Source organism: Paenibacillus naphthalenovorans (genome assembly GCF_900099895.1).
Lineage (GTDB): Bacteria > Bacillota > Bacilli > Paenibacillales > NBRC-103111 > Paenibacillus_G > Paenibacillus_G naphthalenovorans.
Map to the genome: position 1 here is coordinate 1 of NZ_FNDY01000023.1, position 57,367 is coordinate 57,367.

The 57,367-nt window shown below is 50.2% G+C and carries 59 protein-coding genes and 1 rRNA gene (1 of these 60 cut by a window edge); 27 read left to right on the forward strand and 33 right to left on the reverse strand.

The features are described from left to right. Positions 1–190 (reverse strand): 16S ribosomal RNA (locus tag BLT35_RS18440); the annotation flags it as partial. Positions 191–716: 526 nt separating this feature from the next. Here BLT35_RS18440 and BLT35_RS18445 point away from each other — a divergent pair. The 3 genes from BLT35_RS18445 (at position 717) to BLT35_RS18455 (ending at position 3,742) form a co-directional block, all read left to right on the forward strand. Next, positions 717–1,466: an ABC transporter ATP-binding protein gene (locus tag BLT35_RS18445; RefSeq protein ID WP_074729335.1), complete on the forward strand. Its 750-nt coding sequence runs from the start codon at positions 717–719 to the stop codon at positions 1,464–1,466. After that, on the forward strand, positions 1,463–2,692 hold the full coding sequence (locus BLT35_RS18450; RefSeq protein ID WP_062409483.1) for an ABC transporter permease: 1,230 nt from the start codon (positions 1,463–1,465) through the stop codon (positions 2,690–2,692). Before BLT35_RS18445 ends, BLT35_RS18450 begins: the two co-directional genes overlap by 4 nt. A gap of 99 nt (positions 2,693–2,791) precedes the next feature. Further along, on the forward strand, positions 2,792–3,742 hold the full coding sequence (locus BLT35_RS18455; protein ID WP_074729336.1) for an alpha/beta hydrolase: 951 nt from the start codon (positions 2,792–2,794) through the stop codon (positions 3,740–3,742). Between the two features lie 125 nt (positions 3,743–3,867). On the opposite strand, the gene BLT35_RS18460 is transcribed toward BLT35_RS18455, so the two are convergent. The 3 genes from BLT35_RS18460 to BLT35_RS18470 form a co-directional block, all read right to left on the reverse strand. Further along, on the reverse strand, positions 3,868–4,344 hold the full coding sequence (locus BLT35_RS18460) for a thiol-disulfide oxidoreductase DCC family protein (protein ID WP_306274406.1): 477 nt from the start codon (positions 4,342–4,344) through the stop codon (positions 3,868–3,870). A 7-nt stretch (positions 4,345–4,351) separates the two neighbouring features. Beyond that, on the reverse strand, positions 4,352–5,143 hold the full coding sequence (locus BLT35_RS18465; RefSeq protein WP_054819209.1) for an alpha/beta fold hydrolase: 792 nt from the start codon (positions 5,141–5,143) through the stop codon (positions 4,352–4,354). Between the two features lie 201 nt (positions 5,144–5,344). Beyond that, positions 5,345–6,286, reverse strand: coding sequence for an S-layer homology domain-containing protein (locus BLT35_RS18470; RefSeq protein WP_074729339.1), 942 nt, complete (start codon positions 6,284–6,286; stop codon positions 5,345–5,347). A gap of 227 nt (positions 6,287–6,513) precedes the next feature. On the opposite strand from BLT35_RS18470, the gene BLT35_RS18475 reads away from it, so the two are divergent. Then, positions 6,514–7,956, forward strand: a complete 1,443-nt coding sequence (locus BLT35_RS18475; RefSeq protein WP_074729341.1) for an FAD-binding oxidoreductase — start codon at positions 6,514–6,516, stop codon at positions 7,954–7,956. Continuing rightward, a complete protein-coding gene (locus BLT35_RS18480) occupies positions 7,937–8,518 on the forward strand; it encodes an MFS transporter (protein ID WP_254777607.1) in 582 nt (193 codons plus the stop codon). Before BLT35_RS18475 ends, BLT35_RS18480 begins: the two co-directional genes overlap by 20 nt. 110 nt (positions 8,519–8,628) lie before the next feature. On the opposite strand, the gene BLT35_RS18485 is transcribed toward BLT35_RS18480, so the two are convergent. From BLT35_RS18485 to BLT35_RS18510, 6 genes are all read right to left on the reverse strand, one after another. Beyond that, positions 8,629–9,435, reverse strand: coding sequence for an ABC transporter permease (locus BLT35_RS18485; RefSeq protein WP_074729344.1), 807 nt, complete (start codon positions 9,433–9,435; stop codon positions 8,629–8,631). Then, positions 9,436–10,236: an ABC transporter ATP-binding protein gene (locus BLT35_RS18490; RefSeq protein ID WP_074729346.1), complete on the reverse strand. Its 801-nt coding sequence runs from the start codon at positions 10,234–10,236 to the stop codon at positions 9,436–9,438. It lies immediately after the preceding gene. A gap of 50 nt (positions 10,237–10,286) precedes the next feature. Beyond that, a complete protein-coding gene (locus BLT35_RS18495; RefSeq protein ID WP_074729348.1) occupies positions 10,287–11,306 on the reverse strand; it encodes an ABC transporter substrate-binding protein in 1,020 nt (339 codons plus the stop codon). A 43-nt stretch (positions 11,307–11,349) separates the two neighbouring features. Continuing rightward, positions 11,350–12,420 carry an ABC transporter substrate-binding protein gene (locus tag BLT35_RS18500; RefSeq protein WP_074729351.1) on the reverse strand — a complete coding sequence of 357 codons (1,071 nt, stop codon included), beginning with the start codon at positions 12,418–12,420 and terminating at the stop codon, positions 11,350–11,352. Positions 12,421–12,470: 50 nt separating this feature from the next. Continuing rightward, entirely contained in the window at positions 12,471–13,187 is a 717-nt protein-coding gene (locus tag BLT35_RS18505) for a class II aldolase/adducin family protein (protein ID WP_062409493.1), read from the reverse strand. A gap of 293 nt (positions 13,188–13,480) precedes the next feature. Next, positions 13,481–14,839, reverse strand: a complete 1,359-nt coding sequence (locus BLT35_RS18510; protein ID WP_074729353.1) for an MFS transporter — start codon at positions 14,837–14,839, stop codon at positions 13,481–13,483. A 118-nt stretch (positions 14,840–14,957) separates the two neighbouring features. Here BLT35_RS18510 and BLT35_RS18515 point away from each other — a divergent pair, with 118 nt between their 5' ends. Beyond that, positions 14,958–15,776 carry a dienelactone hydrolase family protein gene (locus tag BLT35_RS18515; RefSeq protein WP_074729355.1) on the forward strand — a complete coding sequence of 273 codons (819 nt, stop codon included), beginning with the start codon at positions 14,958–14,960 and terminating at the stop codon, positions 15,774–15,776. Positions 15,777–15,905: 129 nt separating this feature from the next. Beyond that, the gene (locus BLT35_RS18520) at positions 15,906–16,163 is read left to right on the forward strand and encodes a hypothetical protein (protein ID WP_054819222.1); all 258 of its coding nucleotides are present in this window, start codon (positions 15,906–15,908) and stop codon (positions 16,161–16,163) included. A 45-nt stretch (positions 16,164–16,208) separates the two neighbouring features. Here BLT35_RS18520 and BLT35_RS18525 read toward each other — a convergent pair whose 3' ends face one another. After that, positions 16,209–16,976: an IclR family transcriptional regulator gene (locus tag BLT35_RS18525; RefSeq protein ID WP_074729357.1), complete on the reverse strand. Its 768-nt coding sequence runs from the start codon at positions 16,974–16,976 to the stop codon at positions 16,209–16,211. Positions 16,977–17,106: 130 nt separating this feature from the next. Here BLT35_RS18525 and BLT35_RS18530 point away from each other — a divergent pair, with 130 nt between their 5' ends. Continuing rightward, entirely contained in the window at positions 17,107–18,000 is an 894-nt protein-coding gene (locus BLT35_RS18530; RefSeq protein WP_062409497.1) for a LysR family transcriptional regulator, read from the forward strand. 79 nt (positions 18,001–18,079) lie between these two features. On the opposite strand, the gene BLT35_RS18535 is transcribed toward BLT35_RS18530, so the two are convergent. The 6 genes from BLT35_RS18535 to BLT35_RS18560 all read right to left on the reverse strand — a co-directional run bounded on the left by BLT35_RS18535 (position 18,080) and on the right by BLT35_RS18560 (position 23,672). Continuing rightward, positions 18,080–19,027, reverse strand: coding sequence for a substrate-binding domain-containing protein (locus BLT35_RS18535; RefSeq protein ID WP_074729359.1), 948 nt, complete (start codon positions 19,025–19,027; stop codon positions 18,080–18,082). Between the two features lie 27 nt (positions 19,028–19,054). Continuing rightward, positions 19,055–19,954 (reverse strand): VOC family protein, encoded by a 900-nt coding sequence (locus BLT35_RS18540; RefSeq protein WP_062409499.1) that lies wholly within the window; start codon positions 19,952–19,954, stop codon positions 19,055–19,057. A 39-nt stretch (positions 19,955–19,993) separates the two neighbouring features. Next, positions 19,994–20,497, reverse strand: a complete 504-nt coding sequence (locus BLT35_RS18545; RefSeq protein ID WP_062409500.1) for an aromatic-ring-hydroxylating dioxygenase subunit beta — start codon at positions 20,495–20,497, stop codon at positions 19,994–19,996. A gap of 26 nt (positions 20,498–20,523) precedes the next feature. Further along, a complete protein-coding gene (locus tag BLT35_RS18550; protein ID WP_254777608.1) occupies positions 20,524–21,810 on the reverse strand; it encodes an aromatic ring-hydroxylating oxygenase subunit alpha in 1,287 nt (428 codons plus the stop codon). A 182-nt stretch (positions 21,811–21,992) separates the two neighbouring features. Then, positions 21,993–22,775, reverse strand: coding sequence for a 2-keto-4-pentenoate hydratase (locus BLT35_RS18555; RefSeq protein ID WP_074729365.1), 783 nt, complete (start codon positions 22,773–22,775; stop codon positions 21,993–21,995). An 84-nt stretch (positions 22,776–22,859) separates the two neighbouring features. Continuing rightward, the gene (locus BLT35_RS18560) at positions 22,860–23,672 is read right to left on the reverse strand and encodes a 2-keto-4-pentenoate hydratase (protein WP_254777614.1); all 813 of its coding nucleotides are present in this window, start codon (positions 23,670–23,672) and stop codon (positions 22,860–22,862) included. Positions 23,673–23,817: 145 nt separating this feature from the next. Between BLT35_RS18560 and BLT35_RS27110 the strand changes: the two genes are divergently transcribed. From BLT35_RS27110 to BLT35_RS27630, 3 genes are all read left to right on the forward strand, one after another. Continuing rightward, complete coding sequence (locus BLT35_RS27110; protein ID WP_175472014.1) at positions 23,818–23,958, forward strand: hypothetical protein; 141 nt, start codon at positions 23,818–23,820, stop codon at positions 23,956–23,958. A gap of 201 nt (positions 23,959–24,159) precedes the next feature. Further along, a complete protein-coding gene (locus BLT35_RS27625) occupies positions 24,160–24,858 on the forward strand; it encodes an S-layer homology domain-containing protein (RefSeq protein ID WP_254777609.1) in 699 nt (232 codons plus the stop codon). Further along, positions 24,827–25,627 carry a CAP domain-containing protein gene (locus BLT35_RS27630; RefSeq protein WP_254777610.1) on the forward strand — a complete coding sequence of 267 codons (801 nt, stop codon included), beginning with the start codon at positions 24,827–24,829 and terminating at the stop codon, positions 25,625–25,627. Before BLT35_RS27625 ends, BLT35_RS27630 begins: the two co-directional genes overlap by 32 nt. An 86-nt stretch (positions 25,628–25,713) precedes the next feature. On the opposite strand, the gene BLT35_RS18570 is transcribed toward BLT35_RS27630, so the two are convergent. After that, positions 25,714–26,604 (reverse strand): metal-dependent hydrolase, encoded by an 891-nt coding sequence (locus BLT35_RS18570; protein ID WP_074729367.1) that lies wholly within the window; start codon positions 26,602–26,604, stop codon positions 25,714–25,716. A gap of 607 nt (positions 26,605–27,211) precedes the next feature. Here BLT35_RS18570 and BLT35_RS18575 point away from each other — a divergent pair. Both BLT35_RS18575 and BLT35_RS18580 read left to right on the forward strand, forming a co-directional pair. After that, positions 27,212–27,685: a ribonuclease H-like YkuK family protein gene (locus tag BLT35_RS18575; RefSeq protein WP_054819231.1), complete on the forward strand. Its 474-nt coding sequence runs from the start codon at positions 27,212–27,214 to the stop codon at positions 27,683–27,685. Between the two features lie 113 nt (positions 27,686–27,798). Beyond that, complete coding sequence (locus BLT35_RS18580) at positions 27,799–28,650, forward strand: polysaccharide deacetylase family protein (protein ID WP_062409506.1); 852 nt, start codon at positions 27,799–27,801, stop codon at positions 28,648–28,650. 73 nt (positions 28,651–28,723) lie between these two features. On the opposite strand, the gene BLT35_RS18585 is transcribed toward BLT35_RS18580, so the two are convergent. The 9 genes from BLT35_RS18585 to nfsA form a co-directional block, all read right to left on the reverse strand. Beyond that, positions 28,724–29,470, reverse strand: a complete 747-nt coding sequence (locus tag BLT35_RS18585) for a sulfite exporter TauE/SafE family protein (RefSeq protein WP_074729369.1) — start codon at positions 29,468–29,470, stop codon at positions 28,724–28,726. Then, complete coding sequence (locus tag BLT35_RS18590) at positions 29,467–30,840, reverse strand: amidase (RefSeq protein ID WP_217634725.1); 1,374 nt, start codon at positions 30,838–30,840, stop codon at positions 29,467–29,469. Before BLT35_RS18590 ends, BLT35_RS18585 begins: the two co-directional genes overlap by 4 nt. Further along, positions 30,833–31,792 (reverse strand): carbon-nitrogen hydrolase family protein, encoded by a 960-nt coding sequence (locus tag BLT35_RS18595; RefSeq protein ID WP_062409508.1) that lies wholly within the window; start codon positions 31,790–31,792, stop codon positions 30,833–30,835. The genes BLT35_RS18590 and BLT35_RS18595 overlap by 8 nt, the downstream gene beginning before the upstream one ends. 18 nt (positions 31,793–31,810) lie before the next feature. Further along, the gene (locus tag BLT35_RS18600) at positions 31,811–32,848 is read right to left on the reverse strand and encodes an ABC transporter substrate-binding protein (RefSeq protein WP_074729371.1); all 1,038 of its coding nucleotides are present in this window, start codon (positions 32,846–32,848) and stop codon (positions 31,811–31,813) included. Positions 32,849–32,876: 28 nt separating this feature from the next. Continuing rightward, positions 32,877–33,731, reverse strand: coding sequence for an ABC transporter permease (locus BLT35_RS18605; protein ID WP_062409510.1), 855 nt, complete (start codon positions 33,729–33,731; stop codon positions 32,877–32,879). Beyond that, positions 33,731–34,555, reverse strand: coding sequence for an ABC transporter ATP-binding protein (locus BLT35_RS18610; RefSeq protein WP_062409511.1), 825 nt, complete (start codon positions 34,553–34,555; stop codon positions 33,731–33,733). The genes BLT35_RS18605 and BLT35_RS18610 overlap by 1 nt, the downstream gene beginning before the upstream one ends. A 261-nt stretch (positions 34,556–34,816) precedes the next feature. Beyond that, positions 34,817–35,584, reverse strand: coding sequence for a GntR family transcriptional regulator (locus BLT35_RS18615; RefSeq protein WP_074729373.1), 768 nt, complete (start codon positions 35,582–35,584; stop codon positions 34,817–34,819). Between the two features lie 256 nt (positions 35,585–35,840). Further along, positions 35,841–36,335, reverse strand: a complete 495-nt coding sequence (gene queF, locus BLT35_RS18620) for a preQ(1) synthase (RefSeq protein WP_054819240.1) — start codon at positions 36,333–36,335, stop codon at positions 35,841–35,843. A 94-nt stretch (positions 36,336–36,429) separates the two neighbouring features. Continuing rightward, positions 36,430–37,287, reverse strand: coding sequence for an oxygen-insensitive NADPH nitroreductase (nfsA, locus tag BLT35_RS18625; RefSeq protein ID WP_437438535.1), 858 nt, complete (start codon positions 37,285–37,287; stop codon positions 36,430–36,432). 251 nt (positions 37,288–37,538) lie between these two features. On the opposite strand from nfsA, the gene BLT35_RS18630 reads away from it, so the two are divergent. Continuing rightward, positions 37,539–38,420: a M15 family metallopeptidase gene (locus BLT35_RS18630; RefSeq protein WP_254777611.1), complete on the forward strand. Its 882-nt coding sequence runs from the start codon at positions 37,539–37,541 to the stop codon at positions 38,418–38,420. 73 nt (positions 38,421–38,493) lie between these two features. Here BLT35_RS18630 and BLT35_RS27635 read toward each other — a convergent pair whose 3' ends face one another. Both BLT35_RS27635 and lipA read right to left on the reverse strand, forming a co-directional pair. Further along, positions 38,494–39,165, reverse strand: a complete 672-nt coding sequence (locus tag BLT35_RS27635) for a YutD family protein (protein ID WP_254777612.1) — start codon at positions 39,163–39,165, stop codon at positions 38,494–38,496. A gap of 43 nt (positions 39,166–39,208) precedes the next feature. Next, a complete protein-coding gene (gene lipA / locus BLT35_RS18640) occupies positions 39,209–40,084 on the reverse strand; it encodes a lipoyl synthase (protein ID WP_062409513.1) in 876 nt (291 codons plus the stop codon). A 180-nt stretch (positions 40,085–40,264) separates the two neighbouring features. On the opposite strand from lipA, the gene larB reads away from it, so the two are divergent. Next, complete coding sequence (gene larB, locus BLT35_RS18645; protein ID WP_074729375.1) at positions 40,265–41,068, forward strand: nickel pincer cofactor biosynthesis protein LarB; 804 nt, start codon at positions 40,265–40,267, stop codon at positions 41,066–41,068. Continuing rightward, a complete protein-coding gene (gene larC, locus BLT35_RS18650) occupies positions 41,065–42,051 on the forward strand; it encodes a nickel pincer cofactor biosynthesis protein LarC (protein WP_083351338.1) in 987 nt (328 codons plus the stop codon). The genes larB and larC overlap by 4 nt, the downstream gene beginning before the upstream one ends. Before the next feature lie 127 nt (positions 42,052–42,178). Here larC and larC2 read toward each other — a convergent pair whose 3' ends face one another. Next, positions 42,179–42,667: a nickel pincer cofactor biosynthesis protein LarC2 gene (larC2, locus tag BLT35_RS18655; RefSeq protein ID WP_074729377.1), complete on the reverse strand. Its 489-nt coding sequence runs from the start codon at positions 42,665–42,667 to the stop codon at positions 42,179–42,181. A 161-nt stretch (positions 42,668–42,828) separates the two neighbouring features. On the opposite strand from larC2, the gene BLT35_RS18660 reads away from it, so the two are divergent. Then, positions 42,829–43,893: a M23 family metallopeptidase gene (locus tag BLT35_RS18660; protein WP_074729379.1), complete on the forward strand. Its 1,065-nt coding sequence runs from the start codon at positions 42,829–42,831 to the stop codon at positions 43,891–43,893. A gap of 91 nt (positions 43,894–43,984) precedes the next feature. Here BLT35_RS18660 and BLT35_RS18665 read toward each other — a convergent pair whose 3' ends face one another. Both BLT35_RS18665 and BLT35_RS18670 read right to left on the reverse strand, forming a co-directional pair. After that, on the reverse strand, positions 43,985–44,347 hold the full coding sequence (locus tag BLT35_RS18665) for an ArsR/SmtB family transcription factor (protein ID WP_074729381.1): 363 nt from the start codon (positions 44,345–44,347) through the stop codon (positions 43,985–43,987). 115 nt (positions 44,348–44,462) lie between these two features. Beyond that, the gene (locus BLT35_RS18670) at positions 44,463–45,905 is read right to left on the reverse strand and encodes a nicotinate phosphoribosyltransferase (protein WP_074729383.1); all 1,443 of its coding nucleotides are present in this window, start codon (positions 45,903–45,905) and stop codon (positions 44,463–44,465) included. Between the two features lie 449 nt (positions 45,906–46,354). On the opposite strand from BLT35_RS18670, the gene BLT35_RS18675 reads away from it, so the two are divergent. From BLT35_RS18675 to BLT35_RS18700, 6 genes are all read left to right on the forward strand, one after another. Next, complete coding sequence (locus tag BLT35_RS18675) at positions 46,355–47,713, forward strand: IS4 family transposase (RefSeq protein WP_028406325.1); 1,359 nt, start codon at positions 46,355–46,357, stop codon at positions 47,711–47,713. 42 nt (positions 47,714–47,755) lie between these two features. Beyond that, complete coding sequence (locus BLT35_RS18680) at positions 47,756–48,085, forward strand: hypothetical protein (RefSeq protein ID WP_254777613.1); 330 nt, start codon at positions 47,756–47,758, stop codon at positions 48,083–48,085. Then, positions 48,072–49,580, forward strand: a complete 1,509-nt coding sequence (argH, locus tag BLT35_RS18685; protein ID WP_074729386.1) for an argininosuccinate lyase — start codon at positions 48,072–48,074, stop codon at positions 49,578–49,580. The genes BLT35_RS18680 and argH overlap by 14 nt, the downstream gene beginning before the upstream one ends. Then, on the forward strand, positions 49,580–50,611 hold the full coding sequence (locus BLT35_RS18690; protein WP_074729388.1) for an N-acetylglucosamine kinase: 1,032 nt from the start codon (positions 49,580–49,582) through the stop codon (positions 50,609–50,611). Before argH ends, BLT35_RS18690 begins: the two co-directional genes overlap by 1 nt. After that, on the forward strand, positions 50,608–51,351 hold the full coding sequence (locus tag BLT35_RS18695) for a PIG-L deacetylase family protein (protein ID WP_074729390.1): 744 nt from the start codon (positions 50,608–50,610) through the stop codon (positions 51,349–51,351). The genes BLT35_RS18690 and BLT35_RS18695 overlap by 4 nt, the downstream gene beginning before the upstream one ends. Before the next feature lie 275 nt (positions 51,352–51,626). Next, positions 51,627–52,340: an isochorismatase family protein gene (locus tag BLT35_RS18700; protein ID WP_074729392.1), complete on the forward strand. Its 714-nt coding sequence runs from the start codon at positions 51,627–51,629 to the stop codon at positions 52,338–52,340. Between the two features lie 115 nt (positions 52,341–52,455). Here the strand turns inward: BLT35_RS18700 and BLT35_RS18705 are convergent, their stop codons facing one another. Further along, positions 52,456–53,394 carry a LysR family transcriptional regulator gene (locus BLT35_RS18705; RefSeq protein ID WP_074729394.1) on the reverse strand — a complete coding sequence of 313 codons (939 nt, stop codon included), beginning with the start codon at positions 53,392–53,394 and terminating at the stop codon, positions 52,456–52,458. 256 nt (positions 53,395–53,650) lie between these two features. On the opposite strand from BLT35_RS18705, the gene BLT35_RS18710 reads away from it, so the two are divergent. The 4 genes in view from BLT35_RS18710 to BLT35_RS18725 are tightly spaced (at most 45 nt apart) and all read left to right on the forward strand, a layout consistent with a single transcriptional unit that may run on beyond the window. Beyond that, positions 53,651–54,361: an isochorismatase family protein gene (locus tag BLT35_RS18710; RefSeq protein ID WP_074729396.1), complete on the forward strand. Its 711-nt coding sequence runs from the start codon at positions 53,651–53,653 to the stop codon at positions 54,359–54,361. Between the two features lie 45 nt (positions 54,362–54,406). After that, positions 54,407–55,987, forward strand: a complete 1,581-nt coding sequence (locus BLT35_RS18715) for an ABC transporter substrate-binding protein (RefSeq protein ID WP_074729398.1) — start codon at positions 54,407–54,409, stop codon at positions 55,985–55,987. A gap of 21 nt (positions 55,988–56,008) precedes the next feature. Continuing rightward, positions 56,009–56,956: an ABC transporter permease gene (locus BLT35_RS18720; protein WP_074729400.1), complete on the forward strand. Its 948-nt coding sequence runs from the start codon at positions 56,009–56,011 to the stop codon at positions 56,954–56,956. 30 nt (positions 56,957–56,986) lie between these two features. Then, positions 56,987–57,367: the 5' end (the start) of an ABC transporter permease gene (locus BLT35_RS18725; protein ID WP_083351339.1), read on the forward strand. 519 nt of this gene lie beyond the right edge of the window; only the first 381 of its 900 coding nucleotides appear in the window; it begins with the start codon at positions 56,987–56,989; the stop codon falls past the right edge of the window.

Sequence of the window (57,367 nt, forward strand, 5' to 3'; positions counted from 1 at the left end):
AAACCACCTATCCGGTCTTAGCTACCGTTTCCGGTAGTTATCCCGGTCTTACAGGCAGGTTGCCTACGTGTTACTCACCCGTCCGCCGCTCCAGGGGTGCTCCCCTAAGGGAGCACCCCTAGCGCTCGACTTGCATGTATTAGGCACGCCGCCAGCGTTCGTCCTGAGCCAGGATCAAACTCTCCAATAAAGTTTAGAGAAAATTGATTGCTCAATTCGTTACTGACTTGTTTGAAATCTCTTGACGAGACTTCGCACTCACTCGTTGTTCAGTTTTCAAAGGACAATTACTTTATGGTTTCACCGATCCGCTTGTCTCATGCGGCCGGAAAATCAATCTACCATAACTCCATACCGTTTGGCAACTGTTTTAATTTGCCTTATTCAAAACAGTTCGAATCAAACAGCGAAATCTAATTTACCACATTTACTATCTGCTTGGCAAGCACTTCTTTTTTCCATTCTAGGGGACGAACCCGATAGCTCAGAATCTTTCAAAGCGCTGCAACTGACAGCGAAATGTAATTTACCACAAAACAACTCTACATTGCAACTGTTTTTTTATAAACCATATCCGACGCCGGGATGAACCATCTTTCCTGACCTCCACCGTAAAAAAATGAAGGAAGGAAAATTTCCCCAATGACAGATGCCGTCCGGCTTTTTTCTTTTCCCGCCTAAACAAGGTACAATAGAAACCGAGGTGATTTACTTTCATGGAGCCATTGTTGAAGGTGGAAAAGCTGACCGGCGGCTACAGCCGGCAAAAGCCCGTACTGCATGACTTGACGTTCTCGGTGCGTCCGGGAGAAATGGTCGGCTTGATCGGGCTTAACGGAGCCGGAAAAAGCACCACGATTAAACATATTCTGGGCCTGATGCAGCCGCACTCCGGTGAAATCCGATTGAACGGAATCCGCCTGGAAACCGCCCCCGCGGCTTATCGGCGAACGTACGCCTACGTACCGGAAAGCCCACTGTTATATGAAGAACTGTCGGTAAAAGAACATCTGGAAATGGCTGCGATGGCTTACGGATTAGAAAACGGCGCTTTCGAGCAGCGGGCCTCCGAGCTTCTCGAAGAATTCCAGATGAAGCCTTATCAGAACCGGCTTTCAGCTCATTTATCCAAAGGAATGAAGCAGAAGGTTATGATCATGAGCGCCTTCCTTGTCCAGCCGGAGCTTTATATCATTGACGAGCCTTTTCTCGGCCTGGACCCGCTGGGCATCCGTTCGCTTCTGGAATTGATGGTCAAGGTAAAAGAAAGCGGGGCGGCCATTCTGATCAGCTCCCATATCCTATCTACCATCGAACGGTACGGGGATCGCTTTCTCCTGCTCCATCAAGGGCGTATGACCGCCGCCGGGGACATGAACGCCCTGCGCAAACAAGCGGGTATGCCGGATGCCTCCCTTGACGATATCTTCTGCAGCCTGGTAACCCGGGATGTGAAAGTGGAATGAGCAAACAGGAGCATCACAAGCTATCCATAGATACGGACCGCCTGTGGAACAAACGAACGTCCGATTTTTTGCTTGAAATCCGGCCCTTTATCGGGTATGCGCTGCAAAGCGCGGCCCTCTTGATTGTCCTGTTGATCCTGGCCGGAGCTTATTTTTACACCCGGTTTTTGTCGGAGGCTCCTCCCGATTTCCCTTTCCGAGAGCTTGCGGCCCTTGTGTTGCTGCCTTTTCTGGCACTGTCTCCAATCCGGACGTACCTGAAGGAAGCGGATCTCATCTATATGGTTCCCATGGAGACGGAGATGTCCGCGTATATGCAGAAGGCCACCGCCCGTGCGTTCCGGATACAGACACTGGCCCTTCTGGCCGTCTGGACGGCAGTATGGCCGATGTATGCCCTCTCGGCCGGCGGAGACGGAAAAAGCTTTGTGGTCATTCTTCTCGTACTTGCAGCGCTAAAAAAAGTCATGCTCTTCAGCCGATGGCAGGAGCTTAAACGGACAGAGCGCTTACAAACGCTATCCTGGTCGGCGCTTCGCTGGCTCGTTGCCGGAGGTCTGGCCTACCTGATTCTGCGATTGCCGCTTTGGACCGGGACTTTGATCGTTACGGCGTCGCTGCTCCTGATATTCGGCACGCTGCGTTGGCTTGATAAACCAAGCCTCCATTGGCCGCGGTTGATCGATACAGAGAAAAAGCACCGCGCGTTCATTTTTCGTCTGCTGAACCAATTCATTGATGTATCGGAGGTGCAAAGCCGTCCGCGGCCCAAACCTGCACCGATGAAGCTTCTTCGCTTGCTTGGGGGATTCCGGTTTGCTTCGCAGGACACGTATCGTTATATGTATACTTTAGTTTGGCTTCGTTCCGAGTTGTTCGGCATTACGATACGGCTGTCGCTGCTGGGAGCGGTGCTGATTTCTTTTGCCCGGGACGAATGGATGACCGGTTTTCTGTTCGTCCTGTTTGCAGGCCTCTTAGCCCTCCAGTTGAAGGAACTGCCAAAAATGCATCGCCATTCCGATTGGTCCTTCATCTACCCTCTGCCGGCGGACTTACGCGCCCGTTCGGCCCGCAGCATCCGATTTCGGATTCATACCGCTTGTATGGCGGTACTTGCTGTTCCCGCTCTCTGCACGATGCCCGAACCGTTATATGCGCCAGGGCTGTTTTTGATCGGATGGGGTGTCCCTTATCTATACGGTATAATGAGGCGTGAGAGCTAAATAAGCCGGGCCTGGGATTCTTTTGTCCGGTTCCGGCATATCGTATAATGTGTGAAAGAATACCGATCAAAGCCCTACAGCAGAAAGGAATCTCGCGGCATGAGAACAACTCCTCTAATACCGAGAGTTCCGGGGGCACGCCGCAGCCGAAAAAAGATATGGCTGTGGACCGCGGGACTGCTTCTCTTCGTATTCCTGGCCTGCGCAGGCATAGCCGCCTATGTCGGATGGCAGCTGACCCATCCCGGACCGGCCGCGCTGGATGACTCGCCGGATCGACTGGGTCTGGCCTATGAGAATGTTCAATTCAAAAGCCGGGGAGATGATATCACTTTAAAAGGCTGGTTTCTGCCAGGCAAAACCATAGATCGTGAAGATTCCGGCAAGACCGGAATCATCATGACCCACGGGTACAGAACGAATCGGCTGCAAAAAAGTGCTGAAGCGTTGGACTTGGCCAAGCGCCTTACGGATCGCGGGTACAGAGTATTCATGTTCGATTTCCGGAACTCGGGAGAGTCGGAGGGCAGCAAAACCACCATCGGATTTGATGAAAAATATGATGTGCTTGGTGCAATTGATTGGATGAAAGCCAATCATCCGGGGAAAATAGCTTTGCTGGGATACTCGATGGGAGCGAGCACGTCCCTTATAGCGGCGGCCGAGGAGCCCGGCGTGTCGGGTGTCATAGCCGATAGTCCTTTTAACCATCTTAGACTTTATCTGGAGGATCATCTTTCGGTATGGTCCAACCTGCCGCAATTTCCCTTCACTCCGCTCATTTTGGGCATTTTGCCGGGGCTTGTCGGCGTAGACCCCGATCAAGTGGACGGATTCGCGGCCGTAGACCGCATTTACCCCAGGCCGATCCTTTTCATTCACAGCACCAGAGATGCTTCCATTCCGATTTCAAACAGCGAATCGCTCTGGGAAAAGCACAAGGACCGGTTTGACATGTGGGCAACATCTGCGGAGGGGCACGCCAGAAATTATCCCCCGCTGAAAGAAGAATACGTTGAACGGGTCACGGACTTTTTGGAGAAACTGTAACGGTCCGTTTCATCCGCCAAAAGCAGCTGTCCGCAGGCAGCTGCTTTAGTATATGCCGATGTTCCCCGGGAAGCTTTGACGATCCGCATTCCGCAGGAAACAAGAAACGGACGGAAGATCTACAATCAATAGTCAAGGAAACGCTCCCTTGCCTTCGAATCAGGAAGCAGGCATGCATCGCTCCGGCCAAAGAAGCGGTACCGATGCCGTGCAATCCATTCGTACACCGCATCGCGTATGGGCCTGGGCACAGCCATAAAAGCGTACAAAAGCGGCCAACCTCCGCCAAGACCGCGGAGCACCCTAAGACCCGCGGTTGACCGCGTGTACACCTTGCCCCGATCCAATAAAACAAACGTGCTCAACGCATCGGGATCCATCCCGTGATGAAGGAGCAGCTTCCTGCCGATATCCGACTGTATGGCGACAAACCGGAATCGGGCATTCCGGTCGCGGGGAAGAATAAACTGGACGATCCGCTGGCAAAATCCGCATACCCCGTCATAAAAAATCAGCGGATGCCCGTCCGTCATTGCCGTAAGCTCCTCTATCGTTTGCTCCTTCATCCGATCTCCCATGCGGTCACTGTTCACTCCTTCCATGCTGCCGTTACAGCTTGGCTGTAAAATCAAGAATCGCTTGAGCAAGCTCTTGAGGCGTTTCCATCATGCCCGCATGGCCGGCGCCGTCCAAGGTTACGCTGGTGATATGTTCCCCGCTCACAGAAAAAGTTCTCTCCGGCGCAATGATCTGATCGCCCGCTCCGGCCACCAGCAGTACGGGCACCCTCGCCCCAAACAATACGGCGTTCCGGTCCGTCCTGATCCTCATGCCTTCCAGCGTACGGACCGCCCCTTCCGGACTTGTGCCAAGGCCAATTTGTCTGGCTTTTTCGACCGCTTCCGGCATTGTCTTAAGATGAGCCGGCGCGAACAATTTGGGGATCAAGCCTTCCAGGAAAACGGGCAGCCCCTGCTCTTTAATCGTCTCCATCGCCTTTAACCGGCCTTCCTTTCCTTTCTCGTCATCGGGAAATGCCGTAGAATGTATGAGCCCGAAGCCGAGCAGCTTGTCCGGATGCTTTTCTGCCAGTGCCAACGTCACATAGCCGCCCAGTGAATGTCCCAGAACGACAGCTTGTTTGCAATCCCTTTTCTCCAGCAGTCCGGCAATGTCTTCAGCCATAGTCTCCATCGTATATGCGCCTTCCGGGGATGCGGAAGCCCCATGTCCGCGCAGATCGGGCACGATCAACCGGCAGCTTCCTTCCAGCAGCGGTATGACCTCCTCCCAATATGCGGAGCTTCCGCAAAAGCCATGGAGCAGCACCACCGGCGTCCCTTCTCCACGCTCGATATAGGCTAGCTTGACTCCGTTTACATTCTCATTCCGCTTATCCATCCCGGGTCACTCCTTTAAAATATTTTATGTGATCTGCAGCATTGATAAGTTTAGTATGTAATTCAGCTTTAAAACCTATTATACCCGTTATCCCCGTCCGTTTCCTCTATGAATTCCCGCATCTGACGGCGAGAAAAAGCCGGACGATCACGAACGATATTCGTCAGTAATCGGCCGGCTTGTAAACAACCCTCAATCTTTTTATTTTTCCGCTGCTTCCACAACCGTGTCCGTGCTGAACCAGCTTGGTTCGGCCACCGGCTTATATTTGGAGGAGACATATGTTTCTGCTTTAGGCTCCGTAATCACCGTCGCGTTCATGCTGTCCGGCTTCGGATCGGTCAGTGAATAAGTAATGACCGCTCGTCCGTCCTGTTCGAACCGGATACCGTCAATCGTAATGCCATAGCCTGCAGTCGGCTTCTGGCCTCTGGACAGGATGACTTTGTTGACATCGTCGTTCACCTTCTCCACCGATACAGTGACTTGCTCCTGCTCCACTGGACGCTCCGCATGCGACTCGACGAAGCGGATCGCCTTGTACACCCATACCGCCGCTTCCCCGCGAGTCAGCTCACGCTTCGGATAAAATTTGCGGTCCTCTCCCAGCTTGACGATTTGATGCAGCACGATCCGCTGCAGGCTTTCATAGAACTTCGGATCAATTTCATTCCCGTCCTCGATAATAATCAGCATTTTGATCACAGGGAAGGTCCCTTTGGTATCTATAGCGTGAATGACCAGGTCCGCAAACTGTTCACGAGTAATGGTGCCGTTCGGATCTACATCCTTTGGAATCGGCAGACCGTTCAAATGCGCTTTCACAAACGACTGGGCGTACCAGGCATTGTTCGGAATATTCGTAAAATAATCCGATGCCTGCGGAATTTTAGGGAACCGCAGGGTGTCGATATGGAGATCCAGCCCTTTAACCAGCATGTGAACGGCTTGAGCATAGCTGACTTTACCCGTCGGAACAAAATGCTTGCCGTCTACACCGCTGACGACTCCCCGATCCTTCAGTGCCAATATCGGAGCTTTCTGATCCTGATTCAAATCATCGAACGCAAATGCAGAGCCAGCCGTCAAGCTGCCCAAAAGCGCCGTGGCCGACAAAAGAGTAACTATTTTTTTGACCGACATCAGATAATCCCACCTTTGCTTTTATTTCACTCCGGAGTACTTTCTAAACGTATCCGCTCGCCAAAAGGTTGCAGCGCATGATTCCGTCCCCTCATTTTCCTACATTTGCCCCCCGACTTCTTGCCTGATTAGACCCATTATTCCCCAATTACACTTTTTACCCCGGCCGGTCATGTGATAATCTATCTTTATAAGCCCAATTTACCGGAAAGGATTAAGATCCCTTCATGAAAAAGAGGTATCTGCTTTTTATCGCCGTCTATCTGCTGTCGTTTGCTTTCTCGGTATACGGAAGCTGGTCCCGCGGACCGGAACTGCTGATGACGGATGTAAGCCGGACTCTATCCCGCAAGGTGACGAAAATCGTTCCGGCAGATGATCTCAAGAGCTTGCAGGATACGGTTCGGGAAGCCGCGGAAAAAGGACTGCCCGTCTCCATTGCCGGTGCCGGCCACAGCCAAGGCGGCCATACGTTCTATGAGGATGCGGTCGTACTGGACATGAAGCCATTCAACCGGATTTTGCACCTGGACGAAAAGCGGCGCATCCTTCGCGTACAAAGCGGTGCCACCTGGGCCGACGTTCAGAACTATTTGAATCCGCTTAACCTGTCGGTCCGCGTCATGCAATCCTCCAATATCTTTACGGTGGGCGGATCGCTCAGTTCGAACGTGCACGGGCGAGACCTGCACCACGGACCGGTGATTGAGACGGTCGAAAGCTTCCGGCTGCTGACGGCCGACGGCACACTGCTCAACGTCAGCAGAGAAGAGAATAAAGAGCTGTTTGGTCTTGCCATCGGGGGCTTCGGATTGTTCGGCGTCATTGTCGATGTGGACCTCCGGGTGACGGATAATCCCGTCTACCGGATCGATACGTTTATGACCGATTACCGCTCGTTCCCCGGCTGGTTCCGGAATGAAATCTTGTCCAGGCCGGAAACGGAGCTGGCCATCGCGCGATTGTCCGTAGCTTCGGACAGCCTGCTGGACGAAATGTATGTAACCACATATACCAGGACCGACATGAAAGCGACACCGGCGCTAGCCGAGTTGCAGGAGGAGCGTTTCGTAGAGCGCAACAAATTTTTGTTCGGTTTGTCGCGCAAATGGGATTGGGGCAAGGACTTCATCTGGAGCGTTCAAAAAAAGATGTTTGCCGATGCGCCCAAGGGAGAACTGATTACGCGCAACAACGCGATGCGGCCCGATATCGAGTTTCTGGAGCACCGGTCCCCCACGGACACGGACATCCTGCAGGAATATTTCGTACCCGCCGACCGCTTTACCGCTTTTGTTGACGAGCTAAGAACGATCGTGCGGCAGGAGAAGGTCAATCTGCTGAATGCTACGGTTCGGTATATCCGGAGTAATGATGAAGCTCATCTCTCTTATGCTAGGCATGACGGCTACGCCGTTGTGATCTTAATCAATCAGAAGCTGTCGGATCAAGGGACGGCACACATCGAGAAAGTCACGCAGCAGCTTGTGGATGCGGTGATCCGAAACAACGGCACGTATTATTTAACCTACCAGCTGTATCCGACTCCGGAGCAATTGAGGCAGGTCTACCCCAAAGCGGACAGCTTCTTCGACGCCAAGCGGCGTTATGATCCGAACGGACTTTTCCAAAATTTATTTTACGAGAGGTATGCCGATCATGGAAAATAACCCCTTGTCCAGAAATCGCGGACACGCCATCCGCAGTCTGATGCTGTCGCAAAGCGCGGCGCTGTTCGGAAGCGGATTGGTCTTTCCGTTTTACCTTATTTTCATCAAGGAGATCGGAGCTGGTTTTACCGAATACGGGCTGGCTTACGGCTTATTTACCATCAGCTCCTCCCTGCTCCAACCCAGGCTCGGCGCCTGGTCCGACCGATACGGCAGGAAATCGCTGCTGCTCTGGAGCGCTTGGGGAATGGCAGTGCTGTTCCTGTTTTTCCCCGTGGTGACAGGGATTTGGCAGGTTTACGTACTGCAGGTGCTGATGGGGCTGTTCGGAGCTATGCAAAAAACCGGCGAAAAGGCACTGTTGGCCGATGTGACGGAAGGCCCGGTCAGGGGACGGCAAATCGGCTCCTACCACGGCTGGATAGGCCTGTTTTCCGGTCTTGCGGTTATCGCGGGAGGCGTTCTGATCGACTTCTTCACGCTGGATTTGATCTTCTATATCGGCTCGCTGTGGATGTTTGTGAGCGGTTTTCTGCTGCTGAGAATGGAAGAAAAAAGATAGAAATGGAATACTCAGCGCCAAAAGCTCCGGAAGATCGATTCTTCCGGAGCTTTGGATAGGGGCCGGCGGTTACCGCGGAGCGGCTTTATGACAAGCTTTATCGATGAAGGCTAGCTGCGCCAAGGAGCGATTTTTCGTTCAACCACCTTCAGCAGCTGCGTCAGCAGTACGGAAAAGACCATCAAAACCCCGACATAACCCAAATATTCCGCGGTACGGAACAGCTCGGATGCATGCCGGATGGCATACCCTATCCCTTTATTGGCCGCCAGCATTTCGGCCACAACGACCGCAATCAGCGCACGTCCGATAGCCAACCGTATTCCGGTAATGATATAAGAGAGTGTGGAAGGGAATATCACTTCTTTGAACATCTGAAACTCATTGGCTCCATAGGAACGGGCCGCTTTGATCAGAGACGGATCGGTTGTTTTCACCCCCGACATCGTATTGATCAAAATAGGAAAAACCGCCATCGTAAAAACCATCATAATTTTGGACAAAATATCCAAACCAAACCACAATACGAATAGCGGCGTCAAGGCTACTACGGGTGTAGTATACAGCGCAGTAATAATCGGATCAAAAGAATACTCCAGTTTTTTCCAATACCCGAGAACCAAACCCAAGGGTATCCCGATCATAGCCATGGCCAGACCGATCGCCGCTTCCAAACCGCTTATGGCCAAATGCCTGAACACACTTCCGTTCATAATAAATCCCCAGGTTTGCACCAGGATTTTACTGGGCCAGCTGAACATAAAGGGATCGATCATCCCTATCTGTCCACAGATTTCCCATACCAATAAAATGATGGCTATCGTAACTAGAGGATAGGACCAGGCAGGGGTTAATTTTGATTTTTTTGCGGGAACCGGACTGGCCGCAGCCGGCTTCAGCGATTCCAATTTTGCCATCTATACTTCCCCCCTTTGATATTGTCTGGTAACTTCCCCTTTGAGGTGGTTCCAAATTAGAGCTTTATATTCCTGATATTTGGGAAGCAATTTGGTTTCCAGCGTTCTGGGATAAGGGATGTCAATTTTTAAATCTTCCACAATTCGGCCGGGACGTACGGTCATGAGGAATATCCGGCTGGATAAAAACACCGCTTCATCGATAGAATGGGTAATGAAAATGACCGTCTTTTTCTCTTTAAACATAATTTTCAATACTTCTTCCTGCATAATCTCGCGTGTCTGTTCGTCAATGGCGGAGAAAGGCTCATCCATTAATAATATTTTGGGGTTCACGGCGAAAGCGCGTGCAATTCCCACCCGCTGCTTCATACCGCCCGAGAGCTGATGAGGGTATTTGCCTTCAAAGCCTTCGAGCCCGACCATCCGGATATAGTGCATGACATGATCGCGTATATCCTTTTCCGATCTGCCCTGCAGCCTTAGCCCAAAAGCCACATTTTGAAAAACGGTATGCCAGGGCATTAATGCAAAATCCTGAAAAACCATGGCCTTCTCTCCACCCGGACCTTCAACGCGGTGTCCGTTCACATAAATGGAACCGGTCACCGGACGAATCAATCCGTCCAATGTATGCAGCAGGGTGCTTTTACCGCATCCGCTCGGACCGATAATGGAAATAAACTCGCCTTCATAAATTTCTCCCGAGGCATCCTGAAGGGCATGAACCTGATTGGGCTCGCCCTGATTATATATGACATTCAGATTCTCAAAGTTCATTAACGGCGCTGCTGCTGTCATCCGATTGCTCCTTTGCTAAAAATTATCGTTCAAGGGGGACGGTCCCCCTTTTATTCGGCATAGTATTTGTCATCCACGACCTCTTCCACAGGCAGATCATTCCGGATTCCGCCGATGGCTTTGACGGCATCGATAGCCCATTTCATCCCTTCAACATTCAGCTTTCCCTTCTTCGGGATGGCGTCCAAAGCAAAATCAAAAGATTTCGTCGTCACTTCCGGATCGGTTCCAAGCGACGCCACTCCGATGCTGATCGCCTCCTCCCGGTTGGCAGGATCTTTAATGAATTGTATACCTTCCGCCGTAGCGGCCATGAAAGCCCGAACCACTTCCGGTTGATCATGAATTACTTTACCGTTAGCGGCAATCACGTCCTGATTATAATTCAACAGCTCTTCACTCATCACGGCTAACCGTTTCATTCCGGCCTTCTCGCCGTTTATATCGTTAGGCGGTTGAAGCAGCGTCCCCTGCACCTGACCGTTTCTTAAAGCGGTTAATCGGGCCGGTGTTGCCCCGGCGGAAACAATCCGGACATCTTTATCAGGCTCAAGACCATGCTTTTTCAGCCACCAGCGCGTAATGATGTCCACACCGTTGCCCGGCTGCAAAACCGCCACGGCCTTCCCCTTCAAATCTTCAGGCTTGTTGATATCCGGAGAGACAAACATGGAGAATAAGGTTTTATTGCTTAATGCGCCAACGACCTTTACATTGGCCCCTTCGGATACTGCAGTGATGATCGATTCAGGCAGGCTTGCAATAAACTGGAAATCCCCCGATTGCAGACCCCGTAAGGCAACCACCCCGCCGTCCACCGATTTGATATTGACTTTTAAATGATGTTTTTCAAAATAGCCTTTTTGGGCGGCTACATGCCACGGCAGAAAATCGATCGTATTGGATACGGTAGCGATATTTACTTCTACGACTTGGTCCGGCTTGCTTTTTGAGTTGGGCTCGCCTACCTTCAAGTTGTCGACAGGCGCCGCAGTTGATCCGCAGGCAGCCAGCACGCACGCAAGCGCTATCCATGAGATAAGTAAACCGATGAAACCTTTTCTTCTCAAACGGACCCCCTCCTGTTATGTTATAACCTGGTCATGAAATGAATTATTCCATGTAATATTGTTCATCCACCACATCTTCCACCTTTATATCCTCGGTCAATGTTCCCGCTTCTCTGGCCGTGTCGATGGCCCATTTAATCCCTTCCAGATTCAGCCTTCCTTTATCCCCATAAGAAGGAAGCGCAAATTCAAGCGACTTGGCCACATCCTGCACCCTGGAATCCAATGCCTTGACCCCGATCTGAATCACTTCGGAACGATTGGACGGATCCTTTATAAAGTCAATGGCTTCTGCAGTGGCCGCCATAAACGCCCGGGCGATTTCCGGGGTTTCGGTCAGCATTTTTCCGTTGGCGGCAATAGCATCATGGTTATAGCTCTTCAGTTCATCGCGAATCAAGCCGATTTTCTTAAATCCGGCAGCTTCCGCCTGCAAATCGGTAGGCGGACTCAGGAGGGTCACTTGAGCCTGACCGGCTTTCATCGCCTGCACCCGTGCGGGATTACCGCCGGCCGATACAATCCGTATGTCTTTATCCGGCTCCAGTCCATGCTGCTTCAACCACCAGCGCAAAATAACATCGGTTCCGTTCCCCGGCTGCACTACCGCTCCCGCTTTCCCTTTTAATTCCTGAATGTCCTGAATATCCGGGGTAACGAAGATCGAATACATCGATTGCGAGGTTAATGCGCCAATCAATTTTACATTCGCGCCTTGCGAAACGCCGGTGATCGCGGCTTCCGGCAAGCCTCCCAGAAAAGCAAAATCTCCTGATTGCAGACCCCTTAAACCAACCACGCCGCCTTCCACTCTTTGAAGCTCGACTTCAAGATGATATTTGTTGAACAGACCCTTTTGAACCGCTGCGTACCACGGCAAAAAATTGATATTTTGCGTCGGAATGCCTACTTTGATCTTGGTCAGCTGTTCCGGCATTTTCTTGACCGAGACTTGTGGCCCTGCCGCTTTTCCTTCACCGGGCGAACCCTCCGGCTGTCCTTCGCTCAGTGAGCCCGACGTTTGCCCCCTGCTGCCGCAGCCTGCCACAAGGAGCAGCACGCCAAGCGATATGCACATGAAGGTAAAGAGTTTCAGTCTTTGGACGTTTCTCATAAAAAACCTCCATTCCCACATGATTGAAAGCGCAAACATTTTTGCCGAAACTAGTTATCCAGCAAACTGCAATAATATCTCCACCGGCTTGCCATGGGCCCCAAAGCGTCTTTGATCTGGAGTTCCGCTTCTTCTTGGCTCATGCCGCGAGGAATTCCAGCCGCCGAGGCTTGCCAGGTTAATTTGGCCTGGTGCTCCAACCATATGGCAAACACCACAGCTTGCTCGATGCTGTCACCGACCGTGCAAATTCCGTGATTCCGCAGATGAACGGCCCAATGGTCTCCCAGGGCCCGAGCCACGCCTCTGCCCTGCTCATGTGTCACGATTTTCAGCGAGGATTCAAAAACAGGAATCTCTCTTGCGGCTACGGCGGCCATGACCCCCTGCATCGGTAGGATGCGCAATCCTAAATCACCGAGTATGGTGGATATAGGCTGATGGGTATGGACAACAGACATCACCTCCGGACGCGCTTTGAAAATTTCCGTGTGCAGTACGACTTCATCGGGGGGATTCAAGTCCTGACCCTCGACCCTTCTTCCCTCCAAGTCCACCATCACGACTTTATCTGCCGTCATATCCAGCAAGTTTCCCATGTCCAGTCCCCTTGCTTTAATGAACACAAGGTCTGTTCCGGGTATGCGGGCGCTGACGTGTCCGAGATAATCGGACAGCTCCAATTTCGCTAAAATTTTACATCCCAGAGCGATCTTTTCTTTTAATTCCTGCACCACGGTTTGATCGAGCCTTTCCAATCCTTTCATCCCATACACTCCTTCATTCCGTTAATGGAAGCGGTTACCCGAACGGGGACACGACGGCTTTTTTAACTGTTGAATCGGATTTTCCGGAGATCAAGGTTCGGCCATATCGCCACGTACTGCAAGCGCTTCATATCGGCCGGCATGCCCCCGTTCAAACCCGGGGCATGCTTGAATGCTGTATTTCCAAGTATGTCACTAATGATATTTCATAAATTCCTCACATTCAAATTGATAATTTCGATACCAACGTATTAAGGAAATCTATAAGTTCCATATACCCACTTTTCTATCTTCTATCGAAAAAAAGACGGGGCTTCGCTTTTCACCCGATGTAACCGGACCGTTAAAATCAGCATCAGTCCGCCGATAACAGCACAGATGAGCGCCATGGAATGGAGTTCCTTCGAAGCGATTTCCGTACCGAAAACATTGCCGAGCAAGCTGGATGAAAAAATGGTTCCGATATATCGGGAGGTCATTAAAAGACCCGAAGCAATCCCCGTTTCTTCCATGGATACGAATGAATATAAAGCGGTCTGCAAGCCCAGATTATTGAGTCCCGTGCTCATGCCAAGAAAAGAGAGCGCGACAAAGAACCAGGTCAGTCCGGAGCCGTCTTGAACGGTCATCAACAAAAGCATTCCCAGGATGACGGTCAGTGTTCCGACGAACAGAGGATACCGGGATCCTTTGGCATCCAGCCATCTTGCGGCCAGGGGGGTAATCACCACGGCGAAGCCCGAAAGGAACAGCATCGACAGCCCCGTTTCTTGGGTATCAAAATGCCGGGCCGTCTGCAAATACATGGGAATTCCAAAAGTGATGGAATAAAACACGATGTTCACCAGAATATTTTGAATGTAAATCAGGGTCACATGAGGATTGCTTTTTAGGAAATGAACATCAATAAAGGGCTGCGGTTGACGAAGCTCAAACCGGTAAAAGAGATATCCCAATGCCATGCCTGCACCGAGCAGCCACCATTGCGCCCCGCTGCTGACGGAGAGCAGAAAAAGGAGCCAAACCAACACCAGCAAAGAAAACTGTACAATCCCCCATGAATCGATTTTCATGTTCACCGGCTGCTGCGTATCCGCGGGCATGACTTTGACAGCCAAGATCAACGAAACGAGAATGACGGGAAAATTAATTAAAAAAATGGCTGGCCAATCCCCATAATGAATCAAAAATCCGCCTATGGAAGGCCCAAAAGCGGCTGAAGTGGAAGAGAACACCGATAAAATCCCAAGCGCACGCGCCTGATTCTCCGTAACTACGCTGCGGATAATGCTCATTCCTGAAGGAAACACCGCGGAAGTCCCGATAGCCTGAACGAAACGGAAGGCCAGAAGCCAATGAAAGCCCGGGGATAACGGAGCCAGCATGGAAGACGCCGTAACCAGCAGTAAGCCCAGGATAAACATCCGTTTTCTGCCGAACATATCGCTCAGCTTCCCCAGCACCGGCTGTCCAATGGCGCTTGCCAGGTAATACGTCGAAATCAGCCAGGAGATATCCGCGAAGGATAGCCCAAAATCGTCCTGCAAACGGGAAAAAGCTACGGATATCATCGTCGTATTCAATGGATTTAAGATAAAGCCCAGGGCTACGGCTATAATTAATAGCCTGCGTTTTTTCTCGCTCTGTTCCATTTCGAGTCCTCCAGTCGATGTGTTCGCAGATTAATTATGAACTTTTGTGTGCCACAGCGCAAACATTAATGGTAAAATAATGAAATCAACGCAATGGATTTCAAAGGAGGAATTGGACATGGGTTTTGTTTCGGAGTGGGTGCAATATGGCGAACGAAGGGAATATACCGGATATGCCGCTAAACCGGTTCAGCCTGCTTCCGGCCTGCCTGCGGTCTTGGTGCTGCAGGAGATTTTCGGTGTGGACGAGCATATTCAGGATGTGGCCGACAGGTTGGCCAGAGCCGGCTATGCAGCGTTCGCACCGGATCTTTTCTCCCGCAACGGTCAACGTCCGGCGCATCTGACGCCAGAACGGATTGAAGCCGCCAAAAGCTTCATGGAGCAGCTGCCTTCCCCCGGTTGGCGGGACATCCATGTGAGGAATCAGGCACTTTCCGTTTACCCTCAGGAACAGCAGAACCATATCATGGAGACGATTGAAGGAATGTTCGCCGCCACTGCGCCCGCGCAGCACCTGGAGCAGATGCTCGCGACAAGCCGTTTTGTACAAGAGCAATATGCCGCAACCAAGGGAGCCAAATTCGCAGCATTAGGTTTTTGTATGGGCGGTGCTTTATCCGGTTACTTTGCCGTTCACGAACCCCGTTTATCCTGTGCCGTGGTCTTCTACGGCAATCCGCCGGCAATAGAGACCGTTGCATCGGTACAATGTCCGGTCATCGGTTTCTACGGGCAGCTGGATACGGCGATTACGGAGAAGATTCCTGCTTTTGCCGAGGCGATGAAGAAGCACGGCAAATCCTTCGAATATCATGTTTACGACGAGACTCCGCATGCCTTTTTTAATGACACGCGCAAATCGTACCGAATCAAAGCGTCCAGAGACGCCTATTCGCGAAGTCTGGATTTTCTCAACAGACATTTGGGATCTTAAACAAACTCCCCCCGGGACTCATTCCGTATAAAAGAACAGACCGGTTTCCAAGCCCGGATGCCGCCCTTATGATAAAGATATACGCTTTACGATGACGAGTCACAAAGCGCAAAAAGGCGGGATTCCGTTATGAAAATCATTGAACATCCGTTTCGGCCGGGTATCGTCAGTTTTTATAACGAACAGACCGGCAAACGCAGCTATTGGTTTAGTGCCCACAACGTATTCACTGAAGTCATGGATAATGAAGAAGCCATTGAACTCATGCTGGGCTGGGGGGAATCAGAGGTGGAGCAGGCTGTTCTTCAGACCCTTCTGCTGGAGGAGCATTGGGTACATGATCCGACGACTTACGAATCCGCCGTGATTTCCCCCGCGAAAAATTAAGCCCTCAAGGCGCACTTTATGCGCCTTGAGGGTCAGAAAGACGTTTTATCCCTGCATCCCTAGCCGTTCCGTGATGATCCGGCTGCACGTTTTCAGCTCGCGTATATACCGCTGGACCTGACTGTCGTAAAAATGCGCCGTCGATCCGGCTGCGCTGATCGCTGCAATGACTTCCCCGTTATCGTTAATGACCGGAACGGCTACCGAGCTGACACCGGCTTTCAGCTCGTCATGGCTTACGGCGTAGCCTTTTTTATAAACATCGGCCATACAGCTTCTTAGCCGGTCGGGATCGGTAATCGTTTTATTCGTATGGGCGGTTAACCGGTTCCGCAGTAATCTGGATATTTCGCTTTCGCTCTGATGAGCGAGCAGGACCTTGCCGACAGAGGTGCAGTGGAACGGAACTCTGCGGCCGATTCGCGTAATGGTGCCCAAATGATCGTCCGGAGTCAGTTTACAAATATAAACGACTTCTCCGTTATCATAGACCCCCATATGCACGACCTTTCGGAGAGATTTCGTCAAACGCTCAAGCAAAGGCAGGGAAACCTTGCGCAATTCCATTTCATGATATACTGCGAAGCCTAACTCCAATGCGGCCAATCCCAAATGGTATTTCTGCGATTTTTTATTTTTCTCGACCAGATGGTCTTCACTTAACGTACGAAGCAGTCGGAACACCGTGCTTTTCGCCAATCCCAGATGTGCACTCAATTCGCTGATTCCCATTTCCGGATTTTCATAGGTAAAGACCCGTAAAATGCGGAGCGCATTATGCACGGAAGATAGCGTTTCCTGCTGCTTGGCCATGACATGTTTCCTCCCCGCCAGTTTGATTTCACATACAGGAACAACCGTATTTACCTCATTGGTCCTGCGCATTACATTAAAAGACAGTACCCTGATGCATGATCTTCACAACAGAGGTGATCCCTAACCCATGGAGTTAAAAAACATTGAGGCCTTCCTGATGGTTGTCGAAAAGGGCAGTTTCTCCACCGCTGCAGAAGCATTATACGTTACCCAGCCTACAATCAGCGTCCGCATCCAAATGCTGGAGCAGGAATTGCAGAATCCCCTGTTTAACCGAATCAGCGGACGAAAGGTCATCCTCACCCCTGCAGGCGAAAAGGTGCTGCCGTATTTCCGCGAAGCTTACGACAATATTACAAAATGCATGCTGGCCTTGAAGGAACCGCCGTACGAACAAAAAACCATTACCATCGCATGTCCCAATCACATGGGAGTGGAAATTATGCCCGAACTTTTGAAAGCGCTTTATAATGTGTTTCCGCAAATCGATTTTACTGTAAATATAAGCACGACGAAAGAAATACTCGAGGATATCCGCTCAGGCGCCGTAGATATCGGTTTGGGCTATATACAGTCCGCTTCCGATACCAAAGGCCTGGATGCCATCCATATTGTAAACGAACAGAATATTTTGGTCTGCGCGCCGGAGCATCCTTTGACTCAAACCGGAACCATTACCACCGCGGAACTGAAAAAAGAACGTATTATTACGTACAGCAAGCCGTTTTTGACCACCCAGCTGGTAGACCAATTTTTGAAAAAAAACGGGCTGAAGGATATTCAGACGGTGGAAATCAACAACCTGGGCTGGATCAAAATGATGGTCCGAAAAGGGCTCGGGGTTGCTTTCCTGCAGAAAATGATCGTCAGCGAAGAGTTAAGAAACGGAACGATTGTCGAACTGCCGATGAATCTTCCGCTTCCGAGCGCCCCTATTTATCTGGTGCTCGGAACCCGGCTGCAGCAAGAAATCCGGGAAACGGTAGTCTGTGCCGCAAAGAAGCTGTTTCAGCAATTATAGCATGAGCTCATTACGGCATCCGGCTGGGGTGATCCCGCAGCCGGTTTTTTGCGCGATGGGGGAGTCCTGCTGTAGAATGCTATTTCTCATAATCATAAGGAATAAAGCTGTCGGACAAATCATACGGCTGCTGAATAAACCCTTGCTCAATGCATGCTTGATAGAAGGTTTCCAAAATAGGTTTGTTTTCGGACCACCCGTTCTCGTTCCAATCCCTTCCCCCCAGGCCCGATTCCGTTTGGTGCAGATGCCAATCGGCAAACGGCAGGTACAGGCTGGCCATGTGGGCCGCTTCCCGGTAACCCATCGCCTTGGATTTCTCGTAAACCTCCATGATTTCATCGATAATTTCCGGAGAGCTTTGCACGATTTCATCTTTGATCGCCATCACATGCGTAATCGGAGTGATTCCGGAATGGTGAACAAATTGAATCTGTTCTTCAGGAGACGGCGGGAATAACCAGCGCAGGCCATCGAATCGATCCGGTTTGCGTGCATAAAAGAAGCAATCGATCTCCCCGCTGCGCAGCAGCTCTTCCGGCGTCCCCTCCACATAGTCCCAATGGATCTGATGATCCTCGGGATAAGGCATGTTATCCATTCGGTCCTTACGAAGCGGGCACCAAATGATATCCTTCGCGTCTACTCCGTAATGATGGGTCAGCAGCCATCTGTGCCAAATGGAGGCGGTAACCCAATATTGAAATACGGCTACTTTCTTCCCTCTTAAATCTTTATAGCTGTTTAATCCGGATTCCCTGGAGCAAAAGGCATAGACTTGAGGAATTTTCCGGGCAAATACCGGCAGCGCCTTCAAGCTCGAATCGGTTTCCTGTACTTTGAGGAAGGTCGCCAAAGACATTTCTCCGATGTCAAAATCCCCTTTTAAAGTCCGCAAGGTGCATTCGTCAATGGTTTTGACATTCTCCGCGGTATAATCGAACCCCTTCGTTTCGATGGCATGGTGAAGCAAAGGCATCGTATGCAGGTAAAACGTACTTCCGATTTTTAAATTTCGTTTGGACAAGGGTCATTCATCTCCTTCATTCTCGAATTACACTTCTACGTGACCCACTTTCCCGATCCGCGGGTCGGAAGCGCCTTCCCACATATCCGTGGTGCGCAGCGTGTTGTCCAGCATTCTGGGCTCCCGCGGGTTCTCCTCCGGAAATTCCTCCATGCCCAGCGTATATTCCAGGGTCAAGCCGTCAGGATCCAGAAAGTACATAAAAATACTGCCTGAAGCCAAGTGACGGCCGGGCCCGAAAATCACCGGCACGTTATAATTCAGAAGTCGGTTTCTCGCGGTTCCCACATCGTTGATATCCGCCACCTTGAAGGCAATATGAAACATGCGGAGGTCATCGCCTTGAGCTATGCCGAAGGAGTGATGATACGGGTTAGGAAAACAGCGCATAAAGGCAAAATACATCTCGCCATCCGGTTTATGGCGCGTGTCGGATATTTTAAAGTTCAACACATCGGTAAAAAAGCGCACCGTCTCCTGAAAGTCAGGCACCCGCAGCACGATATGGTCCAGCTTCAACACTTTAATGGGATCGGGTTGATAAGGCTTGGCTCTTTGCAGCATCCGATTGTACAATTCGAAAGTGACTCCGTTGGGATCCTTGAACCGGAACGCCTTATCGATTTTGAGCAGGGATCTTTCCGCTTGATCTACCTCCGCCGGATGACATCCGGATTTCTCCAGAAGTTCAAAGGCTTTTTCGAGCTGCTGCGTGCTTTCCATTTCAAAAGCGATTCTCTTGAGTCCCGGTTTGTCGGATTGATTCAGAATCAGATTGTGGTAATCGGAGCTGGACGACAGGAAGGCGATATCCTCCCTGATTTCCCCCACCTGATCCAAACAAACCATGTCCCGGTAAAAATTCGCGCTGCGCTCAACGTCCGTTACATTGACTGCAATATAGCCAAGCTTTGTATAGCGAAGCATAGATCATCCTCCCATTTCGTTCAGGATTTCGCTAACGATTTACAGTAAAATGCTTACCGATCCCAGTTGCCCTAATTCCTCGGCATCCAATATCGCCTTGCGCTCAGCAATTTTCAACTGCCCGTCCCGGACCGCCAATTTATATTCGTACACGCCGACATACTGCCTGATCTGTTCGTTCCTCCTGTACCGCATGACCATAAAATTGGCGGAGGCGGAAATCATCTCGCTATCGCGGGCCGTAATCCGCACATTGGTAATCAGCCTTCTTGTACGGGAATGCGGATTTTCCGCATGGGCGTGGCGGCTCTTCAATCTTTTGATTCGCGAACGGATGCGGTCAATGTTATCCGCGACATGAAACAGCGTATTTTCCGGGTTCCCTCTGGGCACATCATTGGGAGGAACAAGATACCAGGCATCCTCCGTCAACAGCTCCCCCCATTCGTCCAGCCGCCATTCGTCCAATAAATAAGCTTCGTGATACAAAAAATCTTCAATATCAGATCGCTCAAAATCCTGCGTTGTCGTCCTTGCGCTCATGAACATTCCTCCTGGCCGCATGTACTTTAGTTTGTACCCGGTGTGGTCTCGCCTGTCATCAATTCGTTCCATCTTCTCCAGAACGTCCGCAGATGGATTTCGTCCGTATTCAGTTGTTCTTCTTTGTGCAAGCCGCGCGAAATGTCGGACCACTCCACCTCTTGATACGCTTCGTACCCCTGCTGGGCAACCTCCAATGCTTCCACATCGTCGGGGGTGGCAAATCCGCCCGGTCCGTAGAATGTCAAATAACTGTCCAGTCTGACTCTTCTCGCTTGCGGACTTTCTTCTTTTGGACCTAAGGCCCAAGCCGTGACCTTCATGTGATTATAGCTAACCGGGTAGAAGGTTCTCACGGTAATCGAGGATCCGTCGTTGATCACGAGATTCGGGAAAATGACGAGATTCCGGTTCGTTTCCGCTATCCTCATCCCCTTCTCTTCGCCAAGACGCTGCACAAGCTCCTTCCGCTTCTCCTCGATTACCGGCTTGGCATCCTCTCCGTAGATGGGCATCCATCTTGCAATGGGTCTTCCCCTGTAGGTTTTGTTATCGATGACGGCATGACCGTTGCCAAGCGGCTTGCCGATCCCGTGCGCCGGCATCAACAAGCCTTTGGGCAGCGCAACCTCCACACCGGAATCCTTCAAATAATCCAAATAAGTGATATGCGTAGGCACCACATGGTAGTCGTCGAAGCTGTTTTCCACCAGCAGCTTCCAATTCGCCTTCATGTCATATTCTTGTGTGCCTTGAATGATTTCCATATCACCGGTTTCGGATTGATCCACGATCAAATCCAGATATTCCTTGGCTCCGGCCAAATATTCGTCCAACGAAACCGCATGCTTGTCGAAATTCAAAAAGTAGAAGCCCCTGTAGCTTTCCAAGCGCGGAACGCTGTGCAGACCCATAAGCGATTTATCCCATCCGGGCGGATACGAGTCTTCGCCGGGGATGGCTATGGTATCCCCATTGTTGCTGAACGTCCACGCATGATAAAAGCAGCGGAACGTTTTGCAGTTGCCTTCTCTTTCCCGGCATACGAGCGCACCGCGATGGGAGCAAGTATTAAGGAACGCATGTACCCGGCCGCTGCTGTCCCGATTAAAAATGATCGGTCTGCCCGCGACATTTCTCGTGACGAAGTCGCCTTTTTTCGTTACTTCCGATTCATGTCCCACATAAATCCAGCATTGATTAAAGATCGTTTCTTTCTCTTTCTCCAACAACTCCGGCCTTGTAAAAACAGAACGGCTTACTTTAAACAGCATGCGTTCCGGATCGTCGATGATAAAGCGTTTACATGTCAATCGGAATTCCTCCTTTTGTTCCAGTCTCTAAGGTCTTTTCTCTACTTCCAATAATAAGGCAGTTCTCTTCAATGCTCCAATTGAAAGTGTCAATCGGCACCCATTGACAAAATTTATGGCCACGAGAAAAGCCGCCCCTTATGGAGCGGCCTCTCTTAGCTGCCTGGCATATCGGTTACTGGCTATTCCTCTACTCTGAATTCCATCGTTCCCAGACCGTCCCACTTCACGGTAACCGTATCTCCGGGCGAAAGCATCAGTGCTCCGGTCATTCCGCCGGTAAGGATGACCTGGCCTGCCTTCAGCTTGAGCCCCTTGCGGGACAGCATGCCGGCCAGCATCGCAACCGACTGGGCAGGATGGCCCAGCACGGCAGCTCCCGCGCCCAAATCCTTCAGTTCACCGTTAACCGCCAGCGTAACACCGACTAAATCAAGCTCCAAATCCGCGGGCTTTCTCATCGCTGAACCGATAAACACCCGCGACGCAGAGGTATTGTCCGCAATGACATCCGGCAGGGTGAATTGAAAATTCTCATACCGGCTGTCAATCATCTCAAGAGCAGGAACTACGTACTCCGCAGCAGCCAACACCTGTTCGATCGTTACCCCCGGGCCTTCCAGATCCTCGCCGAGAATAAAAGCGATTTCCGCCTCCACCTTCGGATGAATCAGCTCGCTCAGCTTCAACACATTGCCGTCAACCACCATGTAATCAAAAATGTAACCGTAAATCGGTTCTTCCACACGCATTTGTTTCATCTTGGCAGGACTCGTCAGCCCCATTTTGGCACCGATGATCCGGTATCCCTGCCCAAGCTTGATGCCGACAAGCTCCTCTTGAATGCGGTAGGCATCATCAACCGTCAGGTCGGGATGCTCCGTTGTGATCCGCGTAACCTCCCTTTTGCCGACTTCCGCATCGATTAAGCGTTGGGCTATGCTGATGTATTGGTTTCGATCCATAGCGTCCTCCTAGAACGAAGCTGCTTTATTTTTCTATTTGTCGATTTGCCGTTGTTCCCTGAACCTGGAATAGCTGCCTTTACCTTAGACATGCCGTTCCTTCCCCCTTGCATCATGTTTGTCCGTGAACCTTACGCCGACTTCGCCAAGATGTGCCAATCTGGCGTTGAAGGCATCTCCCGGTTCCGCATGAACCGCCGCTGACAGCGCCCCGGAAAGAATGACCTCGCCTGCTTTTAGCACAATGCCGAATTCAAATAATTTGTTTGCGAGCCACGCTACGCAGCGGGCGGGATGGCCAAGAGCCGCCGCGCCTACGCCGGTATTGACCATTTCGCCATTCTTGTACAGCACCATGCCGATTTGCGCCAGATCCGCTTCATGCACCTTCACCTGTTTGCCGCCCAACACGTACAGACCGGAAGAAGCATTGTCGGCGATGGTATCCTGAAGCCTGATTTTCCAATCCCTGATCCGGCTGTCCACAATCTCAAGGGCAGGCATCACATATTCCGTTGCCAGCAGGACATCGGTCACCGTCACTCGGGGCCCGATCAGATCACGCTTTAATTTGAACGCGATTTCCGCCTCCACTTTAGGTTGAAGTACACGGGCGAACGGGATCATCCCTTGGTTTTCCACCGCCATGGTATCCAACAAGTGGCCATAGTCCGGCTGATCCACACCCAGTAATTTTTGCATGGCAAGCGATGTGAGACCGATCTTTTTGCCGACGACATTGGCCCCGGCCTCGACTTTTCGTTCGATGGTTTTTAATTGGACATGATAGGCTTCCTCAATCGTGATATTCGGCTCCAGAAGCGTTAACGGTTCTACGCCGGCTCCTGTTTGTTCCGCTTGGGCCAGATGGTTCGCAAAGGATTCGCTCTTGATCACATTCACTGCTATTCCTCCTTCATAGCTTCATCTTAAATCCGCGGCAAGCGCCCTCACAAGGCTCCCGTTCCGTTATACGGAATTCCCCTCAACTGTTATAATATGGCGGGAGTTTAGGCACGCTAACGCATGGAGGTGATCGCTCATGAGTGGAAGAAACAGCAAACCCGATAATGACGGACCTGCAAGCAGCCCCAGCCGCCTTGATCAATTCGGCGGCAAGCTGGCGGAAGACACGGTATCCCATGAAGCCGCGGAAGCACGCAAAACCCGCAAAAAGAAATAGCGCTGCCACTTATAGAACAAAACCGAGGACCGCCTGCTGCCCCGCGCAGCAGACGGTTCTTTTGTTTTCCGCTCCAATCGCGGAGCTTCTATGAATCTAATACAATTTTACCATTAAATGGTATATAGTTGCATATGCTTAGAAAACCGACTAATATGGCAAGCCGGACACGAATTTTATAGGGAAGAGGAGGAATGCAAGTTGAATAAACGCTGGTTGTCTTTCGCGCTGCCTGTCGTTCTAAGCGTTACTTCTATACTATCCATCATTTCGTCATCCGCGGCTGCAGGTTTAAGCGGCTTTCAGGATATGTCCCGCCATTGGGCCTCTAAATCTGTAGCATGGGCAGCTGCCAATGGTATTGTCAACGGATATGAGGACGGTACGTTCCGTCCCGACCAAGTCGTTTCCGAGCCCGAGTTTCTTGCGATGCTTTTACGTGCTTATCCGGAAACGCCAGTCCCTTCGGCGCAACCCGGCGCTGATTGGTACGAGCCTTATTATGATTATGCCCGGCAGCAGCAATGGCCGGTTCTTAACAGCCCTGACCGAAACTTGTATAACCGGGGATATGTGGCCCGATTGATTGCCGCCACCCAAAAAGGGACGATGGGCTTGAACGATTCCATCCGCTTTTTGCTGGATCAAGGCTTGTCGCAAGGGAAAACCGCTGCCACGATCGAAGGCTATCAGGCAGAGGACAAACTAACCCGCGCCGAAGCGGTTCAGTTTGTTTGGAATATCAAGCAAAAATTCGTCGGCTTGAATGCGGCGCCGGCACCGGCACAGCCGCAACCCGGCGTTTCAGTGGTTGCGGACGTGCCGATATCCGTCAAGGGTATTGCGCTCGGCGACTCTGTCGAATTCGGTGACGCAGAAGCTCGGAGCTCCCGCCCGTAAAGATACAAGCGAGTACGGCTTCCAATGGTATATTTATAACAAGGATTACAAAGATTACGTGCAAATCGGCATTAGTGGAAATAAAGTCGTTGCGTTATACTCGCCATCGAACAACTGGCGCACCGATCGCGGCATAGCGGACGGTTCAAGCCAGGCCGAAGTGGAAAAGCAGTACGGCGCCCCGGTCTCGTTCATTCAGAAGGGCAGCACCCGTTTTATGATGAATTACGGTAAAGGCGAGTACGGAACCTATGAAATCAATGGCGCCTATGCTACCTTCTTCTACGACGTGCACCGGAACCATGCCGTCACCGGTGTTCAGGTGATCGGCAAGTCAACGGAGCTTTCGCTGGAAACCTTCTATCCTCAGGCCAGCGATGCGCTGGCAAGAGCGTACGAGCGGCAAAGCTTCGACCTTGCCAATGCAGGACGGGCGAAGCTCGGACTGTCCCCGTTTGTCTGGGACGATGCCATTGCTGTGACAGCGCGCAAACACAGCCAGGATATGGCTGCCAAGGGTTACTTTGACCACACGAACCCAAGCGGTTTAAGCCCGTTCGACCGAATGAAGCAGGACGGTCTCAAATTCCGCGCCGCTGCCGAGAACATCGCCGCAGGTCAAACCAGCGCTATCTTCGCCCATCATGGTTGGATGAACTCGGAAGGCCATCGCAAAAATATACTCGGCAGCTATAAAAACCTGGGTGTCGGAGTTTACTTTGGCGGAAAATTGAACATCTACTACACACAAAATTTTTACACGCCTTAAAGCTTGAACCAACAAAGACCGCCTCTTTCCATGGCATCAGCCTGGAAAAGAGGCGGTTTTTGTTAGATAATGCATGACAGGAGTGATCACAGCGCCTGCTTGTCCATATATTCAAAGAGGAACGATTGGCCGTTGCGGTAAAAGCGCGGGTCGTACAAGCCCAAACGCTTGTCATCCTCTACAACAACCACGAACGGCGCCCACTCGTACAGCGTCTTGGCCTTGGGGTTAGCGGCAAACAATGCCTCCAGATCGGCATCTTCATTCGATTTCAGTTGTGTCACCGGCCGAATGCCTGTCCATACGGTTCCTTTGGACAATTCAACCGTATTGCCGTGCTTTCCGATGACCGTAAACGTCCCGGGGACAAAATCCGCGGCAAGCGCCACTTGTTCGTACTGATGGTTCACCTGCTGATAAAGCGTATAGCCCTGGAAAGACTGTAATCCTACGTGCAGCGCAATCAGCAGCCATACGGTACGGTACACCCGGTGCGAAGGCACCTTCAACCGCCCGCTTCTTTTGCGAAAAAATACCCACAGCCATCCGCCAAGCATGAGCGCCCAGAATACCAGATCGACGATCGGAATGGTGCCGAAGGTAATGCGTACCGTCGAAAACGGCTCCAGATAGCCGGTTCCCCAAGCGTTGAACAAATCGCTGGTGTTGTGGATGAACACGGCAATCATGCCGATGACAAACCAGCTCCAGCCCTTGACCTTCCACACAAGCCGGGCCATTCCCGCAAGCAGGGCCGCAAAAACCGGCACCAGAAAGACCGAGTGGGTCAATCCCCTATGCCACATCTGATAGCGCCCCGCCGTATCCCACCAAGCGGAGATCACATCAATATCGGGAATTTGCGAGCCCGTTACGGTCGTGAACAGGAGCGCCTGCTTCTCCCCGCGGGTCATGCGGGATTTATCTACAGCGCCATAAAGCGTTAAACCGAACAGTGTATGTGTAATGGTATCCATCCAGCTGTCTCTCCCTCTTGATTGAAAATCCACTTACTTAAGTATAGCTTAGTACGGTTTTGGAGACAAACTGTAAGAGCACCTGGCATTTCGTTATGAAGCCTCGATGAAGCAAAAAAATACCGCCCGGCTTAAAAGCCGAACGGCCATTTTGTCTTCACTGCAGTACGTTTGAATGGTGAAGGTAAACGTAAACCCCTGACCTAAGACCGATAGTCTCATGCAAACAATCCAACAAATGAAAATCTCTGGTATTATTCCTTGCGGTATATCCGTTAAATAAAGCGAAGCTTTGACAAAAAAACTAGAGCGACCCAATTAGTCTTATCCATCCGATCATAGACAGCCACAGCGGAATACTGAGCATGACTCCGATAAGCAAACCGACAGGCAATCTCCCCTCCATGGCTTCCAGCCTCCTTTGGGACTGCAATCGCTTACATTAATATTATATGTTGAAATTTTGTTATTTTACTATATTTTTCAGAATTTTTAAAAAAATTTACGCCGACAAAAACACAATTTGGCTGGGGACAAACTATTTCTCCGCTTTTTAGAGTAAAATAAATAATAAAAGCTTCGTATATGCCTTAAGGAGTTGGGAGTTATGTTATTCGTCAGCCCGACATGGGGTACCGTTTCCATTGATGAAATGGTATCGCAGCTTCAAGTTTACGTTAAGGAAGACCCGGATGCAAAATACAAGCTTGTCATCGGTACCGATTCGCACACCACGAAGCGTTCGACGACCCTGGTTACCGCACTGATCATTCATCGGATCGGCAAGGGTGCCCGTTTCTTCTACCGCAAGCTGAACAGCCGGCCGCTTCACGACCTGCGCTCGCGGATTTATCGGGAAACTGAGCTTAGCCTGGAGCTGGTGGAGCATCTGAATAAGAACGGCATGGGCGAGCTTCTGCTCGCATGGCCTCTCGAGATCCATATCGACATCGGTCAAAAAGGAGAGACCAAAGTGTTGATCCAGGAAATTTGCGGCTGGGTCACCTCCGTGGGGTACGAAGCACGAATCAAGCCGTTATCCTTCGGCGCCAGTTCAGTGGCCGACCGGTTTGCCGAGTGAGAACGTTAAAATAAGTATAAAAACATGAGTCCGAGCGCTTGATATTCGGTCGAAGAATCGCTATAACTTACTATAGGCTTTATTTTCTTCCAACCCTCTGAAGGAGATTCTTCATGACCAAAAATATATTCGCCGCGCTGCTGCTCGCGGCTGTCTTGATCAGCGCATTCGACACGTGGGGCCCCAAGCTGACGGAAAGCTACAGCGACCAAGTCACCGTTCTGATGTACCACCATGTGCACGATACGGACCAAAGCTCAAGCACCGTGTCCAGCACGCTTTTTCGCGACCAGCTAAGCTTTCTTCAATCCAAGGGGTACCGCTTCATCTCATTAAGCGAGTTTGAGAAATTTTACGAGGGCGCTCCGGTTCCCGATAAGGCAGTGCTTGTCACATTCGACGACGGGTACCGAAGCTTCTACGACTATGCCTATCCCGTCCTGAAAGAGCTGGATATCCCGGCCGTAAATTTCATTATTACTGCGGATTTGGACGATCCGACGGCTCCCATGATTCCAACGCTTTCCAGAGAGCAGATTCGGGAAATGCTGAGTTATCGCAAGGACATGTTCGATTTTCAATGCCATTCTGACAACCTCCATTATAAAAAGGACAACCTTGCCGCACTGACCGGCAGACTCGACGGTGAGACGGAGGAACAATACAATGAGCGAATACAGAGCGACAGCCAGGCTTGCGTTCAGAAGCTGAACGAGCTGTATGGCGGCAGCCGTACAGTAAACGCCTATGCGTATCCGTTCGGAATTTTCTCCAAGACCGCTCAACAATGGATTAGCGAAGCCGGAATCCGCTATGCCTTTACGATCGTCAACGAAATGGCGACCCGTGCCAGCCATCCGCTGGAAATTCCAAGAATCAATGCGGGCAATCCGAAGATCAAGCCGGAGCTGCTCGACAAACAAATCATGCTTCGGATCGAGCGGGTCACCCACCTGCCTAAATAAAATACATGAATCAATCTTAAGCAAAAAGAGGTTGTCCCATAAGCAGATAAATCTGCTGAGGGGCATCCTCTTTTTAATCCAATTGATGAATTAATAAAAGCATCGCACTTACGACCGGCGTAACCACCATGCCGTATCGCAGGATAATTCGCGGAAGTCTTTTGGTCAGCTTTGCACCGATATATGAACCCACTATCGTACCTAGAGCGACCTTCAAAAATAATGATGAATCGAAGAATCCATTTTGCATAAATCCCAGAGCGGCCGCTAATGAAATGGGTATTAACACCAGCATGGTTGTGCCGGCAGCCGCAAACATTGGATAGCCAAGCCATTTCAGGAGGGAAAGTTGAATAAAAGGAGCTGCCCCTATGCCAAACGTTCCCGAAATCATTCCGTTTCCCAAACCGATGATGGACGATCTTAATGGATATAATTGTACCTCTTCCGCGGCAGAATGCTCCAAATTCAACCTTGTTTTTAACCATATCATTAACCCCGATAAAACCAATGCGGTTACCGTGAAATACATTAATATTTCCGGGTCAATGATTTTGGTCATGCGAGTACCCACATAAGAGCCGACGGATCCGAAAAAGCCAATAAAAAGACCTTGTTTCAGGATCAAATTCCCTTCCCGAAAATGACTCCAGCTCCCTGTCAAAACACTTAAAAACATCACGGCAGCCGCTGTTCCCAGAGCATGGTAAATAGGGATGTCAAAGAAGGTTACCAGCACCGCAATAATAAACCCGGATCCCCCCGCTCCAATAAATCCCAGCACAACTCCTAAAACAAACATGGTCACAATGATCATCATATGACTTTATTGACAAGTTCAGGCGATTGTTTGTGCCAATCCGATTCCAGCTGAAACAAATGGCCTACATCAATCAGTTTCTGTTCCTGCATTGGAGCAGCGATGAGCTGCATGCCTAGAGGGAGGTTTTTATCCTTTGAAAATCCAACCGGCAGCGTTAAGGTCGGCACACCTGCATTGGTGAATGGCAAATTATAAGCGGGCGAACCCGTTTCTTTAATTCCTTCGGGAGCCGGCGACGGTGTCGCAGGAGTGACCAATAGATCGACATCTTTGAATACATCGCATAACTCCTGGCGAAATACAGAACGGATACGTTGGGCCTTTAAGTAATCAATTGCTTTAATTTGTAATCCTTCACGAATAAATTGCTGCAAATAGGCATGAAAACGGGATGGGTCTTTAGCATACTGATCGGCATGATAACTTGCTGTTTCACATTTCATAACGATATGGTGGGCTGCATTGCCCGCCTCCAAGCTTTTGGGCAGGCGGACGGGAACGGTTTTGATTCCCAATGATTGCAGCAAATGAACCGCATTCTCAATCGCCGCCGCCATTTCAGAATCTGCATCCTGAAAATAGGAATCGACGACAATTCCGACCGTATAATCCTTATTGGTTTGCACTTTCAATGCTTGCTTAGGCAAAGTCCAAGTGGCCGTATCGTCTGGGTCAGGGCCTGACAGCACATTGTAGACGTGAACTGCATCTTCCACCGTCTTCGTCAAAGCGCCAACATGGTCAAGGCTCCAGCTTGCGGGAATCACACCCGCTTTGCTTATTCGTCCGTACGTCGCCTTCAGGACGGTAAGCCCGTTGTAAGCCGCGGGACGAGATAACGATCCCGCAGTTTGCGTACCTAACGTCATCAATGCCATATTTGCCGCCAATGCGGCCGCTGAACCGGAGCTTGATCCACCCGGGGTATGATTTACATTCCACGGATTTCGGGTTTCAGGGGCTCCTCCCCAGTTGGCGAATTCCGTTGTCGTTGTTTTCCCAAGCAATACGGCATCTGCCTTTTGCAACCGATGAACGACTGTTGCATCAGTCTCAGGAACAAACCCTTTAAGTACGTTGGAGCCGGCTTCCGTCCGGATTCCTTTGGTATAAATAATATCCTTCGCCCCATAAGGAATGGCAAATAGCGGGGGAAGTTCTTCTATTGTCTTCATTTTCATTTCTAAAGCTTTTGCCTGTTCCATAGCGGTTTCCTGCTGAAAGGTAACCCACGCCTTTACATGCGGTTCCCATTTTTCAATGTGTTTGAAAAACAGAGAAATCAATTCAGTGGGTGAAATTTCCCTTTTTTTTAACATTTGATTCGTACTGGCAATCGTTAAATGCTGCAGCTGTGTCTTAATCAATGCCTACAACTCCTTTGGGCCCAAAAAGAGGGGTAATTTCTCTTTCGATTGGAAAGCTTCTGACTTTTTGGACTTCCTTTGAATAAGCATGATATACATCGACTTGAAGATGGTTTAACAGGTTCAACCGCTCTCTGGTCTCGCGTATAAGATTAGGATCCAACGTTACAGACATGATTTGCCAAGGATTTTCGTCAAGACCATCGCTTAAAGAATTACCCATGGGGTCAAATGCACAAGTCAAGCCAAAGAACTTCAATCCGGAACGGCCGACATTTGCAGCGCGCTCCTCTCCTGCGCGATTAATGCCTAGTACAAAAACCCCGTTTTCTCTGGCTCTGGACTGACATTCGGCAAGCCATGCTTTCTTTCTGTCGTCTCCGGAAGCCGCGGTGGGTATTACAATCAAATCTGCCCCCTGTAAAGCAAGCGCCCTGGCGGCTTCCGGAAATGAGCGGTCGAAACAAATTAATATTCCCACTTTATAGCCATTCACATCAAACACCGGGAAATGAGTGCCCCTATTAAAATAATAGGTTTCGTCCGTCGTTAAGGTGGGAAGGGTTAGCTTCGGAATATGCGTTTTCCGATAATATCCTTGCAATTCGCCATGATTTGAAATGACGATGGCCGTGTTAAAATAACGCGTTCCATCTTTCTCTTGTGCTTTTTCAAAAATGGTAGCGATAATATGAACATTATTTTCTTTTGCTTTTTTGGAAAAATAGGAGAAGGTTGGACCATCCGCCGGCTCCGCCAGCTCAAAGAACGTTTCACTGCCTGTTGTACAAAAATAAGGAACGGTCATAAGTTCAGGAAATACAATCAGATCGGGTTTCCTGCCTTCCTGCAAGGCCTGGTCGAATAGAGCGGACAACCGCTCCATTCGATGATTGTACGCATCACCGTCCCGGTACGGTCCAATCTGCAATCCTGCCACTTGAAGAGTCATAGGGTTTCATTCTCCTGTCTATTCATTCGGGATAAAACTGGCATCCACAATATCTTCATACTTCATATCCGTCTTGATGTTGCCCACAAATTTCTGCATATCGATGGCAACTTTAAAGGCCTCTTCCGTGATGTTGGCGTTCGGCGGATACACATTGCTGTCGATCATACGCTGTACAGCATTGTCTACTACTTCGCCATCTAATTCGGGAAATTCTGCCCGCGCCACTTTTTTTGCAATTTCGGGGTTTTGGTGAATGAATTTCAGCGACTCATCCATCGACTTCACAAAGCGTTTGACCAAGTCGGGATTTTTTTCCATTAACTGAATGGACGTATTAAATGTGGAGAAGGCATACTCGGGATATTCTTCCGTAAAGTTATAAATTAATTGAAGTCCTTGAGATAAACCTTGTTCAACCTGCGGCTGATAAGCAACAGCGATATCCGCCTGCCCTGCCAGGACAGGCCCTAGCTCAGAGCCATTTTGCACTTCCGTCACCGTTACATCCTTTGTAAAATCAAGACCATGATCGCGTAACAGCCGTTTCAGCAATGTATTGGAGGTTCCGGGCGCCAAACCGACGACAATCCGCTTTCCCCGCAAGTCTTCAGGAGAGTTAAACGCTACATTTTTATTGGCAAGAATCCATACAGGAGCACTATTGGCAACGGCACTTACCGCCTTGGCATGACCGCCCTTTTCCTTTGCAAACCCGACATGCTCCGGTCCATGTACGGAAAATTGGGCTTCACCGGCTAAAACAGAGGCCAGGGCGGTCGGTCCTGTACCGGCAGAACGGATATTCGAAATTTTGATATGATTATTTTCAAATAATCCCTCTTTGTTCGCAACGTACAGCGGCAAGTAAAGGAGCGTGTGAAACGCTTCTGTCACAAGCACTGTATCCATTTCCTTGTTGGCATCGGATTTCGCCGGATCCGGTGCTTCCGCCGCATTCGTCGATGGTGCAGGAGAAGCCGAATTTCCGGATGAACAGGCTCCAAGAGCGGCCACAAGAATCGAAAGGATAAGAATTAAAAACGTTTTTTTCATGGTATGGTTCCTCCCGCACAGTTGAAAGTTATTTTGTCTTTTCTAATTCAGCTTGTTCCCATGGAAGCAATTTGGATTGCAGCTTCGTCACGATGGCATACAGCAGGATCGCTACAAGCATCAGCGTCAAAACCCCAACCCATACCACATTCAAATTGAAGAGGTTCCCGGCAACAAAAATCATTCTGCCCAGCCCCTTATCCGATGAAATAAATTCACCCCCGATAACAGAAATCAAAGCAAAGCCGATATTCAAACGAAATGCGGAAATTATCCATGGCAGTGTCGATGGAATGACCACTTTCCGGAATATTTGCCCCTTCGTGGCGCCCAGCGATTTCATTAAATGAATGAGACTGGAATCGATTTGATGGGTACCTTGGTACGCCGATAGAAGCGCAACAATGAAGGTGGCAATGGTCGCCAATGCCATTTTTGAAAAGATGCCCGAGCCGAACCAAATGATGATCATGGGGGCAAGCGCGATTTTGGGCAGGCCATTCAACGCTACAACAAACGGATCAATAACTTTGGCAGCCCTCTCGGAATACCATAGTAGAAGCCCTACGCCAGAACCTAATAAGCTCCCGATAATAAAACCCGTAATCGTCCCGTACAAAGTGGCTATCGTATCCGTGAACAGCTGCCCCGATTGGATGAGTCGAATGGCTTCGCTCCATATGCCTTGCGGAGAACCCATTAAGAAAGCATTGACGAATTGGAACCGAACGGCAAGCTCCCATAATCCCACGATGGCCAGTATAATGAGTATGCGATAAAAATTGAGAATCAGAAAAGGGCTGCGTGTTTTCTTTTTTTCTTTTGGTTTTACATACACTGTTGAAATGCTTTCCTTTTTTACTCCCGTTTCCAGTGTGGCCATCAAGATTCCCTCCCTATTTGAATATCCAAATCAGCCCATATTTGGTCAAAATACGAATTATAACGCGGATCTGTCCTTGCCTTCATGGCCGAACCGTACTCCTGGGCAAGTCCTACATCATATACTTTTTTTACAAAGGTGGGGCGTTGGCTCATAACGGCTACCCGGTCAGACATCGCGATGGCTTCACCAATATCATGAGTAATTAAAACAACGGTTTTATCATAATCCCTCAGAATCGTTAAGATTTCTTCCTCAAGCACAAGCCGCGTCTGATAATCTAATGCGGAAAAGGGTTCATCCAACAAAATAATGTCGGGGTTGATGACGAGCGTCCGGATTAATGCCACTCTTTGTTTCATTCCGCCAGAGAGTGTGGCAGGGTAGGCGTGTGCAAAATCGGCTAAACCGTATTTGGCCAAATATTCCAAAGCTAACTCTTCCCGTTCCTTTCTGGATCTTCCTTTCACTTCAAGTCCAAGACTTACGTTTTCGATTACTGTTCGCCAAGGAAACAACAAATCTTTTTGCATCATATAGCCGACATGCCCCGTGGATGATGAAACATCATGTCCGTGAACACTGACCTGGCCTTCCGAAGGTTCGAGCAAACCGGCAATGATGTTAAACATCGTACTTTTCCCGCAGCCGCTCGGTCCAACAATGCTGATAAATTCCTTATCCTTAATCTCAAGCGTGATATCTTTGATTACCTGAACCATATTTCCCTCTTGATCATAAAACCATTTCTTGACTCCTTGTAATGCAATGGCGCTTTTCGTTTTTACATTCTCATTCCGGCTCTCAACAAAATTCAGGACCATTGATCTTCCCCTCCGAGTTGTTAAGTTGTCTTTACAACTATTACTAAAAAAATAATGGATGGTTCAGCATATTTTTGTTAATTTTTATTACACATAATGATACATAATACTTAAAACACCGTTTATATATGCCCTAATTATAATATCAATTGCATTTTTTGTAAACATATTTGTAATAAATAATGACATAAATTATTAAGTTAAACTTATTATCGTATATTTATGTTATATTTATTAACATGAGAATCCGAGAAATGTATCTTATTCGTTATTCGCCGGTATATTCGTAAAATGAACATTCGATTCAAGCCGTATTTGATCGATTTCAAAGCTAAAATGTGAGCCAAGGTAGACAATCTTCACCTTTTCTATCGGCTGATTATTTGTTGTGTATACCACCCCTTTCCACAGCATCAACGGCGTTCCAGCTTTGACGAGCAGAAGTTCCGCTTCTTCTTTCGTAGCCGCAACAGCTTGGAATTTTTGCTTGGAGTAGCTGGGGAAGTGATTCGATTTAGCCAGCATTTCATACAACCCATAATTCTCCAGGTCCTTATTCATTAATTCGGGATCAAACGCTTTGGGGATAATGGAGGTTCGAATGGCCAGAGGTGTTCCATTTGCCAATCTTAAACGAACGATTTCAAATACCGGACTGTCCGGCTCTATATTCAATTCATTTGCCAATGGAACGGAGGCGTTATATTGCTTTTTGGAAATCATCTTTGCGCTATGGTTTAGTCCGATCATTTCCATATCCTCGCCGAATGTGCGCAATATGGACGCTTTTCCCGTAAACATCGGGCGGGCAACGTAGGTTCCCAACCCCCTCCTTTTTTCCAAATAACCCTCTTGTACCAGTTCGGCAAGCGCTTGTCTGACGGTCGGGCGGCTAATTTCATGCATTTCCGAAAGCCGATGCTCCGTCGGAATTTTCTCGCCGCTTTTAAATTTTTTCGTTTCAATCTGGGTAATAATCCATTCTTTTAATTGTATATAAAGCGGCAGTCTATTATGTTGATGAATCATCCGTCATCCCTCTTTTGTTTACTTAATGGAGTTTTGCCGTATTCCAATGTTTTTCTGCAGATAAATTCAACAAAAGTGCCTTAAAACCCTTGCGGGATAAAGAATTTTTGATAATGAAGCCGACCTTAAGCGGAACATCGCAGCACACGGAAATATGACAGCAAACAAAAACCGTGATACCCGCTTCCAACGGGCTCACGGTTCATTTTATTGCCGGGAGTCTCCAAAGCCATGTAAACCCGGAGTCTCTTACCGGTCAACGGTTGTCTACCTTTTCCGGATACAGGTCATGATTCAGCAAGCGGTGCTCCGCCATTTGCTCATACTTCGTTCCCGGCCGGCCGTAATTGCAGTACGGATCGATGGAGATTCCTCCGCGCGGAGTGAACTTGCCCCAAACTTCGATATACTTGGGATCCATCAGCTTGATCAGGTCGTTCATGATGATGTTCACGCAGTCCTCATGAAAATCGCCGTGATTGCGGAAGCTGAACAGGTACAGCTTGAGCGATTTGCTCTCTACCATCTTGCGGTCCGGAATATAACTGATATAGATGGTCGCGAAATCCGGCTGTCCTGTAATCGGACAAAGGCTCGTGAATTCGGGACAATTGAATTTTACAAAATAGTCGCGGTACGGATGCTTGTTATCGAACGATTCGAGCATCTCGGGCGCATAAGTCATCGGGTATCGGGTTTGCTGGCTGCCGAGCAGCGTCAGCTCCAGCTCGTCCTCTTTTCTTCCTGCCATAGGGCTGTAGCTCCTTTCAAGCTTGCTGATCTATTATTATAACGGATTTGCTGTAAGAAAGTAAGCGGGGGTTGGAGAACAAGCCAGAGCCGCATTACGCTTTGGAATCGGGAGCTTCCCGGTCGTGATCCCAAAACCGCTGCGAGCTGATGAATTCCTTCATATGCAATCGGGACGGCGTACCCAGTTTGACCTCCATGGCCTGCGTCCAATTCGTATCCTTGGCGCCGTTTGTTCGATCCAGCATATATTGCTTCATTGTCTCATCGTAGGCTCGAATCAGATTTTCATAATTCTCCGCCGAGTATACATCCTCATGCAAAACCGCCTCATAAGGCAGCCTCGGCCTGATCGAAGGGGATTGGTCCGGGTAGCCGAGACACATGCCGTACACCGGAATCACATATTCCGGCAGCTTCAGCAAAGCGGATACCTCCTTGATCTGGTTGCGGATTCCTCCAATATAGACGGCTCCGAGCCCCATGGATTCCGCGGCCACGACGGCGTTCTGGGCAGCCAGGGCTGTGTCTGTTATGGCGACAACCAGATTTTCCGTGGTACCGATATACCCTTCTCCCTCGGCAAACCCGCAGGCGGTTTTGAGCCGGTACAAGTCTGCGCACCAAACCAAAAATACGGGGCATTCCTCGACATAGGCTTGATTCCCCGCAAGTGCGGCCAGCCGGCTTCTTTTATCCCGGTCATTGATTTGAATCACACTATACGCCTGCATATTGCTGGATGTGGAGGCCATCTGGGCCGCACGGATAATCGTCACCAGCTGTTCCTTGGTGACAGGCTCCTGTTTAAATTTGCGTATGGACCGGTGATTCATCAGTTTATGAATGGCTTCATTCATGGACATTCCCTCTCCTTTGCTGCGATCGTTTAACGGCGCGGCATACCGAAACTCCCGCTCAGGCTGCCGCCACAGCTCAATCATATCCACCATTACCACTTTACGATACTGACAAGCGTACTGCAAATTTTTAGGATGGCATTTGACGGATAAGAGCGATACAATGAACAATGATGAATCAAAAAGCCACCCGTCATTTAACATGCAGATTACGGTCGTTGATCATCCGCGGGACGGTCTGTCCTGCAAAAAATGCAACTTTTCCCGGTTTCTTATCGTCAAACCATATAGAACTGGACGCATGCCAACTCAGATATGCCAATGTGAGAAAGGATTTGTTTCTATTGAATTTACGTCTAACCGCCGCTGCTGCTCTGCTGCTGACTTGCATCGCTTTTACCGCTTCCGGCTGCGGAAACCCTTCTTCAGTCGAAGTCGGACAAGGAGAAACCGGCGGTGCTCCCGCTGCCCAAAACCCTGGCGATCCCCCCGCCGCGGCACCTTCCCAACCGGATGATACAGTAAAACAAGGAGGATCTTCGGAAACCGGGGGCGCTGCGAAGGAACCGACGAAACCGCCGGCAAACCTCCCGCCGTCAGGTAAGGGGGATGATTCTTCGATCCGGGTCATTGCGAATCCGGAAGACGTCGCTGTTCTTGTCAATAAAACGAACAAACTGCCGGAAAATTATAATCCGAAAGATCTGGTCGAACCGAACGTGCCTTTCATCTTTAAAGAAAAATCGGAGAAACGCATGCTCCGGAAAGAAGCCGCCTCGGCGCTTGAGGACTTATTCGATGCTGCCAAGAAGGACGGCCTCCCGCTGGCCGGGGTTTCGGGCTACCGCTCCCATGCGACACAAAAAACGCTTTATAACAACTACGTCAAGCGCGATGGAGAAGCGGCCGCGAATAAGTACAGCGCCAAGCCGGGACACAGCGAGCACGAAACCGGACTTGCGATCGACGTCACCGGAAGCAGCGGCAAATGCCCGGCGCAGGACTGCTTTGGGGATACGAAGGAAGCCAAATGGCTGGCCGAGCATGCACAGGAATACGGCTTCATTATTCGTTATCCGAAAGGCAAGGAATCGATTACCGGCTATCAGTATGAGCCATGGCACCTGCGGTATGTCGGGAAGAATGCCGCCAAAGAAATCGCCAAGCAGGGCATCACGCTGGAGGAATACACCCACGGCGGGGTCCCGGTCTCCAATCCGAAATAAAAAAGTCCCGCTCTCCCCTATACGGAGGGCGGGACTTTGCTTATGCTTCCACGCGGGAAGATTCTGTTTTGGCTTATTGCTGTTGATTGGACTTGTACCCTTTCCCCTGCTTATGCACCGGCTTTGAGCCGAAAACCGCTTGCTGTTGTGCAGGCTGGGCCTGGTTTGCTTGGTATTGCCCGCGGGGGGCTCCTCCTTGCTTGCCTTCGAAGTGCCGCGAAGACGTTCCGGACTTGGAGCTCCGCGGATGCTGTCCTTTGCCATTCGGAGGCTGGTTATTCCGGCGGCTTGCATCCCACGGCTGAACCTCGGACGGGGATTTCATTTGTGACAGGGCTTGTCCGGCCGGCCGCTGTTCCTGATCCCGCTGCTTATGCTCATCCGTCTCGGATTCTTTGGATTTCTCCGGCTCTCCGTCCTGCCAAATTCCGCTTTCCGGAACCGATTCGCCGGGATGGCCTTGAGGCTGCTTGTTTCCGACTTTTTCGAGAATAAAATAAGCGCAGCCGAAGTTGCAGTACTCATTCAAATAGTCGGGCAGTGTCGAGATAATCGTATCTTTGCTGCCCTTCGGATGATTATCCTTAAAAAAACCGCGGAGACGAAGCTGATTATAGCCCCAATCCCCGACAATATAATCGTAACGTTCCAGCACTTCGCTGTACCGGTCCCGGAACGCCTCAAAACGCCAGCCATTCTTGTGATCGACAATCACTTCATATGTTTTGCCCGATATATGAATCACGTTCTCTGCCTCCTCACGATCTTACGACTGCCGAGTCAAGCTCTTACGACCGCTGCGCCGATTTCACTTGATCGTGCGCATGATATGAACTGCGCACGAGCGGACCGGATTCCACATGGCTAAAGCCGCGCTTCATCCCTTCTTCCTTCAGCTCGGCGAACTGCTCGGGCGTATAATATTGCATGACCGGCAAATGATTCACGCTGGGCTGCAGATATTGGCCAATCGTCATAATGTTGCAGTCCACCGCCCGCAAATCATCCATCGTTTGCAAAATCTCGTCCCATTCTTCACCTACACCCAGCATGATGCTCGATTTGGTTGGAATGTTTGGAGCGATTCGCTTCGAGCGCTCCAGAAGCTCGATCGAACGGCGGTATTTGGCCTTGGCCCGCACCCTGTCGGAAAGACGCTCCACCGTTTCCACATTATGGTTCAGTATATTCGGTCCGGCTTCGAGCACCGTGCGGAGCGCTTCTTCGTTTCCTTGAAAATCGGGGATCAGCACTTCCACACTGGCGAGCGGCAAGCGTTCGCGCAATGCGCGGATCGTAGCGGCAAAAATCGATGCCCCCCCGTCCTTCAAATCGTCCCGTGCCACGGATGTGACCACCACATGGCTGAGCCCCATCTGTTCGGCGGCTTCGGCCACACGCTCGGGCTCCTGAAGGTCGAGTTCCGTCGGCAAACCCGACGTTACCGCACAGAACCGGCAGGCCCGTGTGCATATGTCTCCAAGAATCATGAAGGTAGCGGTCCGGTTCGCCCAGCATTCGTGAATGTTCGGACACTTCGCCTCTTCGCACACCGTATGCAAAGTTTTCCCGCGCATCATATTTTTTAATTCCTTGTAATTGTCACCGGTAGCCAGCTTGATCTTCAGCCAATCGGGTTTACGTTCTATTTGTCGAGTCGCCATAGAGCTTCCCCGCTTTCTTCAGAAAATAAATATCTTCAAGGAAAGTATACCACAAACCGGAATTTAACGCAGAAGGAAAAATAATCGTACGGTCGGATCAACTGCGCTTCGAATTACATTCCGCAGGAAATATGGTACACTAGGAAAAGGGTTGAATTTGGGAGGATAGTCTTTTCCGATATGATGAATACAGATCAGATTTTGAAGCTTGTAGCATCGGGAGATCTCGATATTGCCGATGCTAAACGTCTATTGGAGGAAGCGGGGGAAGGTCGGGGACTCTGGACTGAAGCCCTTCCTGTGGACGATTCCCTCGGGTATGCGCAGCTTGACCTTAAGAGAGAGGCAAGAACCGGCTTTCCCGAAGTTATTTTTGGCGAGGGAAAATCCGCGGAGCAGATTACCGCGATCTTCGAACGGCTCATGGCACATACGGACCGCGTGCTTGCGACGCGGGTCAGCGGGGAGAAGGCCGCATATATTCTGGAACGCATACCCGCCGCGGCCTATCACGCCGATGCCCGGGCGATTTCCTGGCGGTCTAGAGATGCCCGGACAAATGAGGAAGACGGATACATCGCCGTCGTGTGCGCGGGTACATCGGACGTGCCTGTCGCCGAAGAAGCCGCCGTCACCGCCGAATGCATGGGCTGCCGTGTTGAGCGTGTGTACGATGTCGGCGTGGCCGGCATCCACCGGTTGTTCCGCCGGCTGCCGCTGATCCGCTGCGCCAGCGCCGTTGTGGTCGTCGCCGGCATGGAAGGCGCTCTTGCCAGCGTGGTCGGCGGTCTCGTTGCGGTTCCGATCATTGCGGTCCCGACAAGCATCGGCTACGGCGCAAGCTTTCAGGGCATGGCCGCGCTGCTGTCCATGCTGAACGCCTGTGCGCCAGGCATCTCCGTCGTCAATATCGATAACGGTTTCGGCGGCGGTTATAACGCTTCATTAATCCATTACAACCGGGTAAAGAGGGATAAAGAATGAAACTTTTGTATTTGGACTGCTTCTCCGGTATTAGCGGGGACATGACGCTCGGGGCGCTGGTGGATGCGGGGGCCGATCGCCATTACATAGAAGAGGAACTCCGCAAAATCAAGATCGAGCCCTTCACGCTGGAATGGAAGCGTGTAAATAAACGGGGGATCTCCGCGCTGAAGCTGGATGTTCTGCCGGATCCGAACACCCCTCCGAAGCATCATCGCCATTATTCGGAGATTGTGGAGCTGATCCATCGGTCAGGCTTCAACGAACGCGTGGTCAAGCTGAGTCTGTCCATCTTTGAAAAAATCGGCATAGCCGAAGCCAAGATCCATAATATCCCCATTGAAAAAGTACACTTTCATGAAGTCGGCGCGATCGATTCCATCGTTGACGTCATCGGGGTGGCATTGGCTATCGATTCGTTGAATATTGAGAAAATCGTTTCCTCCGCCGTTCCGCTGGGTTCAGGCACGGTGCACTGCGACCACGGCATTTATCCGGTACCTGCTCCGGCGACGCTTGAAATGATGAGAGGACTGCCTATTGCCCATACCTCGATTGCGCTGGAAATGACGACTCCGACCGGAGCAGGGATTGTATCCGGCCTGGTGGACGAATTCGCCAAGAGTCTGCCTCCCATGATCGTGGAAGCCATCGGCTATGGCGCGGGCACACGGGATCTGCCGGAACAGCCCAATGTTCTGCGGGCTATCGTAGGAGACGCCGACCCGTATGCGAACAAATGGCGCATTCATCACGAAGAAATTCACCATGAACATGCCCATCATCACAGCCATCACGATGAGGACCATCATCACCATCACCATCATGATCATGGGCATAACCACGATCACCATACCCATAGTCACGATCGCCATGGACATGGCCATCAACATCATGAACACACGCATCACCATGGGCACCAGAACCATGAAGAAGGCCTGTGCCAGGAGCCGCGGCACGAATCCGCGTGCAACCACGGCTAAAGAGGTTCACGATCCCGATATTTTCAAGAAAAGCCTCATCTAAAACCTTCATTAAACAGGCTGCAAGCCGAAGCTTTTCTTGCTGCTCCCGCCTCTGTTACGCGCGGCATTTGTAACGGGGGCTTTTTTATGCTTTTCCCTCTTCCCCCGTTCTTTCCATAAACCTTCTGCGCACCTCGTCGTACACCGTTTTCAGCGGTATGCCGTACGTCCTCGCCGCGTGCTCACACTCTTTGAATTCCGGTGCGAATTGCACGAGCTCTCCCTGATGAAATCCTGCCTTAACGTGAATTATGCCCCATGGGGTATCTACCGCATGAAACGTCCTCCCCAGACGATGGACGGATGCTCTCACGTAACGAAGCCCCAGCGTCGTCGTTTCGCGAAAAATGACGGTTTCCATCTTTTCCGCTTGCGATTCGTCCGTAAGCACATTGAGCATGACGCCGGGACGGCCCTTTTTCATAATGATCGGAATCCAATAGACATCGTTCGCCCCCTGTTCAAACAGCAAATCCGTAATGTATGAGCAGTATTCAGGGTTCATATCATCGATATTCGCCTGCAAAATCAGCATCCGTTCATCCAGATGCTCCTCACGGTGTTCAAACGCCATACAGCATCCCTCCAGAAGCATCATATCAAACTTGGCATGGGATAAAAAGCCGTTATTTAGCGTAACCTATCGATACACAAAAGGTAATGCTATCAACATTGTAAAGGGATTGTTGCAGCATATCCGGATCGAGAATGTCATTAGAAGGAGGTAACTTTCCTATGGTCGCATGGTATGCTCGGGCTCTAACCGCCGTGCTGGTGTGCACGACCTTGACGAGCGCCGCGCTCTGGCCTGTGGAGAAACAAGCGTCCGCAGCCGCCCCTGCCGTATCCTCAAAGTCTGCCCCCAAAAGCGGCAAAGAGGCAGCCGGGATGAAAGAGGTATTTGCAGAACGAAAAGATTTATTCGATAAGGTGAGCGCGTTAACAGGCATTCCCTGGAATTACTTGGCTGCCATCGATCAATATGAACGCTCGATTAATTTGTCCAAGAAAAGGCCTCTCAAGGACAGTCTGGTGGCCATCTATTTTACAGATCTGCAATGGGGCGGAATGTTCAATCCGGACCATGAGGATATGAACGAGCAAAGCATTAAGCTGTTTGGCGGCATGGGCCGCGACGGTTCAGGCGACGGCTTGGCGGATCGGATGGACGATCTTGACCGGCTTTATTCGATGGCTTCTTATCTGCTCAACAAAGGAACCGCCGAAGAGGATCTGCGCATTGGACTCTGGGAATACTATCAAAATAACCGCAGCGTGGAGCGAATTCAGCAATTCGCCCGGATTTACGGTACATTCGACACCTTGGACCTGCATGAGCACTGCTTTGTGATGCCGCTTGGCTCCAATTACTCCTATCGGAGCACGTGGGGCGCCAGCCGCGGCTGGGGAGGATTCCGGATTCATGAAGGAACGGACCTGTTCGCAGGCTACGGAGTACCGGTACGCAGTGCAACATACGGCATTATCGAGGTGATGGGCTGGAACCCATACGGAGGTTGGCGGATCGGCATCCGTGACTTGAACAATGTGTATCACTACTTTGCCCACTTGTCCGGATTCAACAAAAAAGAAGTGAAGCTGGGCGACGTCGTAAAACCGGGCCAAGTGGTCGGCTGGGTCGGCAGCTCTGGCTACGGGAAGCCCGGAACATCCGGCAAATTCCCACCGCATCTGCATTACGGGCTTTACCGCGACAATGGATTGACCGATTGGTCGTTCGACCCGTATCCGCATTTGCGAAAGTGGGAGCGCGAAGAGCGAATGCGGCGCAAGAGGTAAATCATGCTATGACGATACACCCCTGTGAAGGACAGCCGCTGCCGGCCTGTCGATCACAGGGGTGTTTTATCGACCCTGGAACGCATGGGCATTATCCGTGCATCACATGCTGAAGCATCTGAACGAAAATTTGTTCGATATGCTCGTCATCCAGCGAGTAGAATACCGTTTTGCCGGCTTTGCGCCGCTTCACGATGCGCAGATTGCGCAGATAACGCAGCTGATGGGAAACCGCCGACTGCCCCATATCCAGCACTTGTGTCAGGTCGTGCACACAAAGCTCTTTTTCCAGCAGCGTATATATAATTTTCACCCGGGTCGGGTCCCCCAGCACCTTGAATATATCGGCAAGCGCCGATGCAGTCGGTTCCGGTATCAAATCTCTTTTCAATTCGGCAATCATACCGGTGCCCGTGCAGGGATCATCGCATTGTTCGTTAAGGAATTTGTCCATGTCCCCACCGCCCCTTTTTGGTAAGCTTAACTATCCGTCCAATCATTATAGCAGAAAACAGAACGGTACGCCGCCGACATCACAGCAGGCTGAGACAATCCCATATCCATCCATACTACCCGTTGTATTTTTGAATGAGCTTCATCTTTAGGGCCCACGACGCGGGGCTAAGATTGACCCTGTACAATTCGGGATTCAATATGCGGAGATATTCCGGCCAAAAAAGCTGGAGCTGTTCTTGGTGAAACCGACGGATGTCTTCCAGCTTCGGCAGTGAATAAACCAGCTCGCCATCGATATAAATAGGTTTTAAAAGGGGGACTCCCTCATAATTAGTGACGATTTTATTTTTATACGGTTGCAGGGGATCAAACAATTTCAGAGGCTTGCCCCGCCGCACGTCGGTCTCGTCACTTTGAGCAATGTAATCCGCTTCCGCTTTTCCCGTCTCTTTATTGATAATGCGGTAGATTTCTTTGATGCCCGGATTGGATACTTTTTCCGGATTGCCTGAAATCTTAATTACCGGCTCGTATGCACCTTTCTTTTCTCTTGCCACGAGTTTATAGACACCGCCCAAGGACGGCTGATCCGCCGCGGTAATTAACTGTGTCCCCACTCCCCACACGTCTATTTTCGCTTGTTGGGCCTTCAGGTTAATGATAATATTTTCATCAATGTCGTTGGAGGCGATGATTTTTACATAAGGAAGTCCCGCACGGTCGAGCATTTCTCTGGCTTGCTTGGATATGTAGGCCAGATCCCCGCTGTCTATCCGGATGGAGTTCATTCTTTTCCCCTGCTGCTCTAACAGTTTTGCCGTTTTTATCGCATTAGGAATCCCGCTTTTTACCGAATCATAAGTGTCCACAAGTAAAGAAACCTGATCGGGAAGCGCTTCAGCGAATTTTTGGAAGGCTTCTTCTTCCGTATCATGATCCTGGATCCAGGCATGGGCATGGGTGCCCTTGGTAGGGATGCCGAACAGCATGCCGGCCCGCAAGTTAGAAGTCGCATCAAAGCCTGCAATATAGGCCGCTCTGGCCCCCCACACCGCCGCATCGGCCTCCTGCGCTCTTCTTGTTCCAAACTCAAGCAAGGTCTCATTGGCAGCCACCTGCTTGATCCGCGACGCTTTGGTTGCAATGAGCGTTTGGTAATTCATAAAGTTCAGCAATGCGGTTTCAATCAACTGCGCTTCAAATATACGGGCCTCAACGCGAATTAACGGTTCATTCGGAAAAACCAACGTCCCTTCCGGCACGGCGTGGATGTTACCGGTAAACCTGAAGTTTTTCAGCTCGTCCAAAAATCCTTCCTTATATCGCTCCTCCTGCTGCCTCAGATAATGAATATCCTCATCGCTGAAGGTTAACTGCCGGATATAATCTACAATTCTCTCCAAGCCCGCAAAAACGGCATACCCGTTGCCAAACGGCAGTTTTCTAAAGTAAGCCTCAAACACGGCCTTTTTATTCAATGACCCCTGCACCCAATGGGCATACATCATATTGATTTGATATTTATCCGTATGCAGAGTTAAATGTGAATAACTCAATTCGCTCACTCCCTAATTAAAACTATGGCCAATGCAGCCATGATTGAAACATCGAATGTATATAATCTGATGATACGAATTGGGAATGACCGCTTTCAGAGCCTCCCCCGAGGCACCTTCATTTTCCGGGATGAAGCTGCTATATATAAAGTACCGTAAATTGCCCGAATCAACAAGAATGCTCCATGAAAGAATGCGCCCGGTCTCCCCGGTTTTCGCCTTCTCCAATACAGACCGGCCCGGTTTACGCAGCGATTTGGGGTTCGTTATAATAAAAATAACTATTATTACGAACTCAACTTTCGCAGAGCAAAAACTAGCCTAAATCCTTGCAGCCACAGGGCTACTAAGCAATCAGATACATGGCTTGCAAAATAGAAAAACACCGCTTCGTTTGGTAAAGTGAAAGTGCGAGCAATCACTATCAAACAGAAGAGGTGTCTTCCATCATGATAGACCATCAGCCCGATCTTAATCAACTGCCAAACGAATTAAAGTCTGCTTTTCAAGAACTGAACGTCATGAAACATCTTCGACAAGCTGGGTTGCGCAAGCGATTTGGTTTCAGCTGTGCCCGACTGTTCCAACTCGTCTTTGTCCTGTTGTTTCATCAAAAGAACTGGTTTCGTCTGCTCGAGAGCAGCAAGGGAGAATCGTTTCCCGGCAAAGATGCGGTGTATCGCTTCCTCAATCATGCCGGCTTTGCCTGGCGTCGCTTTCTGACATCACTCAGTGTCGCCACGGTACGGAAGGTCAGCACTCTTACGTCTGTCGACCGGGACACCGTCTTCATCGTTGACGATTCGATGTTCGAACGCAATCGCAGCAAGGCTGTTGAGTTGCTCGCCCGATTCAAAGATCATGCCACCGGCGCTTATTACAAAGGATTTCGTATGCTCACCATGGGCTGGTCCGACGGGCATACCTTCTTGCCGCTCGACTTCGCGCTGCTCAGTTCAAGCAAGTCTGCCATCAACGGCATGAGCGAGAACATCGACAAACGATCGCACGGCTACAAGCGCCGTCAGGAATCGCTCCGATCGGCTCCGCAGGTCATTGCGTCCATGCTGGATCGCGCTTTGGCAGCAGGGGCGACCGCCTCCTACGTCTTGATGGACAGCTGGTTTACGCATGCGCCTCTCATTGGCGAAGTCATTGCCCGCGGGCTCGACGTGATCGGCATGGTCAAGAATGACAATAAGCGTTTCCTGGTTCAAGGCCGGAAGCTGTCGCTCAAAGAACTGTACGCGGCAGCGTTTCCTGTGGTGAGCAACAAGCGTGGCATTCTCCGCTGCATTCGAACCGAGCTTGCCCCAGACATTCCGGTTCGCGTGGTGTTCGTTCGTCATCGTACGAAGAAGAATGAATGGCTCGCTATTTTGACGACAGACCTTTCCCTTTCCGTAGAGGACGTGATCCGCATCTACGCGATTCGCTGGGACATTGAGGTCTTCTTCAAGTGCACCAAATCACTGCTTCGTTTGCAAAAAGAGTTTCAAGGCCGCTCCTATGATTTGCTGATCAGCCATACGACACTTGTGTTTTCGCGCTACATCCTGCTGGCTTGGCAGCATCGGCAAAGCACCGATGCGCGCTCCTTCGGAGGCTTGTTTTATTTGCTATGCGACGAAGTCGGTACGCTCGATTGGGCGGTTGCCTTACAACAATTGCTCGATCTCATCAACGAAATTGCCACGAAGGCCGGCAAAAAGCTTTCGGCTCTGATACAGCGTCAACTCCAGCAATGGATTGCCGTTTTGCCCAGTTACATCAAGGCTTGTTTGCCGATTTCATGCTGCGAAAGTTGAGTTCATAACACTGCCGGCCGGGGACATGGCGGACCTTATGAAATGTCTGCGGTCAAGGCGTTTCGACCCGAGCTGGTATCTGTTGAAGCCTCCGATCCGGAGCTGCATTCCGGTCGGGCGCTGTCGCCGCTTCCTTACGTTCTGGTTGAAGGCGAACCGCAGGGCTGGAATGGTTACACAGGATGCATTCATCAAATCTCCCTTGAAGCGGGAAAGGTCATCGTGGAAGAAGCGGCAAAGCATATGAATGAGTTGATCCGCAAGTGGCTGGATGGCCGGGACGCTGCTAAACCATCCGCGTTGGATGAAGAAAGAGCGAATGTGGATTACGGGATGGATGGAGAGGGGGATCGACATCATGGATTACCGTGAACGGATTTTACAAACGGAAGGCAGCGTGTTTCCGGGAAAAACATATACGGAGGTTGTGCTGGAGCCTGCGTTCAACGAGGCCAAACGTCATTTGCTGGGTCCGATGATGGCTATTCATAAAGCGCACTTGATCATGCTTTACGAGCAGAAGCTCATGACGTTGGAGGAAGCGAAGCAAATTGCCAAAGCGATTACCGCTCTTTCGTTGGACAAGATAAGGCAATCGCCGTATACGGGCGAGTTCGAGGATTTGTTTTTTCAAGTGGAAAGCGAGCTTCTGGAGAAGGCCGGAGACATTGCAGGGAATTTGCATCTGGCGCGAAGCCGTAATGATATGGGTGTAGCGATATACCGGATGGTGCTTCGGGAAAAGCTATGGCACACGATGGCCTCCGCTCTCCGGTTAAGAGAACATCTGCTTGCTTTCGCAGAGGAGCATGCGGAAACGGTGATGATAGGCTATACGCATACCCAGCAGGCCCAGCCGACGACGATGGCACACTATATTACCGCTGCTGCGGATTCACTCACTCGGGATATTCGCCGGATGAAGGCTGCCTATGCGAACTGCAACCGAAGCAGTATGGGAGCGGCGGCGATGACGACTTCAGGCTTCTCGATCAGCCGGGAGCGGATGATGGAGCTGCTGGCCTTTGATGAGCTGGTCGAAAATTCCTATGACGCTATAGGCGGAGCGGATTACCTCGGCGAAGTCGCCACGGCGCTCCAGCTGGCTGCCATTAATTTGGGTCGTGTGGTGCAGGATTTACTGTTATGGTGTACGCAGGAGTTCGGAGCCGTGAAGGTTTCCGCCCCTTATGTGCAGATCAGCTCCATTATGCCGCAAAAAAGAAATCCCGTATCCTTTGAGCATATGCGTTCTCTATTGTCCAGCTGCGCGGGCAGTGCGAATACCGTGCTTTCGATGATGCATAACACGCCCTTCGGGGATATCGTAGACACGGAAGACGATATGCAGCCCTACGCTTGGAGAAGCTTGGAGATCATGGATCAGATGTACCGGCTGCTATCGGTGGTGATCGGTACGTTGGAGGTGAATAAAGAGAAGCTTCTCCAGCGGGCTGAGGGAAGTTTCGCCACGGTAACTGAACTTGCGGATACGTTGGTTCGGACGGACGGCCTGTCCTTCCGGAAAGCGCATCATATTGTCAGCAGCGTGGTGAAAAAGGCTATGGCAGAAGGGTTAGCCGCAAGCGAGGTATCTCTGGAGATGGTGAATGAAGCTGCTCTTCAGGTGATTGAACGCCGTCTGCTTCTGGATGAGGAAACGCTGAAGCAATCCCTGAATCCGGTTCATTTTGTTCATATCCGTACGCTCCCCGGGGGGCCGGGTCCGACGGAAATGAAACGAATGCTGGAAGAACGCAAGCATCAGCAGACCGCTTTAAGCAAATGGCTGCAGGAGACGCAAGACAAGCGCAGATCGGCGCTGGAGCGCTTGGATGTTGTGATGGCGGGATGGAGTGAAGCCTGATGGCAAAGCAGCATGTCATTCCCTTGCTTGCGGTAGATGGAGGAGGCACCAAATGTCTTGCGGTACTGATAGACGAGCACGGAAATCGTTTGGCACAGGGCAGGGCGGGTTCGTGCAATTACCAAGGAATCGGCAGAGAAGCGGCCGCTCAGGAAATTCGTCTTGCCATTGAAACAGCTATCAAGGAATGGGTTGTATCGCAGGAGAATCAGCAGAAGCAGGCGGATAAGGATATCGAAGTGGAATGTGCAGTCTTCGGCCTTGCCGGGTTAGATACGGAACATGACCGGGGCGTCCTGATCCGGTTGGTTCGGGAGGTATTGACCAGCCTGGGTATAAAAGTAAAGCACCTTGTTGTCGAAAATGATGGATTCGCTGCCCTTTTGGGAGCAACCGGCGGTAAACCGGGCATTCTGGTTATTGCCGGGACGGGATCGATCGTCTATGGGATCAACGTAAATGGAATGACGGCCAGAGCTGGCGGTTGGGGTCACCGGGTCGGTGACGAGGGCAGCGGTTATTGGATCGGCAAGCAAGCGATCATCTCCATTCTTAAAGCCGAGGACGGGCGCGGGGAGACAAGCCGGCTTGGTGATCGGGTCATATCACATCTGGGATTAGCCACACCTGAAGCTTTGTTTAATTGGGTGTACGGCTCCGATTATTCTGTAGAAAAGGTGGGCGAGCTTTCCCGGCTGGTTAGTCTGGCAGCTGCCCAAGGCGATACCGTATCGCAGCGCATTTTGTCTATGGCGGGCAGCGAATTGTACATGGGAGCTAAAGCGGTCATCGACAAATTAGGCATAAGACAGAGTGCATTTAAGGTCGTTCTACAGGGCGGCGTTTTACAAAACGATGTATGGGTGCATCGTGTCCTCATGGATCAGCTGCTTCAATACGCTCCCCTCGCGGTATTGGATTCGGTGGAAAATGAGCCGATTTACGGGGTGATGGCCATGGGGCTGTCTCACCTGAGAAAGCTGAGGCTGGCACATAGCGGGGAAGAAGAAAGGGGGAGTCCAAGCCCATGAAACGCAAGCTTTTATTTGTATTCGCGCACCCGGACGACGAGTCGTTCGGGTGCGGAGGCACGATAGCTAAATATAAGGAGCGGGGACACGATATCCTGCTGATCTGTGCGACTTCAGGCTGCGGGGGCAGATCGGGGGAATACTGTTTTCAAACCAAGCAGGAGTTGGCTGCTCACCGCGAGAATGAGCTGCGTCAGGCCTGTTCTATTCTCGGAGTGTCGCACTTGGTTTTACTTTGTTATCCGGACGGCAAATTGAAGGAGAAGAATCCGGATGAACTCGCTCATCGGATCGAAGAAGTCATTTGTGACCATCTGCCGGACTTGGTGATTACGTTTCCGCCGAACGGGGTTACCGGTCATCTTGATCATATTGCTATTTCCAAAGCTACGGAGCAGGCGGTGGAATCGGCAGAGCATCGGCTCCCGAGAGAGCGCTGGCCTAGCTTGTATTATGTTTCGATTCCTCACTATTATGATCATTGCGCGGCGTCAGCGCCTGCAGGCGCCACCCCTATCACGGCAAAGGTTCATATAGAAAATTACCGAAATCAAAAAGGTAAGGCGCTCCAAGCCCATCGGAGCCAAGCTTATTCCGTGAACCGTGCCTATCCCGGCGTCATGCAGGGGGATTACCGAGTGATTGGCCATTACGAGTATTATACCTTGTGCCGCGAAGCAGGCGAAGCAGTCGAAATCAAGGAAATGCCGGAGGGCATTCCGGTAAAGGAATTAGTATAATGAAGCTTTACTCTGTTTCTTAAACCGTCTTGCTACAGCGAGGCGGTCTTTTCGTGTGAGATTATGTGCGTATTCATTCAAAAAATGAAAGATCATATTCAAATTGCGTAATTTACATGTTAATTTTCATGACGTAAGATAATATTGAAAATACATTTTAAACCAAGGAGGACGTCGGAAAACGGGCAAATGTGCTGGGATGACTTTTATACGGAGCAGGTCAAAGCGCCTCGCTTACCCCTGCCTCTAATACTTCTCGGAAAGGGTGATATCGTTTGAAATATGCATTTGAAGATCATTGTTGGAAAGAATTAATCCCGGAGGAAGTGCTGGAAATTTATAAGCCGTATCATCGGGAAACTTTCGTAGGGCAGCGGCCTGCGCTGCTGGTGATCGATCTGTATAATTTAGCGTATCAGGGAGGTCCTCTCCCGGTCATTGAATTGCAGAAGGAGTTTCCCAGTTCCTGCGGCATTCATGCATGGGATGCCATTGAGCCGACGAAGCGGGTGTTCGACGCGGTTCGCTCGCTGCAATGGCCGGTCATCTATCTCACCAGCGACAGGATGACGCGCTCCAACAGCCGCAAGGTATCCGCGACGAAACGGAAATCGTCTTCCATTAGTGAGGACGCCTATGAGATTTTTTCGGAATTCAGTCCGCAGCCGGAAGATTTGATCATTTGCAAGACGCGGGCCAGCGCCTTTCATGCCACGCCGTTAAGCGCTTATTTGACACTCCTTGGGGTAGACAGCTTGATTGTTGTCGGTGAATCCACGAGCGGTTGTGTACGGGCGAGTGTAGTAGACGCCTATTCCCATGGTTATCATACGGTAGTGGTGGAAGAGTGCTGCTTCGACCGGAGCCCGATTTCGCATCAGGTAAGCTTGTTCGATTTGCATCACAAGTATGCGGACGTGATGCATGTGGATGAATTGTTGGGGCATCTTTCACAGCGACAACCGGCTCAAGCGGTCGGAATGGAATGAATGAGATCCAATCGATTGGGAAAGACCGGACTGAAGGCTTTGGTTTAAGCTGCATGATCTTCGGCTCATGACCGGTTTCTCCAAGGAAAACTGCTGCCAGTCCGGGATTAACGACTTATTTGATGCTGGATGAGCTTGCGGAGGCAGGAGCCGCTGGCCGATTGCATTGATCGTTCATTTCATCCTCGAAGTAGCGGATGAATAATTGATCAATGCTGTTCAATTCCCCTTCTCGGTAGACGATAAATAACTGGCTTAAAGGAAACGGGTTGCGTTCAATTTCGATTTGGACCAGCTCGTTTTTTTTGACTTCACTTTTCATATACGAAGGACCGGAAAAAAGAACGCCAAAATTCATTTGAATAAAATGCTTGAGCAAGCTCAAATTATTGGATTCGAATTTAGGTTTATAATTCAGGTTCAGTTGATTGAGCGTGACATCAATGAGCTTGCGGGATTGAGTATCTTTCTGATAAGTAATGAGCGGCTCCTGCAGGATTTCTTCCAAGGCGATTTTCTTGTGTTGGGCGAATCGGTGCTGTGGAGACACATAGAGCATCATGGGCTCACTGTACACAAGCCGATAGTTTAAATCGGGGTCATTGCTTGTATAACGCGTGATCCCGAGCTGGAACGTTCTGCTTTTCATTAACCGCACCAGCTCCGAAGTTGCATAACAATATACCTTAATGGATACGTTGGCGTGCTTGGAGGTGAAGGAATCCATTACCTGCGGAAGAATGCTGGATGCGACCGAGCTGTTGCAGCCAATTGAAAGCTTCCCTGTCGTTCCTGATTTGACATGATCTACGGCTTCCCTTCCCTCTTGAATGGCGCCGATGATAGAACGTGCATAAGGCAAAAAAGCCTTGCCTTCCTCCGTTAGCCTAATTTTTCCTTTTGCGCGGATCAGCAGGGAATGGCCTAGTTCTTTCTCCAACTGACTGATGCGGTGGGACACGGTCGGCTGGGGCAAATACAATTGATTAGCCGCTTGTTGAAAGCTTCCGACTTGATAAACCTTTAGGAAAGTCACAATATGCTCGATATTCAAATCAACCGCCCCTTTAGAATATTGTGATATATATTATAACACAAAAATGTAAACTGAATAATAAATTGGGAAAAATTAAGTAGTCAAAATGTGAAAAAAGAAGAATTTGAATTCGTTTTCATTCAAAATGTGAATAAATTGATTCAGTTTCAGTTATTTACATCCAGATGAAAAGTAAATATGATGGAATCACAGAAGATTTAAGTAATGTTTATGATAACTAATATAACATAAAATTGAGGAGGAGATCGGTATTATGAGTTCAAAAGGATGGGACCGTTATTTGTCGGAGCGAGATAAGCAGCATGATGAATTGTGGGGAAAAAAGGAACGGAGAGGATTTGGAGTCAAGCCGGCGCTGCTGCTCATCGATATATACTACAGTGTGCTTGGAACCAAACGGGAGCCGATCTTCGAGTCCATGAAAACATGGCCGGGGAGCACCGGTCTTGAAGGATGGGAGGCGGTGGACCGAACCGCGGAATTGCTTGCTGTCGCTAGAGACAACGATATTACCGTGATACACATCAAAGGGCTGTCGGCGCCGATCAAACCGTGGATTGCCAGGACATCGCGACGAGGATTGCCGGAGGAGCTTCGAAGTTTAGGCTCGCAAATCGTCGATGAAGTGAAGCCGCTCGAAGGGGAATTGGTAATAGAAAAGTCGGCTCCAAGCGCATTCCAAGGAACGCCGTTAGCTTATCACCTGGTGAGTCTTGGAATCGATACGGTCATCTGCTGCGGAGAGACGACCAGCGGGTGCGTTCGGGCATCGGTTGTCGACGGTGCGACGCATCGACTCAAAATGGGGGTTGTCGAAGAATGTGTATTCGACCGAACCGAATCATCTCATTGGATCAATTTGTACGATATGCATCAAAAGTACGCGGATGTAGTGAATTTGTCCGATACTATCCAATATTTCAAGGAGATTGGCGCAAAGAACAAAAATCTTGTTTCATCGTAATTCGCCGGTTGGAGCTATGATTCGTAAAAAGAGGGGGAGAATCCAATGAGAACTTGGAAATTGGGCTTTACCTGTTTCCTGATCGTGATGATGTTTTTGACGGGATGTGAAACCAGCGGAGGCAGCACGCCGGAAGGGACTCAGAATGCAGGAGCAAGCTCCGGCGAGGCGGCAGGCTCGGGGGAAAAGGTACTGAAGGTCCGCTTTTACGATGATCCGGCCGGCTTTGACCCGGCGAATATATTCCGGATTGAAAACGAGAATATCGCGTTTAATATTTTTAGCGGACTGACAACCTACGATTCCAAAACCGGCGCCATTATACCGGATTTGGCGGAATCGTGGGAGACCTCGGATAACCAAACATGGAAGTTCCAGCTTCGCAAGGGCGTGAAATGGCAAAAAGGCTACGGCGAGTTTACTTCTGCAGATGTGTTATATTCCTATAATCGTATTTTGGATCCGGCAACCGCATCGCCCTATGCGGCAGAATTCAACAACGTGGAGAGCTTTGAAGCGCCGGATGCGCATACGTTCGTTGTTAAGCTCAAGAAGCCTGACGGCAATTTCCTGCATCAGGTCGCGAACTACCACCAAGGTCAGATTGTAAAGAAAGAAGCGGTCGAGGAGTTTGGAGACAAGATCCGCTGGAATCCGGTCGGAACAGGCCCTTATGCGGCGGAGAAGATCGATCCGACTTCGGAGATCGTCCTCGTACGGCATGAGGAGTACTACAAAGGGCCGGCTCCGATCAGCAAGCTTGTTTTCTCGATTATGAAAGACGACGCTACCGCTACCATCGCTTTGCAAAATGGAGAAATTGACTTGTTGATGCGTACCAACCGCGAGGAAAATTTGGATACGCTGGAGAAAGCGGGCTTCAAAATGAACCGGGTCGACAACTATGCCGTTTCCCTTAAAGTATTCAATTTGGAGCACCCGATTTTATCGAATCCCAAAGTGCGTCAAGCTTGGGCACACGCAGTGGACTTCCAGGCGATCGCTGAAGGCGTGACTCCGAATCTCCAAATGGGCGCCGCCAATCTGATGCCGGAGTGGATGGAAGGGTACAGCAAAAATGTGCCGGTATATGAGTATAACCCTGAAAAGGCGAAGCAGCTCTTGCAAGCAGCGGGATATGCGAACGGAATTAAAATCAAAAATCTGGCCACTTCCGCAACAGGCGTAACGGATCAAATGCAGCTGGAGCAGGAATATCTCAAGGCGGTAGGAATTGAATTGGAATTTGAGTTGGTCGATACGCCCACCTTCAATCAAAAGCGTAACCGGGGTGAGTTCGAAACGGCTACTCGTCTCCTGCCGGCAGTCAACCCGGATATGATTTTATTCAGTTTCCTGCATCCGGATAATATTTCTCCAAAAGGCTTGAATGGCGCGAGATACAACAATCCCGAAGTCACGGGTAAGCTGGAGGCGGTGCGTGCAGAAATCGATCCCGAGAAGCGGAAGGTTCTATATGAAGAAATACAGAAGATTGCCATGACTGAGCTTCCGTATTTGCCGACCTTTGGAGGGAACGTATTCTGGCCAAGCAAACCTAATATTGACGGTGTGGTCATAAACAAGCTGGCACAGGTTAATTTCTATGAAGTAGATATCAAATAACATTCCAGGTGGTGAACCGCGATGATCAGCTACACCATGAAAAAAGGATTACAGCTGCTTGTAACGATGTTCGGTGTGGTGACTCTCGTGTTCTTCTCCATTCGGCTCATTCCCGGCGATCCTGCTGCAGCGATCGCCGGAGACAGCCTTTCGGCCGAGGCGCTGGAGGAATTAAGGGAGAAGCTCGGACTCAATGCCCCTCTCTGGTCTCAGTATATCGAATATCTGAAAAGTATTCTTAGTCTGGATTTGGGTACGACGATCACCACCTCGCTGCCGATTGCCGGTTTGCTGCTAAAGGCTTTACCCATTACGTTGATCGTCGCCGTGTTTACGGTGCTGCTTTCGGTGATCATCGCCATTCCGCTCGGAACCATCGCCGCGTTTCTGGCCCATAAGGGGAAGAAAGCGTTGGATAACCTCATTACATGGGCGGCTATGGTGGTCGATCTGATGCCTTCCTTCTGGACGGCGCTTCTGCTTATGCTGTTCCTGTCGCTTAATTTACGACTGTTTCCTGCGAGCGGTACGATCAGCTTTGACGATCCGGTCATGTTCTTCATGCGGGTGGCAATGCCAATCCTGGTGCTGGCTTTGACTCAGATAGCGACCTTGGCGAGAATTACCCGGACAGCCGTTTTGGAGGTACTGAATGAGGATTATGTCCGAACGGCCAGAGCGATGGGAACATCGGAAATCATTGTGGTATTCCGGCATGCCCTGAAAAACGCGATGCTGCCCATTATCACCGTGGTAGGACTTAGCTTCGGCAATTTGTTGAACGGTACGGTGATTGTGGAGTTTATCTTCTCCATACCGGGTATCGGCTCACTCCTAGTGTACGGCATCAACAGCCGGGACTATCCTCTTGTTCAAAATGTGATCTTATTTTATGCCTTCGTGTTTGTGGCGATTAATTTCTTAACGGACCTGGTATACAAGAAGTTTGATCCGAGAGTTCAATTCTAAAAACAACCGATTTTATAGGAGGGATGGAGCGTGAAACAAGAAGCGGTTCATACGACAATGATCGGGCAAGCTTCGGCATTGCCGCGATGGTCAAGAATCAAAATTCCTTATTTCATGTTGTTTGCCAGGAATAAAAAAGCCATGTGGGCCATGCTGATCCTGGCGCCCATTCTGCTGCTGGCCGTTTTGTCGCCAGTACTGCCGCTGCAAGCGCCTCTCGAGACAAATGTCCGGCAAAGCCTGTCCTCCCCAACGCTGGAGCATCCCTTCGGTACGGATAAGCTGGGCAGAGATGTATTCAGCAGGACATTGTCAGGTATCAAAGTATCGATGCTGGTCGGTATAAGCGTAGCGGCTATCGCTCTTGTATTCGGCATAGTCCTCGGGACCATATCCGGATTCTTCGGCAAA

Bases quoted from the DNA above. Each gene is read 5' to 3' on its own strand.
- BLT35_RS18680 (WP_254777613.1), top strand. From the start codon at position 47,756: ATGTCTGCGGTCAAGGCGTTTCGACCCGAGCTGGTATCTGTTGAAGCC.
- BLT35_RS18600 (WP_074729371.1), bottom strand. From the start codon at position 32,848: ATGAAAAAAACGTTTTTAATTCTTATCCTTTCGATTCTTGTGGCCGCT.
- larB (WP_074729375.1), top strand. From the start codon at position 40,265: ATGATGAATACAGATCAGATTTTGAAGCTTGTAGCATCGGGAGATCTC.
- larC (WP_083351338.1), top strand. From the start codon at position 41,065: ATGAAACTTTTGTATTTGGACTGCTTCTCCGGTATTAGCGGGGACATG.
- BLT35_RS18615 (WP_074729373.1), bottom strand. From the start codon at position 35,584: ATGATTCATCAACATAATAGACTGCCGCTTTATATACAATTAAAAGAA.
- BLT35_RS18540 (WP_062409499.1), bottom strand. From the start codon at position 19,954: ATGCTTCGCTATACAAAGCTTGGCTATATTGCAGTCAATGTAACGGAC.
- BLT35_RS18515 (WP_074729355.1), top strand. From the start codon at position 14,958: ATGGGTTTTGTTTCGGAGTGGGTGCAATATGGCGAACGAAGGGAATAT.
- argH (WP_074729386.1), top strand. From the start codon at position 48,072: ATGGATTACCGTGAACGGATTTTACAAACGGAAGGCAGCGTGTTTCCG.
- BLT35_RS18610 (WP_062409511.1), bottom strand. From the start codon at position 34,555: ATGGTCCTGAATTTTGTTGAGAGCCGGAATGAGAATGTAAAAACGAAA.
- BLT35_RS18690 (WP_074729388.1), top strand. From the start codon at position 49,580: ATGGCAAAGCAGCATGTCATTCCCTTGCTTGCGGTAGATGGAGGAGGC.
- larC2 (WP_074729377.1), bottom strand. From the start codon at position 42,667: ATGGCGTTTGAACACCGTGAGGAGCATCTGGATGAACGGATGCTGATT.
- BLT35_RS18480 (WP_254777607.1), top strand. From the start codon at position 7,937: ATGCCGATCATGGAAAATAACCCCTTGTCCAGAAATCGCGGACACGCC.
- BLT35_RS18665 (WP_074729381.1), bottom strand. From the start codon at position 44,347: ATGGACAAATTCCTTAACGAACAATGCGATGATCCCTGCACGGGCACC.
- lipA (WP_062409513.1), bottom strand. From the start codon at position 40,084: ATGGCGACTCGACAAATAGAACGTAAACCCGATTGGCTGAAGATCAAG.
- BLT35_RS18660 (WP_074729379.1), top strand. From the start codon at position 42,829: ATGGTCGCATGGTATGCTCGGGCTCTAACCGCCGTGCTGGTGTGCACG.
- BLT35_RS18500 (WP_074729351.1), bottom strand. From the start codon at position 12,420: ATGAGAAACGTCCAAAGACTGAAACTCTTTACCTTCATGTGCATATCG.
- BLT35_RS18465 (WP_054819209.1), bottom strand. From the start codon at position 5,143: ATGGATAAGCGGAATGAGAATGTAAACGGAGTCAAGCTAGCCTATATC.
- BLT35_RS27110 (WP_175472014.1), top strand. From the start codon at position 23,818: ATGAGTGGAAGAAACAGCAAACCCGATAATGACGGACCTGCAAGCAGC.
- BLT35_RS18460 (WP_306274406.1), bottom strand. From the start codon at position 4,344: ATGGAAGGAGTGAACAGTGACCGCATGGGAGATCGGATGAAGGAGCAA.
- BLT35_RS18475 (WP_074729341.1), top strand. From the start codon at position 6,514: ATGAAAAAGAGGTATCTGCTTTTTATCGCCGTCTATCTGCTGTCGTTT.
- BLT35_RS18530 (WP_062409497.1), top strand. From the start codon at position 17,107: ATGGAGTTAAAAAACATTGAGGCCTTCCTGATGGTTGTCGAAAAGGGC.
- BLT35_RS18605 (WP_062409510.1), bottom strand. From the start codon at position 33,731: ATGGCCACACTGGAAACGGGAGTAAAAAAGGAAAGCATTTCAACAGTG.
- BLT35_RS18510 (WP_074729353.1), bottom strand. From the start codon at position 14,839: ATGGAACAGAGCGAGAAAAAACGCAGGCTATTAATTATAGCCGTAGCC.
- BLT35_RS18450 (WP_062409483.1), top strand. From the start codon at position 1,463: ATGAGCAAACAGGAGCATCACAAGCTATCCATAGATACGGACCGCCTG.
- BLT35_RS18710 (WP_074729396.1), top strand. From the start codon at position 53,651: ATGAGTTCAAAAGGATGGGACCGTTATTTGTCGGAGCGAGATAAGCAG.
- BLT35_RS18570 (WP_074729367.1), bottom strand. From the start codon at position 26,604: ATGGATACCATTACACATACACTGTTCGGTTTAACGCTTTATGGCGCT.
- BLT35_RS18585 (WP_074729369.1), bottom strand. From the start codon at position 29,470: ATGATGATCATTGTGACCATGTTTGTTTTAGGAGTTGTGCTGGGATTT.
- BLT35_RS18695 (WP_074729390.1), top strand. From the start codon at position 50,608: ATGAAACGCAAGCTTTTATTTGTATTCGCGCACCCGGACGACGAGTCG.
- BLT35_RS18595 (WP_062409508.1), bottom strand. From the start codon at position 31,792: ATGACTCTTCAAGTGGCAGGATTGCAGATTGGACCGTACCGGGACGGT.
- BLT35_RS18555 (WP_074729365.1), bottom strand. From the start codon at position 22,775: ATGGATCGAAACCAATACATCAGCATAGCCCAACGCTTAATCGATGCG.
- BLT35_RS18490 (WP_074729346.1), bottom strand. From the start codon at position 10,236: ATGACAGCAGCAGCGCCGTTAATGAACTTTGAGAATCTGAATGTCATA.
- BLT35_RS18675 (WP_028406325.1), top strand. From the start codon at position 46,355: ATGATAGACCATCAGCCCGATCTTAATCAACTGCCAAACGAATTAAAG.
- BLT35_RS18545 (WP_062409500.1), bottom strand. From the start codon at position 20,497: ATGAGCGCAAGGACGACAACGCAGGATTTTGAGCGATCTGATATTGAA.
- BLT35_RS18720 (WP_074729400.1), top strand. From the start codon at position 56,009: ATGATCAGCTACACCATGAAAAAAGGATTACAGCTGCTTGTAACGATG.
- BLT35_RS18580 (WP_062409506.1), top strand. From the start codon at position 27,799: ATGACCAAAAATATATTCGCCGCGCTGCTGCTCGCGGCTGTCTTGATC.
- BLT35_RS18485 (WP_074729344.1), bottom strand. From the start codon at position 9,435: ATGGCAAAATTGGAATCGCTGAAGCCGGCTGCGGCCAGTCCGGTTCCC.
- queF (WP_054819240.1), bottom strand. From the start codon at position 36,335: ATGGCAGGAAGAAAAGAGGACGAGCTGGAGCTGACGCTGCTCGGCAGC.
- BLT35_RS18445 (WP_074729335.1), top strand. From the start codon at position 717: ATGGAGCCATTGTTGAAGGTGGAAAAGCTGACCGGCGGCTACAGCCGG.
- nfsA (WP_437438535.1), bottom strand. From the start codon at position 37,287: ATGGTGGATATGATTGAGCTGTGGCGGCAGCCTGAGCGGGAGTTTCGG.
- BLT35_RS18575 (WP_054819231.1), top strand. From the start codon at position 27,212: ATGTTATTCGTCAGCCCGACATGGGGTACCGTTTCCATTGATGAAATG.
- BLT35_RS18470 (WP_074729339.1), bottom strand. From the start codon at position 6,286: ATGTCGGTCAAAAAAATAGTTACTCTTTTGTCGGCCACGGCGCTTTTG.
- BLT35_RS18525 (WP_074729357.1), bottom strand. From the start codon at position 16,976: ATGGCCAAGCAGCAGGAAACGCTATCTTCCGTGCATAATGCGCTCCGC.
- BLT35_RS18520 (WP_054819222.1), top strand. From the start codon at position 15,906: ATGAAAATCATTGAACATCCGTTTCGGCCGGGTATCGTCAGTTTTTAT.
- BLT35_RS18505 (WP_062409493.1), bottom strand. From the start codon at position 13,187: ATGAAAGGATTGGAAAGGCTCGATCAAACCGTGGTGCAGGAATTAAAA.
- BLT35_RS18455 (WP_074729336.1), top strand. From the start codon at position 2,792: ATGAGAACAACTCCTCTAATACCGAGAGTTCCGGGGGCACGCCGCAGC.
- BLT35_RS18715 (WP_074729398.1), top strand. From the start codon at position 54,407: ATGAGAACTTGGAAATTGGGCTTTACCTGTTTCCTGATCGTGATGATG.